At 70.5% G+C, this 57,671-nt stretch carries 47 protein-coding genes (2 of these 47 cut by a window edge); 20 read left to right on the top strand and 27 right to left on the bottom strand.

What is annotated here, in order from left to right; genetic code table 11:
* Both ABIA35_RS21645 and ABIA35_RS21640 read left to right on the top strand, forming a co-directional pair.
* A protein-coding gene (locus ABIA35_RS21645) for an ArnT family glycosyltransferase (RefSeq protein ID WP_370359077.1) crosses the window boundary here: on the top strand, positions 1 to 729 show its final stretch. It extends 774 nt beyond the left edge of the window; 729 of the gene's 1,503 nt are visible here — the last part of the coding sequence; the start codon falls outside the window, past its left edge; it ends in the stop codon at positions 727 to 729.
* A 178-nt stretch (positions 730 to 907) separates the two neighbouring features.
* Positions 908 to 4,909 carry a glycoside hydrolase family 3 C-terminal domain-containing protein gene (locus ABIA35_RS21640; protein WP_370359076.1) on the top strand — a complete coding sequence of 1,334 codons (4,002 nt, stop codon included), beginning with the start codon at positions 908 to 910 and terminating at the stop codon, positions 4,907 to 4,909.
* An 86-nt stretch (positions 4,910 to 4,995) separates the two neighbouring features.
* On the opposite strand, the gene ABIA35_RS21635 is transcribed toward ABIA35_RS21640, so the two are convergent.
* Positions 4,996 to 5,910, bottom strand: coding sequence for an alpha/beta fold hydrolase (locus tag ABIA35_RS21635; RefSeq protein ID WP_370344056.1), 915 nt, complete (start codon positions 5,908 to 5,910; stop codon positions 4,996 to 4,998).
* 346 nt (positions 5,911 to 6,256) lie between these two features.
* On the opposite strand from ABIA35_RS21635, the gene ABIA35_RS21630 reads away from it, so the two are divergent.
* A complete protein-coding gene (locus ABIA35_RS21630; protein WP_370359075.1) occupies positions 6,257 to 8,257 on the top strand; it encodes a putative Ig domain-containing protein in 2,001 nt (666 codons plus the stop codon).
* A gap of 113 nt (positions 8,258 to 8,370) precedes the next feature.
* A complete protein-coding gene (locus tag ABIA35_RS21625; RefSeq protein WP_370359074.1) occupies positions 8,371 to 8,970 on the top strand; it encodes a hypothetical protein in 600 nt (199 codons plus the stop codon).
* A 71-nt stretch (positions 8,971 to 9,041) separates the two neighbouring features.
* Here the strand turns inward: ABIA35_RS21625 and ABIA35_RS21620 are convergent, their stop codons facing one another.
* The 3 genes from ABIA35_RS21620 to ABIA35_RS21610 all read right to left on the bottom strand — a co-directional run bounded on the left by ABIA35_RS21620 (position 9,042) and on the right by ABIA35_RS21610 (position 14,010).
* Positions 9,042 to 10,406: a carotenoid oxygenase family protein gene (locus tag ABIA35_RS21620; protein WP_370344053.1), complete on the bottom strand. Its 1,365-nt coding sequence runs from the start codon at positions 10,404 to 10,406 to the stop codon at positions 9,042 to 9,044.
* On the bottom strand, positions 10,403 to 11,890 hold the full coding sequence (locus ABIA35_RS21615) for an MFS transporter (protein WP_370359073.1): 1,488 nt from the start codon (positions 11,888 to 11,890) through the stop codon (positions 10,403 to 10,405). Before ABIA35_RS21615 ends, ABIA35_RS21620 begins: the two co-directional genes overlap by 4 nt.
* Before the next feature lie 101 nt (positions 11,891 to 11,991).
* Entirely contained in the window at positions 11,992 to 14,010 is a 2,019-nt protein-coding gene (locus ABIA35_RS21610; RefSeq protein WP_370359072.1) for an ATP-binding protein, read from the bottom strand.
* A 165-nt stretch (positions 14,011 to 14,175) separates the two neighbouring features.
* Between ABIA35_RS21610 and ABIA35_RS21605 the strand changes: the two genes are divergently transcribed.
* The gene (locus tag ABIA35_RS21605) at positions 14,176 to 15,309 is read left to right on the top strand and encodes an epoxide hydrolase family protein (protein ID WP_370359071.1); all 1,134 of its coding nucleotides are present in this window, start codon (positions 14,176 to 14,178) and stop codon (positions 15,307 to 15,309) included.
* Here ABIA35_RS21605 and ABIA35_RS21600 read toward each other — a convergent pair.
* The 6 genes from ABIA35_RS21600 to ABIA35_RS21575 form a co-directional block, all read right to left on the bottom strand.
* The gene (locus ABIA35_RS21600; protein WP_370344049.1) at positions 15,293 to 15,733 is read right to left on the bottom strand and encodes a sugar:proton symporter; all 441 of its coding nucleotides are present in this window, start codon (positions 15,731 to 15,733) and stop codon (positions 15,293 to 15,295) included. The genes ABIA35_RS21605 and ABIA35_RS21600 overlap by 17 nt on opposite strands.
* Positions 15,734 to 15,856: 123 nt before the next feature.
* A complete protein-coding gene (locus tag ABIA35_RS21595) occupies positions 15,857 to 16,561 on the bottom strand; it encodes a LuxR family transcriptional regulator (protein WP_370359069.1) in 705 nt (234 codons plus the stop codon).
* A gap of 122 nt (positions 16,562 to 16,683) precedes the next feature.
* Positions 16,684 to 17,316 carry a LysE family translocator gene (locus ABIA35_RS21590; protein ID WP_370359148.1) on the bottom strand — a complete coding sequence of 211 codons (633 nt, stop codon included), beginning with the start codon at positions 17,314 to 17,316 and terminating at the stop codon, positions 16,684 to 16,686.
* A 135-nt stretch (positions 17,317 to 17,451) separates the two neighbouring features.
* Positions 17,452 to 18,705 carry a HEAT repeat domain-containing protein gene (locus ABIA35_RS21585; RefSeq protein ID WP_370359068.1) on the bottom strand — a complete coding sequence of 418 codons (1,254 nt, stop codon included), beginning with the start codon at positions 18,703 to 18,705 and terminating at the stop codon, positions 17,452 to 17,454.
* A 155-nt stretch (positions 18,706 to 18,860) separates the two neighbouring features.
* On the bottom strand, positions 18,861 to 19,241 hold the full coding sequence (locus ABIA35_RS21580; RefSeq protein ID WP_370359067.1) for a phage holin family protein: 381 nt from the start codon (positions 19,239 to 19,241) through the stop codon (positions 18,861 to 18,863).
* Positions 19,241 to 19,642, bottom strand: a complete 402-nt coding sequence (locus ABIA35_RS21575) for an SHOCT domain-containing protein (protein ID WP_370344047.1) — start codon at positions 19,640 to 19,642, stop codon at positions 19,241 to 19,243. The genes ABIA35_RS21580 and ABIA35_RS21575 overlap by 1 nt, the downstream gene beginning before the upstream one ends.
* Positions 19,643 to 19,784: 142 nt before the next feature.
* Here ABIA35_RS21575 and ABIA35_RS21570 point away from each other — a divergent pair, with 142 nt between their 5' ends.
* From ABIA35_RS21570 to ABIA35_RS21555, 4 genes are all read left to right on the top strand, one after another.
* Positions 19,785 to 20,348, top strand: a complete 564-nt coding sequence (locus ABIA35_RS21570) for a UbiX family flavin prenyltransferase (RefSeq protein ID WP_370359066.1) — start codon at positions 19,785 to 19,787, stop codon at positions 20,346 to 20,348.
* A 150-nt stretch (positions 20,349 to 20,498) separates the two neighbouring features.
* Positions 20,499 to 21,677, top strand: coding sequence for an ROK family protein (locus ABIA35_RS21565; protein WP_370359065.1), 1,179 nt, complete (start codon positions 20,499 to 20,501; stop codon positions 21,675 to 21,677).
* Between the two features lie 37 nt (positions 21,678 to 21,714).
* Entirely contained in the window at positions 21,715 to 23,946 is a 2,232-nt protein-coding gene (locus ABIA35_RS21560; RefSeq protein WP_370359064.1) for a discoidin domain-containing protein, read from the top strand.
* Between the two features lie 79 nt (positions 23,947 to 24,025).
* Positions 24,026 to 24,391, top strand: a complete 366-nt coding sequence (locus ABIA35_RS21555; protein WP_370359063.1) for a hypothetical protein — start codon at positions 24,026 to 24,028, stop codon at positions 24,389 to 24,391.
* 39 nt (positions 24,392 to 24,430) lie between these two features.
* On the opposite strand, the gene ABIA35_RS21550 is transcribed toward ABIA35_RS21555, so the two are convergent.
* The 3 genes from ABIA35_RS21550 to ABIA35_RS21540 all read right to left on the bottom strand — a co-directional run bounded on the left by ABIA35_RS21550 (position 24,431) and on the right by ABIA35_RS21540 (position 27,923).
* A complete protein-coding gene (locus ABIA35_RS21550; RefSeq protein WP_370359062.1) occupies positions 24,431 to 25,333 on the bottom strand; it encodes a universal stress protein in 903 nt (300 codons plus the stop codon).
* A 239-nt stretch (positions 25,334 to 25,572) separates the two neighbouring features.
* Positions 25,573 to 26,874 (bottom strand): glycosyltransferase, encoded by a 1,302-nt coding sequence (locus ABIA35_RS21545; protein ID WP_370359061.1) that lies wholly within the window; start codon positions 26,872 to 26,874, stop codon positions 25,573 to 25,575.
* A 182-nt stretch (positions 26,875 to 27,056) separates the two neighbouring features.
* Positions 27,057 to 27,923, bottom strand: a complete 867-nt coding sequence (locus ABIA35_RS21540; RefSeq protein ID WP_370359059.1) for a helix-turn-helix transcriptional regulator — start codon at positions 27,921 to 27,923, stop codon at positions 27,057 to 27,059.
* Positions 27,924 to 28,087: 164 nt separating this feature from the next.
* On the opposite strand from ABIA35_RS21540, the gene ABIA35_RS21535 reads away from it, so the two are divergent.
* Positions 28,088 to 28,867, top strand: a complete 780-nt coding sequence (locus tag ABIA35_RS21535; protein WP_370359058.1) for an NAD(P)H-dependent oxidoreductase — start codon at positions 28,088 to 28,090, stop codon at positions 28,865 to 28,867.
* Between the two features lie 219 nt (positions 28,868 to 29,086).
* On the opposite strand, the gene ABIA35_RS21530 is transcribed toward ABIA35_RS21535, so the two are convergent.
* The 7 genes from ABIA35_RS21530 to ABIA35_RS21500 form a co-directional block, all read right to left on the bottom strand.
* The gene (locus ABIA35_RS21530; protein ID WP_370359057.1) at positions 29,087 to 31,039 is read right to left on the bottom strand and encodes a transketolase; all 1,953 of its coding nucleotides are present in this window, start codon (positions 31,037 to 31,039) and stop codon (positions 29,087 to 29,089) included.
* 213 nt (positions 31,040 to 31,252) lie between these two features.
* Positions 31,253 to 32,335, bottom strand: coding sequence for a hypothetical protein (locus ABIA35_RS21525; RefSeq protein ID WP_370359056.1), 1,083 nt, complete (start codon positions 32,333 to 32,335; stop codon positions 31,253 to 31,255).
* A gap of 397 nt (positions 32,336 to 32,732) precedes the next feature.
* The gene (locus tag ABIA35_RS21520; protein WP_370344036.1) at positions 32,733 to 33,083 is read right to left on the bottom strand and encodes a hypothetical protein; all 351 of its coding nucleotides are present in this window, start codon (positions 33,081 to 33,083) and stop codon (positions 32,733 to 32,735) included.
* Positions 33,080 to 34,396: an MFS transporter gene (locus ABIA35_RS21515; RefSeq protein ID WP_370359054.1), complete on the bottom strand. Its 1,317-nt coding sequence runs from the start codon at positions 34,394 to 34,396 to the stop codon at positions 33,080 to 33,082. The genes ABIA35_RS21520 and ABIA35_RS21515 overlap by 4 nt, the downstream gene beginning before the upstream one ends.
* A gap of 21 nt (positions 34,397 to 34,417) precedes the next feature.
* Entirely contained in the window at positions 34,418 to 35,653 is a 1,236-nt protein-coding gene (gene efeB / locus ABIA35_RS21510; protein WP_370359052.1) for an iron uptake transporter deferrochelatase/peroxidase subunit, read from the bottom strand.
* Positions 35,650 to 36,816 carry an EfeM/EfeO family lipoprotein gene (locus ABIA35_RS21505; protein ID WP_370359051.1) on the bottom strand — a complete coding sequence of 389 codons (1,167 nt, stop codon included), beginning with the start codon at positions 36,814 to 36,816 and terminating at the stop codon, positions 35,650 to 35,652. Before ABIA35_RS21505 ends, efeB begins: the two co-directional genes overlap by 4 nt.
* A 165-nt stretch (positions 36,817 to 36,981) precedes the next feature.
* A complete protein-coding gene (locus ABIA35_RS21500; RefSeq protein ID WP_370344150.1) occupies positions 36,982 to 37,881 on the bottom strand; it encodes an alkaline phosphatase family protein in 900 nt (299 codons plus the stop codon).
* 288 nt (positions 37,882 to 38,169) lie between these two features.
* Between ABIA35_RS21500 and ppk2 the strand changes: the two genes are divergently transcribed.
* From ppk2 to ABIA35_RS21465, 7 genes are all read left to right on the top strand, one after another.
* The gene (ppk2, locus tag ABIA35_RS21495; RefSeq protein WP_370344149.1) at positions 38,170 to 39,084 is read left to right on the top strand and encodes a polyphosphate kinase 2; all 915 of its coding nucleotides are present in this window, start codon (positions 38,170 to 38,172) and stop codon (positions 39,082 to 39,084) included.
* A gap of 75 nt (positions 39,085 to 39,159) precedes the next feature.
* Entirely contained in the window at positions 39,160 to 39,852 is a 693-nt protein-coding gene (locus tag ABIA35_RS21490; protein ID WP_370344032.1) for a helix-turn-helix transcriptional regulator, read from the top strand.
* A 1,240-nt stretch (positions 39,853 to 41,092) separates the two neighbouring features.
* Positions 41,093 to 41,470: a sigma-70 family RNA polymerase sigma factor gene (locus ABIA35_RS21485; RefSeq protein WP_370359050.1), complete on the top strand. Its 378-nt coding sequence runs from the start codon at positions 41,093 to 41,095 to the stop codon at positions 41,468 to 41,470.
* A gap of 33 nt (positions 41,471 to 41,503) precedes the next feature.
* Positions 41,504 to 41,980: a hypothetical protein gene (locus tag ABIA35_RS21480; RefSeq protein ID WP_370359049.1), complete on the top strand. Its 477-nt coding sequence runs from the start codon at positions 41,504 to 41,506 to the stop codon at positions 41,978 to 41,980.
* Between the two features lie 56 nt (positions 41,981 to 42,036).
* A complete protein-coding gene (secY, locus tag ABIA35_RS21475) occupies positions 42,037 to 43,386 on the top strand; it encodes a preprotein translocase subunit SecY (protein WP_370359048.1) in 1,350 nt (449 codons plus the stop codon).
* A 209-nt stretch (positions 43,387 to 43,595) separates the two neighbouring features.
* Positions 43,596 to 44,234 (top strand): hypothetical protein, encoded by a 639-nt coding sequence (locus tag ABIA35_RS21470; protein ID WP_370359047.1) that lies wholly within the window; start codon positions 43,596 to 43,598, stop codon positions 44,232 to 44,234.
* 186 nt (positions 44,235 to 44,420) lie between these two features.
* Complete coding sequence (locus ABIA35_RS21465; protein WP_370359046.1) at positions 44,421 to 46,829, top strand: lamin tail domain-containing protein; 2,409 nt, start codon at positions 44,421 to 44,423, stop codon at positions 46,827 to 46,829.
* A gap of 77 nt (positions 46,830 to 46,906) precedes the next feature.
* Here ABIA35_RS21465 and ABIA35_RS21460 read toward each other — a convergent pair whose 3' ends face one another.
* From ABIA35_RS21460 to ABIA35_RS21440, 5 genes are all read right to left on the bottom strand, one after another.
* Positions 46,907 to 47,398: a S26 family signal peptidase gene (locus ABIA35_RS21460; RefSeq protein WP_370359045.1), complete on the bottom strand. Its 492-nt coding sequence runs from the start codon at positions 47,396 to 47,398 to the stop codon at positions 46,907 to 46,909.
* Complete coding sequence (locus tag ABIA35_RS21455) at positions 47,398 to 49,236, bottom strand: ABC transporter ATP-binding protein (RefSeq protein ID WP_370359044.1); 1,839 nt, start codon at positions 49,234 to 49,236, stop codon at positions 47,398 to 47,400. The genes ABIA35_RS21460 and ABIA35_RS21455 overlap by 1 nt, the downstream gene beginning before the upstream one ends.
* Positions 49,233 to 49,784, bottom strand: a complete 552-nt coding sequence (locus ABIA35_RS21450) for a hypothetical protein (RefSeq protein WP_370341541.1) — start codon at positions 49,782 to 49,784, stop codon at positions 49,233 to 49,235. Before ABIA35_RS21450 ends, ABIA35_RS21455 begins: the two co-directional genes overlap by 4 nt.
* A gap of 33 nt (positions 49,785 to 49,817) precedes the next feature.
* Positions 49,818 to 50,351: a MauE/DoxX family redox-associated membrane protein gene (locus ABIA35_RS21445; RefSeq protein ID WP_370341540.1), complete on the bottom strand. Its 534-nt coding sequence runs from the start codon at positions 50,349 to 50,351 to the stop codon at positions 49,818 to 49,820.
* A 72-nt stretch (positions 50,352 to 50,423) separates the two neighbouring features.
* Positions 50,424 to 50,630 carry a hypothetical protein gene (locus ABIA35_RS21440; protein WP_370359043.1) on the bottom strand — a complete coding sequence of 69 codons (207 nt, stop codon included), beginning with the start codon at positions 50,628 to 50,630 and terminating at the stop codon, positions 50,424 to 50,426.
* Between the two features lie 123 nt (positions 50,631 to 50,753).
* Between ABIA35_RS21440 and ABIA35_RS21435 the strand changes: the two genes are divergently transcribed.
* Complete coding sequence (locus tag ABIA35_RS21435; RefSeq protein WP_370359042.1) at positions 50,754 to 53,717, top strand: BTAD domain-containing putative transcriptional regulator; 2,964 nt, start codon at positions 50,754 to 50,756, stop codon at positions 53,715 to 53,717.
* Between the two features lie 18 nt (positions 53,718 to 53,735).
* On the opposite strand, the gene ABIA35_RS21430 is transcribed toward ABIA35_RS21435, so the two are convergent.
* Together ABIA35_RS21430 and ABIA35_RS21425 are read right to left on the bottom strand one after the other, a co-directional pair.
* On the bottom strand, positions 53,736 to 54,188 hold the full coding sequence (locus ABIA35_RS21430) for a nuclear transport factor 2 family protein (RefSeq protein ID WP_370341536.1): 453 nt from the start codon (positions 54,186 to 54,188) through the stop codon (positions 53,736 to 53,738).
* Between the two features lie 185 nt (positions 54,189 to 54,373).
* Positions 54,374 to 55,606 (bottom strand): DUF4185 domain-containing protein, encoded by a 1,233-nt coding sequence (locus ABIA35_RS21425; RefSeq protein WP_370359041.1) that lies wholly within the window; start codon positions 55,604 to 55,606, stop codon positions 54,374 to 54,376.
* Between the two features lie 168 nt (positions 55,607 to 55,774).
* Between ABIA35_RS21425 and ABIA35_RS21420 the strand changes: the two genes are divergently transcribed.
* Positions 55,775 to 56,335 (top strand): hypothetical protein, encoded by a 561-nt coding sequence (locus tag ABIA35_RS21420; RefSeq protein ID WP_370359040.1) that lies wholly within the window; start codon positions 55,775 to 55,777, stop codon positions 56,333 to 56,335.
* A gap of 10 nt (positions 56,336 to 56,345) precedes the next feature.
* Positions 56,346 to 57,671, top strand: the 5' portion of a protein-coding gene (locus tag ABIA35_RS21415; RefSeq protein WP_370359039.1) for a hypothetical protein. It continues 1,077 nt past the right edge of the window; only the first 1,326 of its 2,403 coding nucleotides appear in the window; it begins with the start codon at positions 56,346 to 56,348; its stop codon lies off the right edge, out of view.

Below are 57,671 nucleotides of genomic sequence, written 5' to 3'. Positions count from 1 at the left end.
GCCGTCACGGCGCTGGCCACCGGGACGAAGATCCTGAACGGCGTGCCGATGCTGGTGGTCGGCGGGTTCGCGGTGGTCCTCGCGGTGGGGGCCTGGCGGCGCGGCGACCGGGGCGCCGCGCTGCGCACCGGGCGGATGGCGCTCGCGGTCGCGGTCGCCTTCTGTCTGGTCTACGGCGGCTGGACGGTGTTCCAGAGCGGACGCGGCCAGGCCGGCTGGGTGAACCCGAACCTGGCCGACAGTCTGCCGCTGGCCGGATCCGCGGCCGGCGACCTGCTCAGCAACCTGTTCGGCACCTTCCAGCACCTGACGACCAACTACTGGCTGGCCGACAACGTCAACGGCGAATCGGTGGTGATCTGGGCGACGCTGCTGTGCGTGGTGCTCGGCGCCGCGCCCTTCGCGCTGATGGCCACCAGCCGCGTGCGCTCCTGGAGCTGGCAGCTGGGCGTCGGCACCGCGGTCGGCATCTCGGCGGTCGCGGTGGTCGTGGAGACCCAGGTGTTCGCCTCGAGCGGACGCTACTTCGCGGTCGTCGCGGGCCGGTACGCGCTGAGCTTCCTGCCGTGGGCGATCGCGTGCCTCGCTGTCGTGGCGAGCCGCCGCCGGCTGGCGCGCAGCGGGATCGCGTTCACCGGGCTCGGTTTGACGGTGATGCTGCTCGCCACGACCGGGCTGTTCACCCTCGGGCCCGCGCTGAGCAGCCGGACGTCCTTCCTCGTCGGCTGATTCCCAGGTTGGTCCGGTTGCGCAACTTCGCGCAGGCCGGAACCGGTAACGGATGCGGTTACGGGATCGGTTCCGGAACCGGTTCTTCATTGACAGTGGTTAACCCGCGCGCAATATTCAAGCCGGACGAGGGCGCCCTCCCTGCCATCTGTTAGCTCAGAGGACTGAAGGGACTGCAATGAGGCTCCTCAAGCTTGCGCGCGGGTCGACGCCCTCGCGCGGCCGGCCACGACCGGTAGTACGTACCCTGCTGGCGGCGGGGGCGTTGTTCGCCGCGTCGCTGACCGGTCTGCCCGGCCAGGCGCACGCCGCCGCCGGCAGCCCGTTCGGCGGCACGCCGGTCGCGCTGCCCGGTTTGGTGCAGGCCGCGAACTACGACACCGGCGGCCAGGGCGTCGCTTATAACGTCACCGCGACCAATGGCACCGCCAATAGTTATCGCGCCGACAGCGTCGATCTGGAGACCACGGCCGACACTTCGGGCACCAGCTCGGCCGGCGGTGCTTATGACATGGGGTGGACGACACCCGGGCAGTGGTTCAACTACACGGTCAGTGTTGCCACGGCAGGTACATACAGCGTCGCATTCCGTTTGTCCTCCCCGTATGGGATCACCGATGCGTTGCATATCGCGGATGCTTCGGGGGCGAATCTGACCGGTTCGGTCGCTGTGCCGAACACCGGCGGCTATGAGACGTGGGCGACGGTCACCGCGAGTCTGATCCTGCCGGCGGGCACCCAGACGTTGACGGTGAAGCAGGACACGAACGGTTGGAACTTCCACAACATGGCCTTCACGCTCACCAGCAGCAGTGGTGGCGGTGGCGGCGGTGACAAGCCGTTCGGCGGGACCCCGGCGCCGGTGCCCGGCACGGTGCAGATCGCCAACTACGACACCGGCGGTCAGGGCGTCGCCTACAACGTCACCGCAGCAAATGGCTCGGCCAACAGCTACCGCACTGACGGCGTGGACCTGGAGGCCACCGCGGACACGCAGGACACCAGTCCTCCGGGCGGCGCCGACGACATGGGCTGGACCGGTGCCGGACAGTGGTTCCACTACACGGTCCAGGTGGCCACCAGCGGCGTCTACACCGTCAGCTTCCGCGTGGCCGCACCGGCGGCGATCGCCGACGCGCTGCACATAGCGGACTCCACCGGCGCCAACCTGAGCGGTGCGGTCGCCGTTCCGGCCACCGGCGGGTATCAGACCTGGGCCACCGTCACCGCCACCGTCACGCTGGCGGCCGGCGCGCAGACGCTCACGGTCGCCCAGGACGCCGCCGGCTTCAACATCCACTTCCTGTCCTTCGCCCAGGGCACCAACGGCGGCGGTGGCGGCGGCCCGACGCAGTACTGCGGCTACCAGGACCTCGCCCTCGACCAGCCGACCACGGCCTCCTCGACCTACTCCGCCACGGGCAACCTGGCCTCCGCGGCCACCGACGGCGACCCGGGCACCCGCTGGGAGAGCGCGTACAGCGACCCGCAGTGGCTGGAGGTCGACCTGGGTTCCCAGACCTCGATCTGCGCCGCCGCGCTGTCCTGGGAGGCCGCGTACGCCTCGGCGTTCCAGATCCAGACGTCCACCGACAACACGACCTGGAACACGGTCTACTCCACGACCACCGCCACCGGCGGGAGCCAGTCGTTCACGTTCTCGGCGACCGCCCGCTACATCCGGATGTACGCCACCAAGCGTGCGACGCAGTGGGGCGACTCCGTCTTCGAGTTCGACGTCTACGGTCTGACGAACGTGCCCCCGCTCTCCGGCGGCACCGGCAACGGCGGCAACGGCGTCTGCCCCTGGGTCGGCTCCACCGCGCCGGTCGCGCAGCGGGTCCAGCAGGTCCTCACCACCATGAACCAGACCGAGGAGTTCACCCTGCTCTCCGGTGACGGCGGCTCGTCGTACATCGGCCAGGTCGCCGCCATCCCCAACCTGTGCATCCCGCCGATGAACATGCAGGACGGCCCGACCGGTGTCGGCGACGGGACCGGCGGGGTCACCGCCTACCCCGACGGCGAGTCCGCGGCGTCCACCTGGGACCCGGCGCTGATCCAGCAGGAGGGCACCGCGATGGGTGCCGAGTTCGCCGGGAAGGGCGTGAACGTCTCGCTCGGCCCGACAACGAACCTGGTGCGCGACCCGCGCTGGGGCCGGACCTACGAGACGTACGGCGAGGACCCGTTCCTGGCCGGCCAGATCACCTCGGCCCAGGTGCGCGGTCTGCAGAGCCAGGGCGTCCAGGCCATGGTCAAGCACGTCGCGGCCTACGACCAGGAGACGTACCCGAACGGCGGCAACAACGAGACGGTCAGCAACCAGGCGCTCCAGGAGCTGTACCTGGCTCCGTTCGAGTCCACCATCGCGCAGTCGGCGCCGGCCTCGTTCATGTGCTCCTACGCGGTCGTCAACGGCAGCGCGTCGTGCCAGAACTCGTACATGCAGACCAAGAGCCTCGACGGTGCCGCGGACTACGGCGGCTACATCACCTCCGACTGGGGCGCCGACTACAACAACGTGGCCTCGGTCGTGGGCGGCATGGACATCGGGATGCCGTTCCCCGGCTCGATCCCGGCCGACCTGGCCAACGCCGTCAAGGCCGGCACCCTGAGCCAGTACGCGGTGAACGCGGCCGTCAGCCGGATCCTGACCCAGATGTTCGCGTTCGGCATGTTCGACAACCCGGCCAGCGGCTCCCTGTCCAACACGGTCACCTCGGCCGCGCACCAGCAGACGGCGCTGCAACTCGGCCAGGAAGGCACGGTCCTGCTGAAGAACAACGGCCTGCTGCCCCTGAACCCGACCAGCGCCAAGACCGTCGCGGTGATCGGGACCGACGGCGGCGCCGGCGTCGAGATCGCCGGCGGCGGCAGCGGCACGGTGACGAGCGCGAACACGATCTGGCCGGTCACCGGCATCCAGAACGCGGTCGGGCCGAACGTCAAGGTCACCTACACGCAGGGCGACGACAACGGCACCACCGACATCCCGCAGGCGGTGAGCGCGGCCCAGGCGGCGAACGACGCGATCATCTACGTCAGCGCGCCGGAGGGCGAGGAGAGCGACCTGAAGACGCTCGACCTGTCGGCGGCCGACGAGACGATGATCTCCGATGTGGCGGCGGTGAACCCGAACACCATCGTGGTGATCAACAGTGGTTCGCCGGTGGTCATGCCGTGGCTCAACTCGGTCGCGGGCGTGTTCGAGAACTGGTACGGCGGTGGGGAGACCGGTGCTGCGGTGGCCTCGCTGATCTTCGGTGCGGCGAACCCGTCGGGCAAGTTGCCGGTGACGTTCCCGTCGTCGTTGAGTCAGGTTCCGGCGCAGACCACGGCGCAGTGGCCGGGTACGCCGACCGGTCCGGTGTACAGCGAGGGTGTGAACATCGGGTACCGCTGGTATCAGTCGCAGAACATCGCGCCGGCGTTCCCGTTCGGGTTCGGGTTGTCCTACACGAAGTTCTCCTTCTCCAACCTGGCTGTGGGCGGGTTCAATGCCAATGGTCAGGCCACGGTGACCGCGACGGTGACCAACACCGGATCGGTCGCTGGTGCGGAAGTGGCGCAGATGTATGTGGGGGATCCGGCCGCCAGTCAGGATCCGCCGAATCAGTTGGCTGGGTTCCAGCGGGTGATGCTGAATCCGGGGCAGAGTGCGACAGTCACGTTCCCGTTGAGTATTCACAATCTGGCGTCGTGGTCGGCGACTGACAACCAGTGGGAGGCCCAGGCCGGCAGCTATGTGATCCGGGTCGGGGATGCCTCCAACAACCTGCCGTTGACCGGTTCGACGTCGCTGGCGCACACGTTGACCGGGCAGGTGGCCGCTGGTGCGTCCTATGCCGGGGTGTCGTCGGCGAACACGGCGGTCAGCGCGAACGTCACGCCGAACTCGGGTGTGGCAGGTTCGGAGACGGTCGGCGTGGTCAACCCGTTCGGGTACAGCAGTCCGAAGGGCACCGGGGTGTCGTTCCCGATGCAGGCTGTCGATTCCAACAGCGCGGCCACGCTCACCTACAGCGCCACCGGGTTGCCGCCGGGCATCAGTATCAGCGGCAACGGCACGATTTCCGGCAGCGGAACGACGCTGGGGACCTACACCGTGACCGTCACCGCCACCGACGGAGCGGGGGTGTCAGGCACAGCCACCTTCGTGTGGTCGATCGTGCAGTGACAGTGACAGTGACAGTGACAGCGATCTGACGTGAGGGCCTTCCGGCAGCCGGAAGGCCCTCACATGCGTCGGAGTCGATCCGGCGCTCAGACGAAGAACTGGTTGAACTGGTCGATGACCGCCTGCGGCTGCTCCTCGACGAAGTAGTGGCCGGTGTCCGGCACCACCACGACCCGCACATCAGTCCCCTGCGTCGGCAGCGTCGCCTGCATCTGCGCGGCGAACAGGGTGTTCACCATGCCCAGCAGCGGCACCGTGACCTTGCCGTACGTCGCCAGGTCGGCGATGTCCTGGTCGAATGTCTGGTACCAGCCGTTGCCGCCGCGGATGCCGTCCGGGCTGTTGTAGGCGTTCGCGTAGATGGCGCGGTCCAGTGGGGTGACAGCTTTCTGATTCAGCAGGAGGTTGTCGAACATCCAGTCCACGATGTACTGCGCGCGTCCGACCACCAGTTCCTCGGGCAGGCCGGCCACCTGGTTGAAGGCGAACCACCAGGGATAGAACGGCGAGCCGGGCTGCGGGAGCATCGGGATCTGGTAGTAGCCCGGGTTCGGGTGCACGACGTCGAGCATCGCCACGCGGCGCGCGGTCTGCGGGTGGTTCACCGCGAAGGAGAAGGCGACCATCGAGCCGATGTCGTGGCCGGCGACGTCCGCCTGTTCGTAGCCCAGCGCCTGGATGAAGCCGTGGACGTCGCCGGCCATGGTCTTCTTGTCGTAGCCGCCGGCCGGCTTGTCCGAGCCGCCCATGCCGCGCAGGTCCAGGGCTATCACCCGGCGTCCGGCCGCGGCCAGCGCGGGCATCACCTTGCGGTACTCCCACCAGGTCTGCGGCCAGCCCGGGAGCAGGATCAGCGGTGCGCCCCGGCCGCCGGCGACGTAGTGCAGGCGCAGGCCGTCGACGGTGACGTGGTCGCTGGTGAAGCCGGCCCCCAGGGACTCGGCCAGCTGTGCGTCGCTGAGGGCGTCGGCAGTGCTCGCGGCCGGGGCTGTGTCGCTCAACGTTCTGTCTCCTCGGTGGGGTTGGGAGCGATCTTTATCAGGGGTCTGTTTCACCCGTGTCCCGACTACCCCACCCGGCCCAGGGGTAACCGCCGCGCGGCGGCCGGACAAGGGTAGGGCGGCCCCGGACAAGGGTTCGGCAGGCCCAGCGGCACGTCAGAGCACGGTCAAGTCAAGGAGTGAGTCAGGGCCCCGGCACGGTTGTCTAGACCTCTGGGGGCGATTACGGTGCCGCACAGCGGGGCGGCCGGTCTCATCTCCCGAGCGGCCGCCGATTCCCTGTCCAGGACGGAAGGCTCGCGGCACGCCGCGCGCCCATGTCCCCTTGCCATGGAAAGGAGTCCGAGTGGACAAGATTCGCTCGGCGTCACGCACACGATCCGGGTGGGCCGGTCGGCTCGCGGGCCTCGGTGCCGCGGCCGCGCTGGTCTGGGGCGGTTTGAGCGTCCCGGCCTCCGCGGCCTCGGTCGCCGTGCCCGCCGCCGGTTCCACCACCACATCTACTACATCCACATCCACCACCACCGCCGGTACCCACCAGGCACCGGACTACGTCCGTTCCTGCGCGGTCCCGACCCACCAGGGCCAGATGGCGTGTCTGGCGCTGCGGCGCACCGACGTGCCCGCCCACCGGGCCACCGCCGTGCCCGCGGCGGTCTCCGGCTACGGTCCCTCCGACCTGGTCAGCGCCTACAACCTGCCTTCCGGCGGGGCCGGGCAGACCGTCGGCATCGTGGACGCCCAGGACGACCCGAACGCCGAGAGCGACCTGGCGGCCTACCGGTCCAACTTCGGGCTGCCGGCCTGCACCACCGCCAACGGCTGCTTCCGGAAGATCGACGAGAACGGCGGCAGCAACTACCCGACCCCCGACACCGGCTGGGCCGGGGAGATATCCCTGGACCTGGACATGGTCTCGGCGGTCTGCCCGCAGTGCCACATCCTGCTGGTCGAGGCCACCTCGGCGAACATGGGCGACCTGGGCACCGCGGTCAACCAGGCCGTAGCGCAGGGGGCGAAGTTCGTGTCCAACAGCTACGGCGGCTCAGAGGACAGCTCGGACACGTCGTCGGACTCGAGCTACTTCCACCACCCGGGTGTCGCGATCACCGCGAGCACCGGTGACTCCGCCTACGGCGCGGAGTACCCGGCCACGTCGCAGTACGTGACGGCGGTCGGCGGCACCTCGCTGACCCGGGGCGGCGGCACACGAGGTTGGAGCGAGTCGGTGTGGTACACCAGCTCCACGGAGGGCACCGGCTCAGGGTGCTCTGCGTACGACCCGAAGCCGTCCTGGCAGCACGACACCGGCTGCTCGCGGCGCATGGAAGCCGACGTATCCGCGGTGGCCGACCCGGCCACGGGTGTCGCGGTCTACCAGACCTACGGCGGCTCGGGCTGGTCGGTCTACGGCGGCACCTCGGCGGCCTCGCCGATCGTCGCCTCCGTGTGGGCGCTGGCCGGCGCGCCGAACTCCGGCGACATCGCGGCCCAGTACCCGTACAGCCACACGGGCAGCTTCAACGACGTCACCTCGGGCCGCAACGGCAGCTGCTCGCCGGCCTACTTCTGCACCGCGCAGGCCGGCTACGACGGCCCGACCGGCTGGGGCACGCCGAACGGCACCTCGGGCTTCAGCTCGGGCTCGAGCGCCGAGACCGTCTCGGTGACCAACCCCGGGAGCCAGAGCACGGCGGTCGGCGGCGCGGCGTCGCTGCAGATCGCGGCCACCGACTCGGCCGGCAAGGCCCTGACCTACAGCGCCACCGGGCTGCCGGCGGGCCTGTCGATCAGCAGCGGCGGCCTGGTCACCGGGAAGCCGACGACCGCCGGCACCAACTCGGTGACCGTGACCGCCTCCTCCGGGACGGCCACCGGCTCGGCGACCTTCACCTGGACGATCACCGGTTCGGGCACTGAGACGGTGTCGGTGCGCAACCCCGGCAGCCAGACCGGCGCGGTCGGCACCGCGGCGTCGCTGCAGATCTCCGCCGCCGACTCGGCGGGCAACTCGCTGACCTACAGCGCCACCGGCCTGCCGGCGGGCCTGTCGATCAGCGGCAGCGGCCTGATCTCCGGAACCCCGACCACGGCCGGGACCTCCTCGGTGACCGTGACCGCGAGCTCCGGGACGGCCTCCGGCTCGACCACCTTCACCTGGACCGTCACCGGCGGATCCGGCGGCGGCTGCACCAACCTGACCCCGTGGAGTGCGACCACCTCGTACTCGCCGGGCGACGTGGTCTCCTACAACGGCCACAAGTACACCTCCACCTGGTACTCGACCGGGGCCACCCCGGGCGCTCCGGCCTCGTGGGCGGTGTGGACGGACAACGGGGCCTGCTGAGGTAGGAGGGCCCCCAGCGAGGCGTTCAACCCTGGGGTGGAGGCGCGGTTTCCACCCGCGTCCCACCTCTGGGTTGAAGAAACACCAGGTCGTCGGCTTGCATAGTCATAGTCATGACGACAACCGACTGGATCATCGACATCGCCCTCGTCCTGATCGTCTTCCGCCAGCTGCGCGAGGAGCGGATCACCAAGGCCACCTTCATCGTCCCGCTCGCGATGATCAGCTTCGCGGCCAAGACCTACCTGCATGGCATCCCCACCGCCGGCAACGACCTGGTGCTGATCGGAATGTTCGCCGGTGTGGGCGTCGTCTTCGGCCTGTTCGGCGGCCTGCTGACCCGGGTGCGCAACCTGCACGGCCAGCCGCACGTCAAGGCCACCGCCGGCGCGGCCGCACTGTGGGTCATCAGCATGGGCTTCCGCCTGGGCTTCGCAGTCTGGTCCTCCCACCCCTCCGGCGCCGCGCACCTGGCCAAGTTCTCCGTCGCCCACGACATCACCAGCGGCCAGGCCTGGGTCACCGCCCTGATCCTGATGGCCTTCGGCGAGGTCGTCGTCCGGCTCGGGACCATCGGGATCCGCGCCTGGGCCCTGTCGAACCGCACCACGCGTGAGCCGGTGACGGAGCCGATGACCGAGCCGGCGGGCGACCTGGACTGGCTGATCCAGGAGGCGAGGATCCCGTCGATCCCGTCGAAGGCGAGCCGGTGAGCGCGGTCATCGACGCCTTGCGGCCCGACTCGGATCACCGAGTCGGGCCGCAAGGCGTCGATGGGGGTGAATCAGACTTCGAACGCTCCCAGGTCGGCGTCGGGGATCCACGAGCCGTGCACGCCCGCGGTCACCCGGCGCGGCAGGTGGACGGTGGCGATCCGGTCCAGGCCGGAGGCGTCGAGGACGAGCAGCTGGGAGGCGTCCTGCTTGAGGTCGGAGACCACGGTGAGCAGGTAGCCGTCGTCCTCGCGGGTGGCTCCGGCGGCGGCGACGAACACGGCCTCGCTGGGCAGGCGTGCGTCGCCGACGTGGTGGATGCGGCGGGCGCCGGTGGTGCGGTCGTACTTCACGACCCCGTAGGCGCCGAAGCCCTTCTCGTCCGGGAAGGAGATCGCGTAGTGATAGCGGTTCTCCGAGCCCAGATACTGCTCGTTGAGGGTCGGGAACTCCACGGTCAGGTCGTCGATGATCTGCTCGTCGACGGTGCCGGCCGCCATGTCGACGACCCACCGCCGGGTGTAGGAGCGGCTGGCCGGCTCGGTGCCGCGCTCCGGCGCGCCGATCCACCAGTTCCAGGACAGGCGGAAGCCCTCGCGGTCCACGGTCGGCCCCTCCAGGACGATGCGGCCCCGCGCGTCCTCGTAGGCGTTGGCGACGTGCAGCAGGTTGCCGGGCTCGATGGTGTACCAGCGGATCTGCCGGGCGCCGTCCTCGCCGCGCGGCATGACGCCGATGCGCGCCGGCTGCTGGTCGCTCCAGCCGTAGGGGATGCCGGAGTGGTCGGCCGGGTCGAAGGTGACGTTGCCCTCGACGAAGACCACGTGCCGGCCGGTGATGGCGAAGTCGTGCTTGAGCGAGGCCGTGGCGCCGGGGACCTCGGCGCTGTAGAGGATCTCGCCCTTGGCGTCGGCGACGTGGTAGACGAGGAAGGGCGGGAACGGCGAGGAGCCGAAGAAGTGGAGCTCACCGGTGGCAGGGTCCTGCTTCGGGTGCGCGGTCATCGCGGTGCGCAGCTTGCCGTGGAAGTCGTAGGCGCCGACCGTCTCCAGCTCCGGGGTGAGCTCGAAGGGCAGGTTCGACTCGCACAGCGCCAGCAGGCGTCCGCCGTGCTCGATGATGTGCGTGCCGGCGGTGCTGGCGGTCAGGTCCGGGCCGTGCTCGGTCATATAGGGCGCGCCGTCCAGGGCGGGCGTCTTCACCCAGCGGTTGCGGTACCACTCGGCGCGTCCTTCGCGCAGGCGGATGCCGTGCACCATGCCGCTGCCCTTGAACCAGTGGGTGGGGGTCACGCCGGGCTTGGGGTTGTGGCCGTTGCGGAGCATGCGGCCGGCGAGCTCGGGAGGCAGGGTGCCCTCGACGGTGAGCTCGGTGGCGGTGATCTCGTCGGGGACGGGGGTGAAGTGGCCGGTCAGGTAGGGCTTGGGGGAGTTCATGATGAGACCTCTTTCTGGATGGTGATGCGGCGGTTCAGCAGTGATTGACGGAGTGGTCTGATGAGCGCCATCGCCAGCAGCCCGGTCGCCGCCATGACGGCCGCCGAGACGGCGAACGCGGCCCGGTAGCCCGCGGTGAGCGCCTGGAGATGCGACTGGTGTGTCGCCGCGTGGGCGGTGACCGAGCCGGCGAGGGTGGCCAGCGCGGCGAGTCCGACAGTGCCGCCGACCTGGCGCGTGGTGTTCACCAGGCCGCCGGCCAGCCCGGCATCGCCCGGCGGGACGCCTTCCACGGCGAGGTCGGTCAGCTGAACGAACGCCACGCTCAGGCCGAGGCCGACCAGGACGCTCGGCCCCAGCACGTCGGCCAGGTAGCTGCCGTCGGCGCTGATCCGGGACAGCCACAGCAGACCCGCGGCCTCGGTGAGCATGGCCCCGGTCACGGTCGCGGTGGTGCCCAGGCGCCGGCGGACGCGCGGGGCGAGCGCGGATCCGAGCATGTTGGCGGCGGCGAGCGGCAGCTGGCCCAAGCCGGTGACCAGCGGACTGGCTCCGAGGACTTGCTGTTGGTAGAGCGGCAGGAAGAAGAACAGCGCGATCCAGATGGATCCGAGCAGCGCCATCAGGAGGTTGCCGACGGCCACCCGCCCGGTGCCGAACAACCGGGGCGGTATCAGGGCATTGGGTCGTCGCAGCTCGATCCGGACGAAGAGCGCCAGCAGCAGGGCCGCGGCGGCGAGGGCATACAGCACCGGGCCGTCCGTCCAGCCGGCGCTGCGTGCCGTGGTCAGGCCCCAGACGAGCGAGGTGAGGGCGAGGGTGACGGCGGCTGTGCCGAGCAGGTCGAACTTCGCGGGCTCACGGTCCGCCGTCTGCGTCGGAACAGCCGGAACAGCCGGAACGAGGACCACCACTGCCGCGGCGACCAGCACGGACCCGATCGCGACACAGTAGAAGATCCACGACCACCCCCAGGCTTGGGTGAGCACCCCGCCCAGCAGAACGCCCCCGGCACCTCCCGCCCCGGACACCGCACCCCACACAGCCAGCGCCCTGCCACGCTCCGCTCCGGATGGCGACAACTCCATCGCCAGCGCCAAAGCGGCCGGGGCGATGGCGGCGGCCCCGAGACCCTGCACCGCGCGGGCCGCGATCAGCGTTCCGGCAGAGCTCGCCAATCCGGCACCCAGCGAGGCAGCGGCGAAGAGCGCGAGGCCGAGAATCAGCACCCTGCGCCGCCCCAGCATGTCCGCCGCCCGCCCACCGGCCAGCAGGAGCGCCCCGAAGGCCAGCCCGTAGGCGTTGACCACCCAGGTCGTGTCACCGTCCGACAGGCCGGCCCCGGCCCGGATCTGCGGCAGCGCCACGTTCACGATCGAGGTCGCGAGCATCACGGTGAACTGGGCCGCGGCGAGCACGCCGAGCAGCACCGCGCGCCGCGGAGCAGGTGGTGTTCGCCCTGGTAGCGGGCGCTGTGGGTTCATGACGCACAGCTTCGTGCGCAGGGCTGTCCACTATCCAGGTCGTTCGGGGGCGGGGACTGTCCACTGCTGTCCGGTGGTGTCCACCGGGATGGGGCAGCCGCTCACCGACCCCCGTGAATCTCCACCTGCCACAACGCCTCGCACAGCAAATCAAGCCCCTGCCGAAGATGCCGCCGGTAGGTCCCGTACGGAAGCCCCAAGCGCCGCGCGGCCGCCTCCTGCGTGGGAGCGCCGGAGAAGTACCCGGCGGTCAGCGCCTCGCGGGCGCGCACGCCGCGCGGGTCGGCGGCCAGGTCGTCGACGCTCCGGCGGAGCAGGGCCCGGAGTTGCTCGACCGGATCCTCGGCGAGGTCCGCCGCCAGGCGGGTGCGGGCCAGGGCGCAGGCGGCGAAGGCGGCCGGGTCGCGCCAGTGCGGGAGGGCCTCGCGGACGGCCTGGTCGAAGGAGGTGCGGGAGAACGCGGTGGGGGAGAAGGCCGGCGGGCCCGAGGGCGCTGATTCGGGGCTGGTGGTAAGGAACCGCAGCAGCCAGCTCTCGACGGACACTTTGCGCCAGTCGACGGCGAACACCCCGTAGCTGTGCTCGCCGACGCGGGGCCGCTCCCCGGTGTCGTCGAGGGTCCCCGCGACGCGCTCGCCCCAGGTCTGCGCGTCCTGGAAGACGGCGAAGCCGTAGGCGCGGCCGCGGGCCCGGGCGGATTCGGCGTGGGCGCGCGAGCTGCTCAGGTCGATGACTCGGGAGGGGACCTGGTAGCGCTCCGGGTAGATCGAGAAGCGGCTGATGCCGATGTGCTCGCCGGGCTTCACCGGGTCGGTGGCCTCCGCGTACTTCCAGGCCGCCGCGACGACGGGATCGGCGGCCAGGTCCTCGGGATCGGCCGGTGCGCTCAGGGCGAGGCGGGCCGTGAACGCCACCATGCGGCCCGTGCTCACCAGGCGGTAGACGCTGAACGCCTGCGGCTGGCGCCGCGCCCAGTAGCGGACGATCTCCGCCGAGGCCGTCCCCTCGGTCTCCTCCGCCATCCGCAGCACCGTGTCGAGGTCTTCCGGCTGAAGCGGACGGTCGTGCACCTCGTCCTCCCGGGACCAGGTACGCAGCCGTGCCAGCGTCTTCCCCTCCCGGAACAGGTAGAAGAGCTCGTCGGTGACCGTCCACCCGCGCTCCTCGGGGGCCTCGCGCAGCAGGCGCAGGTACTCGTCCGCGAGGCGCCGGCGCATCGCCACGAAGGCGTTGGGGGCGCGCCACCGCAGGTCGGCGGCCAGGGTCTCGCGCGCGGCGTCGTGGGGATGGAGCCCGCGATGCGTGGACTCCATGAAGGGCAGATCCCGCAGCCACGCGAACAGCTGGTGGGCGTCCTCGTCGGGCAGCACCGCCGCGAGCAGTTCCTCAGAGGTCGAATACGCCTGCGCCGCCACCTCCAGGGCCCGGCGGTGGGCGGCGCTGGGCACCTCGCCGATCAGCCCGGCCAGCAGCGTCCGCAGCATGTCGGCCGACGGCGCCCACATCTCCTCGCGGCCCCACCCCGCCGGGCCCGCGGCCGCGGCCAGGGACAGCGCCAGCGGATTGCCGCCGGTGAAGCGGAGCACCCGATCGCGCAGCTCCGGCTGGATGTCCGAGGCCGCCAGCAGGCTCTGCGCCTGGTCCTGGGAGAACGGCTCCAACTCGGTCACGTACAACAGGCCCGCGCAGGCGGGGTCGGCGATCCAGTGCGTCGGCGGCCGCAGCCGGCCGGCCACGACCACCATGGCGTTGTCCGCGCCGCGGGGCAGGAACTGGTACCACAGCCAGCTGTCCAGCCACTGGCAGTGCTCGAAGGAGTCGACGAACAGCACCGTGCCGGGCACGTCCAGGAACCGGCCGGCGGCGCGCTCGAAGTCCACCGGATCCCGGCTCACGAAGCGTCCGTCGAGCTCCACCAGAGCCCGGCCCGCGGTCCGGGCCTCGTCGGCCAGGCGCCGCAGCAGCGTCGACTTCCCGATGCCGCCGGGCCCGCAGAGCATGAACGCGAACGGCTCGGGCGGCTCGTCGCCCAGCGCGCGGGTGAAGAGCTGAACTTGCTCGTCGCGGCCGATGAAGCTGCGCACGCGCGCCGACCTCAGCCGCTCTCCGACGGACACCATGGTCAGAGAATCCCCCAGAGCTCCCGGCGACCGCAAACCCCGGAAGGGCTCGTGCCGACGCCACCGGCGTCGGCGGACGGCGTCGGCGTTGAGGATTCGGCGATGTCGGAGGCTCGCGGCAGAATGATCGGGTACGCGATGAATGAGCTTTATGGAAGGACCGTGATGCCGGACACCACCGCGCTGATCTCCGTCACCGACGCCGACCTGGCGGACCTGCGGGCCCGGCTCGCCGGCGTGCGCTGGCCGACCGCCTTGCCCATCGCGGGCTGGGACGCCGGGACCGCGATGGGGGAGGTGCGCCGGCTCGTGGAGTACTGGGCCTCTGACTACGACTGGCGCTTCCACGAGGCGGCCATCAACGCTCTGCCCTCGCACTTCGCCGAGCTCGACGGCGTGCCGGTCCACTACCTGCGCTACGAGGGAGAGCATCCCGACGCGCTGCCCATCGTGCTGACGAACGGCTGGCCCAGCAGCGTGCTCGAACTGACCGGCCTGGCGGAGCGGTTGGCGTCTCCCTCGCGCTTCGGGGGCCTGGCGCGCGAGGCGTTCACGGTGATCGTGCCCTCGCTGCCCGGGTTCGGCTTCTCCCCGCAGCGGCCGTCGCTCGGCGGCACGCAGCAGACCCACGAACTGTGGCACCGGCTGATGCGCGAGGAACTGGGCTTCGCGCGGTACGGTGCCCACGGCGGCGACCTGGGAGCGGGCATCACCTCCAGGCTCGCCGAGGCGTATCCGGCGGAGGTCGCCGGCATCCACCTGATGGCGGTCGCCAGCCCGGTGTCCCCCGACGAGGCGAGCCTCACGCCGCCGGAGCGCGCGTACCTCGACGAGGTCGCGGCCTGGACCGCGCGCGAGGGCGGCTACATACACGAGCAGAGCACCAGGCCGTTGACGCTCGGCTACGGACTCGCCGACTCGCCCACCGGGCTGCTGGCCTGGATCCTTGAGAAGTACCGGGCTTGGAGCGACTGCGGCGGCGACGTCTCAAGCCGCTTCAGCGACGACTTCCTGCTGACCCAGGCGTCGCTGTACTGGTTCACCGGGACGATCTCGACGTCGTTCCGGCCGTACTACGAGAACGGCGAAGGGCTGACGCGGCGGGTCGAGCGGGTGGACGTGCCCACGGCGGTGGCCCTGTTCCCCGCCGATCTGGGCCACCCGCCGCGGAGTTGGGCGGAACGCGTCTACAACGTCGTGCGCTACACGGCCATGCCGCGCGGCGGGCACTTCGCCGCCCACGAAGAGCCGGAGTTGCTGGCGCGGGACATCACGGAGTTCTTCAGTCCTCGACGATGACGGTGCCCCGCGAGCCGCCGCCCAGCCCGGCGGCGATGCACAGCACCGAGCCGGCGAGCGCGAGCCACAGGCCGACCTGCAGGCTGTGGTCCGTGGAGCGCTGCACCTGGATGATGAACAGCACCGAGCCGACCAGGCCGATCGCGCCGGCCAGCCGGGTCAGCCAGCCGGTGACGTCGGCCAGCCCCAGCACGGCCACCAGCCCGACGAGGATCGAGGCGCCGCCGACGGACTGCACGATGTCGGTGGTGCCGCCGAAGCCGCTGTCGAACAGGGCGCGCCAGGAGACGTGGCTGCCCTGGGTGCTTCGCGTCCAGTTCATGAACGCACCGACGATGAGGCCCGCCGCGCCGAGCGCGGTGAGCAGGATCCGGGATGTCACACCAGTCGATCCGGTGCGTGACATCGGCGTGTGGACGACCATGGGGTCCGCCTCCTCACGGTGCCGGTTGACGAGTGTCGAAGGAGTCTCCTTCGGTTCGGCACCACCGGCTCCGGGTGTCCCGGTCGCAGGCTTCGAAACAAGAGGCCTGGCGGCCGCGTCCCCTCACGCGGCGGCGCGGACCAGCCGGCGCCGCGTGGCCGCGCCGCTGGTGTCGACGACGACCGCCAGCAGGCGGTGGTTGATCGCCGTCTCGACGGCGTTGGCCCGGGAGGTGACGCCGAGCTTGCGGTAGACGCGCCGCAGATGCGTCTTGACGGTCTCGATGGACAGCGACAGGTGCACCGCCACCTGCTCGGAGGTCAGTCCGTGGGCCAGGCCGGCCAGCACCTGGCGCTCCCGGGGGGACACCGTCGGCGTCTGGGGCCCGGGCCGCAGAGCCATGACCCCGCAGCCGTGCGCCAGCGCCACCGCGTGCGCGGCGTTGCGCGCCCCCAAGGCCCGGTAGATCCGCGACATGTGGCTGGCCACGGTGTCGGGAGCCATGCCCAGCCGCCGGGAGATCTCGTCCCGGCCGCGGCCCGCCGCGACCAGGCTGAGCACCTCGACCTCGCGCGGCGTGAGCGCGCGGCGCTGGGCGTCGTCGGCACTGACCCGCAGGCGGACGAGCCCCGTGCGTACCACCGGCGCTCCGGCTCGTGCCGCGACGGCGGCGTGGGCGACGTGAGCGGTGTGGGCGGCATGGGTGGCTTGGGCGGTGCGGACTGGTCGGACGGGATTCATGACGGTCATGGCGGCGGGCTCCAGAGTCTCGGGCGGCACGGTGCCGGCACCGCCCGTTCGGGCCACGGCGGTGTCGCGCGCCCCCATGTCCCGATCCGTGCGGACCATGCACCCGGATCGGCAGAGAATTGCGCAACCCGGCAACTGGAACCCTGGAACCCTGGAACCCTGGAACCCTGGAACCCTGGAACCCTGGAACCCGCCGGCTCTCACCGCTCGGCGGCCAGCCGCACCCCCAGCCCGATGAACACACCGCCGGTGGCCACGTCCAGCCGCCGCTGCGCCCGCTGCCGCCGGGCGAACCACCGCCCGATCCGGCCGGCCAGGACACCCACAGTTCCGTCGACCACGAACTCCAGGGCGACGAACACCGTGCCGAGGATCGCGAACTGGAGCCAGACGCGTCCCAGGCGCGGGTCGACGAACTGCGGCAGGAACGCGATGGTGAAGGTGACCATCTTCGGGTTCACCAGGTTCGTCAGCAGGCCGCGCAGATAGGCCACCCGCCCGGGGATCCCGTCGGCCCGGCCGTCGAGCGCCAGATGCCCCTCGCCCCGGTGGCGGATCGCCTGCACGCCGAGGAAGACGAGGTACGCTCCGCCGCCGATGCGCAGGGCGGTGAAGGCCGCCGGGGCCGCGGCGAAGAAGGCGGACAGGCCCGCGGCCGCCAGGGCGATGTGCACGATCTCGCTGGTGGCCACGCCGGCGGTGGCGAGCAGGCCGGCGCGGGGTCCGCCGCGGACTCCGCAGCCCAGGACGAAGAGCATGTCAGGACCCGGGCTGACCATCGCGACGGCCGTGGTGATGAGGAACAGGAGGAAAAGGTGCTGCTCGATCGGCATGGATGTCGGCATGGATCAAGCGTCGCCGGGGCTCGGACCGTCGGGCAACATGTTTCCGGTCTGCGGGAATCGCCGGGTGGTTCAGTGTCCGTGTCCGTGTCAGTGTCAGTGCCAGTGCCAGTGTCCGTGTCTGTATCAGTGTCCGTGGTCGAGGTGGAGCGCCCCGGTCGGCATCCCCCGCTCGCGGCCGCACGACGTCAGCGCCAGCACCCCGCGGCCCCGAACGGTGTTGTCCGGCCCGAGCTTCGCCGGATTCACCGACAGCAGCCCGGCCACCGCCTCGGCGTACGCCCCGCCGTAGCCCTCCTCCTCGGGCAGCGGGTCGCCGATCTGCGTCTCCGGCTCGAAAGCGTCGTAGAAGCGCACGATCTCACCGGCGCGCGCGATGCACCACGAGGTCCATCCGTCGCCGCAGCTGGTCCCGTACCAGTGAGCCTCGCCGAACTCGGTGCTCAGCCGCCGGCACTTCTCCTGCACCAGCGCGAACATCGTCTCGGGCTTGGAATCCTCGGCGTGATCCACCTCCGGCGGGGTGCCGAAGGCCAGCGTCCAGCCGTCCACAGCGGGGGTGAGGTACGTGCGGCGGCAGGAGTTGTGCGAGTACCAGTCGTGGTGGTCCCGGTTCCAGGCTTCCGCGCCCATGCTCATGGGGACGGTGATGGGATCGGACAGGTCCAACGCTCGCAGCACCCTGTCCTGGTCGTCGGTCGGCAGGGCCAGCCAGCCGCCGCACATGTGCATCGGCGAGGGTTCCTCACCCAGGGCCGCGACCTCCAGGAAGCGGCGGATCGCCACCTGGTCGCGGGCGTCCAGCCCTTGGTAGCCGACCAGTCCCAGCAGCAGCTCGCGCAGTTCCGGCCGCGCCACCTTGTCGGCGGTGCGCCGGGCCCGCAGCAAGAAGGGGACGATGTCCTCGCCCGCCGAGCCGAGGGTGTTGTAGGCGGCGATGCGGACGTTCCCGTCGGGGTCCGACATCATGGCCAGGATCGCTTCGGCGTGCTGCTGGACCACCTCGCCGTGGTCGCTGAGCGCGCTGACCGCCGCCTCGCGCACGGCGGCGAGTTCGTCCGCGAACAAGGGCAGGAACATCGCAGCCCGGTCGGCGATGTCCAACTCCGCGAGCGCGTAGCGGAAGCGGGCGTTGAGCTTCTCGGGATGGCCGGCGCGCAGCGCGGCGATCAGCGGCTCGACGGCTTCTGGGCCGAAGTGCTTGAACATCCACGCCGGCGGGGCCTTGGCGATCTCCGACTCGCCGGCGACAAGGATCGGGATCAGCTGGTCCATCGCGACCGGGCCGTACTCCGCGATCCGGGGCGCGAACTCGGTGAAGTCACGAGTCTTCTCGAGCTCCGCTATCAGCTCGGCGAGACGCTCTGAGGCCGGTGTCATGGCCTGAAGGGTAGTTGATCGCCGGATCCGGGTTCTGTCTCGGCAGCTCCCGCCACTCGGCGACGGTCCCGAGCGCGGCCGCCGTCAGCCGCCGCCCGCAACTCCACACGCGGGTCATCCGGCGGCTGCTTGTCCGGCTGGTTGGCCGGCGTTTCTCAGCGCCTCTGCCTCTTGCGCTCGCGCTTGGGGCGGCCCAGCGGCGTGAGGGTGAGCAGCCAGGTGAAGATCGCGATCAGCAGTGCGCCCCACAGGGCCGATCCGAAGCCGTCCAGCACCAGGTCCGGGGATCCGGCCGCGACCATCCGGAGGAGTACCGCGTTGATGACGATGCCGAACAGGCCGAGGGTCAGCAGCATCAGGGGTGCGGTGATCAGGCGCAGGATGGTTCCGAGGACGAGGTTCAGCAGGCCGAAGACGGCCGCGATCCACAGTCCTCCGGAGATGCCGCCGCGCAGCCACATTCCGGGCGAGATCCAGGCGGCGAGGGCGAATGCCAGCGCGAGGATGATCCAGGAGGCCAGCAGCCGTTTGAGCATCAGGCGGCCAGCAGCTTCTGCTTGGCCTGCTGGAACTCCGCGTCGCTGATCGCGCCGGAGGACTTCAGGTCCGCCAGTCTGGCCAGCTGGTCGACGGTCCCGTTGCCCTGGCCCGCGGAGGAGCCGGCGGTCTTGCGGATGTAGTCGTCGAAGGCCTGCTGGTTCTGCTCGGCGTGGGTCTGGGCGCGCTCGGACATGCGATCGCCGCGGGCGATGAGGTAGATGAAGATGCCGATGAACGGCAGCAGCAGCACCAGCAGGGTCCAGCCGACCTTGGCCCAGCCGCTGAGCTCGTGGTCGGTGAAGACGTCCGCGATGATGCGGAACAGCAGGATGAGCCACATGACCCAGATGAAGAACCAGAAGATCATCCAGAAGGCGTTCAGCAGGGGATGGGACATCGCTGTTGCTCCTCTCGTCCTGTCGTGACGTTAAGAGCGCCGGATGGGACGGACACGGCGGGAGCGGCATTCGGGGGAGTTATCCGCGCGATATAGCCGCGGCCTACCTTCGGCTCCGAACAGGAGTACAGGAGGAGGACGCATGGACAGGCAACGGCTGGTGGTCGGGATCAGCGGTGCGACCGGCATCGCCTACGGGATGCGCGTGCTGGAGCTGGCCCGCAAGGCAGGCGTCGAGACCCACCTGGTGGTGACGACGGCCGGCCAGCAGACCCGCGCCCACGAGACGGACCTGACCGCCCGGGACCTCGCCGCGATGGCCGACGTGTCCTACCGGCCCGCCGACATCGGCGCGGCGATCGCCTCGGGCTCCTTCCGCACCGCCGGGATGATCGTCGCGCCCTGCTCCATCAGGACCCTGTCGGCGATCGCCTACTCCAACGGCGACAACCTGCTCACCCGCGCCGCCGACGTGACGCTCAAGGAACGGCGGCGGCTGGTCCTGATGGTCCGCGAAACCCCGCTCACCCTGGGCCACCTGCGCGCGATGACCGCCGTCACCGAGTCCGGCGGCATCGTCATGCCTCCCGTCCCGGCCTTCTACCTGCGGCCGCAGAGTGTCGCCGACATCGTCGACCACACCGCCGGACGAGCGCTGGACCTGCTCGGCATCGACGTGCCCGACCTGCCCCGCTGGGGTGAGTGAGGGAACGAAGGCTCTTGACAGCGCATCCCCCGGTGCGGAATATGTAAGCGATCTTAAGTTAAGACGACTAAGAAATTAGTCGAACGCTGACCGGCCCGCTGAGAAACCCGCTGAGAAGCCCGCTGAGAAACCCGGGAGGAACGCCCCGCCATGGACCCCGCCACCACCTCCTCCCGCAACGCCCGGCGCGGCCTGTTCCACGTCGAGCCGGAGCGCCGCACCGTCCCGGGCCGGACCAAGGCCAGCACCCTGGACAGCCGGGTCCACAACCGCTCGCTCATCCTGGCCACCCTGTATCAGGACGGCGCGATGACCCGCGCCGAGCTGGGCCGGGTGACCGGGCTGACCGCCCCGACGGTCTCGGCGCTGGTCGCCGAGCTCGACCAGGAAGGACTGCTCGCGGACATCGGCCCGCGCGAAGGCGTCCGGCGCGGCAAGCCCGCCGGTCTGGTGCGGATCGTCGACGACGCGGTCTGCGTCATCGCCCTGGACCTGTCGCACAGCGACCGCTTCGCCGGCGTCATCACCGATCTGCGGGGCCGCGTCACGGCCCGGTCGCAGGTCCCCATCGGCGACGCCCTCGGCACCGCCGCCGAGAAGCTGGTGTTCCTGCTCGCCGCCGACCTGGTGGACCAGGCTCCGCGGCCGGTGCTGGGCATCGGGGTGGGGACGCCGGGCATCGTCGACGCCGAGGGAGTCATCCGGCAGGCCGGGCACCTGGAATGGACCGACCTGCCCTTGGCACGGCGGCTGACCGAGCGCTTCGGCGTCCCGGCGCGCGTCGGCAACGACATCAACGCCGCCACGCTCGGCGCGCGGCACTTCCGCGGCGTCGCGGCGCACAACGTCATGGTCGTCTCCATCGAGCACGGCGTCGGCGCCGGACTGATCGTCGGCGGGGAACTCGTGGAGGGCGAGCAGTTCGCGGCCGGGGAGATCGGGCACGTCACCGTCGACGACGACGGTGACCCCTGCATCTGCGGCCGCCGCGGCTGCCTGGACCTGCTCATCGACGCCGCGCACGTGCGCGCGGCGCTGGCCGCCGCCGGGGAGGCGGGGCACCGCGGGGTGCTGGAGCGGGCCGGACGCGCCCTGGGCGTGGTCCTGGCCCCGATCGTCAGTGCCCTGAACCTCAACGAGATCGTCCTGGCCGGACCGGCCGACCTCGTCGACGGACCGTTCCGGGAGTCGGTGGCCCGGACCGTCCAGGGCCGCACACTGGCGCCGATCAGCGCGGCGGTGGCGGTCCGAGCGCTCGGCGGGGATCACGAGCTGATCCCGCTGGGCGCCGTCGGCCTCGTTCTCTCTGCCGAACTCGGGGTTTTGTAGACGCCTTCACCGTGCCCGACCGGAGGAGCACCATCCCATGAGATCACTGTCATCCGCGGCACAACGCGCCAAGGCTTCCGTCGGCATAGTGGTGATCGCCGCCACCGCTTTGACGACAGCCGGCGCCCTGACAACAGCAAGTGCCCTGTCCACAGCAAGTGCCCTGACACCGGCCTCGGCGACTCCGCCGAACGCCACCTACACGGTCACGGTCGGTTCGACGGGCTCCTACCCGTACGGCACCGACAGCCCGGCCACCCCGTACATCGACAAGGACGGCACGTTCTACTTCCAGGAGTCCTTCTCGCAGTACGACGCCGCGACCTCCCCCAACCACTACTGGCAGTTCTACAGCGGCACCGACTTCGACCACTCCTCGGAGAACACCGCCATCAGCAACGCGGTCAACCCCGCCAACCCGCAGGACAGCAACGCCAACACGACGTGGCGCTGCGACAACGGCCCGACCGGCGTGACCGCGACCGCGGGCGGCGGCTATTCGCTGCCCGACTACTGCGACCTGATCGGAACCTGGGTCGATCCGGACACCGGAAACTGGTACGGCCTGGTCCACAACGAGTTCACCGGCAGCCCGTTCGGCGACGGCCTGCACTACGACTCGATCGACTACGCGGTCTCCACCGACCAGGGCAAGGTCTGGGCGATCACCGGGCACGCGATCACCTCGCCGTACAGCACCCAGCGCGGCGACACCACAGCGTTCCCGAACCAGACCTACTACTACGGCGACGGCGACCCGCGGCTGTTCGTCGACCAGGCCTCCGGCTACTTCTACCTCGGCTACAGCACCCGGGTGGTGCCCAAGGGCGGCGTCGGGGGCAGCACCGACTGGCTGGAGCACGTGGCCCGCGCGCCGATGTCGGGCAAGATGGCGACCGGCACATGGCAGAAGTGGTACGACGGCTCCTGGTCGCAGCCCGGCGTCGGCGGTCTGGAGAGCAACGTGGTTCCGGTGTCCTCGGCGAACCCCACCGGGTACACGCCGGTCGCGAACGACTACAGCCCGGCCGACGCCGGCACCGTCGACCAGCAGATCGCCGCCGGGACCCTGCCGCCGAGCTCGGCGCTCGCCGACATGAACATCTCCTATGACGCCTATCTGGGTCTTTACATAGCCACGCCGCAGTCGGACCAGTCCAGCAACAAGCCGCAGCAGTTCTACGTCACCGACGACCTGTCGACGCAGAAGTGGTACCCGGCCGGCGACTCCGGCAGCGCCACACAGGCGTCCTGGTACCGCTGGCTCGTGGACGGCGCGAACGCCACGAACTCCACGATCGTCGGCAAGACCTTCCGGTACTACTGCGTCGTGGAATGCGGGAGCTTCGGCGGGTACACGAACATCACGCTCGACTCGACCTCCCCGGCCGCGCCGCCGGTCGACACGACGAAGACCTACGCCATCGGCACCGGCTCGGGGCAGGTCCTGACCCAGGCTTCCGGCAGCACCGCGACCACCTCCGCACCCGCCGACGGATCGGCCCTGCAATCCTGGGCGTTCGCGAGTGACGGCGACGGCTCGTTCACCGTCACCAACGCCGCCACCGGCCAGGCGCTGGGCGTCGACTCCACCGCCCCGGCCAACCGCGCCTGGGGCACCGCGCCGAAGGCCACCGCCTTGTCGGGCGCCCCGACCGTGGGGCAGCAGTGGTTCGTCATCAAGAACACCTCCGCGCCCGGCACGTTCCGCCTCGTCAACCGCTACAGCGGCCTGGTGCTCGCGATGTCCTCGGCCGCCGGCCGCCTGGTCGAGACCACCCCGGTGCGCTCCTGGACCGACACCAGCGGCAGCGCCGTCGGCGCCGGGCGCGCGGCCGCCGACCAGACCCTGACGTTCACCGCGTCCGGTACCACCGCCACCGACCTGGCGCTGAACCGGCCGACGACCGCCTCCTCGGTCGAGCCCGGCACCGGCTTCACCGCGAACCTGGCGACCGACGGCAACCCGGCCACCCGCTGGTCCAGCGCCTACGCCGATCCGCAGTGGCTGCAGGTCGATCTGGGCACGACGCATCGGATCAACGAGGTGAAGCTGTCCTGGGAGGCCGCCTACGCCAAGGCGTTCCAGATCCAGACCTCGAACGACGGCACGACGTGGACGACGATCTACTCCACGACCGCTGGCAAGGGCGGGGCCCAGGACCTGACCGGGCTGTCGGGGTCCGGGCGCTACCTCCGGATGTACGGCACCGCGCGGGCCACGGGGTACGGCTACTCGCTGTGGTCGTTCGGGGTGTACGGGAGCTGATGCGAGGGCCGGCCGGGGCTTGGAGCCCCGGTCGGCCTCTCGGCTCGTCCCCTCGCTGCTCCGGACGCATACTGGAGCCGTGACCAAGAAGCCCCAGAAGCCCCAGAAGCCCCAGAAGCCACGGCCCACGCCGCGCCTTTCGCCCAAGCGCCGCTGGCTGACAGTGGCCGCCGTTCTCGGGACGATCGCCGCCGAGACGGCGTTCATGCGCCGGCGCGGTTACAGCGTCGGGCTCCACACGGTCGTCCGGTGCCGCAAAGATCACCTGTTCACGACGATCTGGATCCCGGGGGCGTCCCTGAAGTCCATCCGGCTGGGGATCGTGCGGTTCCAGTACTGCCCGGTCGGCCGGCACTTCACGTCGGTGCGACCGGTGAAGGACGCCGAGCTCACCGAGGAGATCCGGGTCGCGGCCGCGCTGTACCACGACGTCTCGATCCCCTGAGCCGCTTGCGCCGGTAACAGCGCCTACCTTGCCAGGGCCTTACTCCGGCGCCGGCCCGTTCGGCACGACCGCCATCGGGCACTCCCCGTGGTGCAGCAACGCGTGCACCACCGGCCCGATCCACAACCGGTGGTGTCGTCCCCCGTCCTGGCGCCGTGCGCCGACCACCACCAGCGCCGCCGACTTGGTCGCCGTGACCAGCGTCCCCTCGATCGCGCCGCTCTCGACCCGCCAGGCCTGCTCGGCGCCGTGGTGGCGGGCGGCGGCCGCCCGCACCAGGTCGGCCAGGCCCTGCCGGCGCTGCTCCTCGGTCAGCGTGCTGTCGTGGCCGAAGCCGATGCTGTGGCGCAGATGGTCCATGCTCGACGGCTGCTCCCAGGCGTGGACCACTTCCAGCGCCGCGTTCCGGCGCGCGGCTTCGGCGAAGGCGAAGTCCAGCACGTCGTCGCAGGGTTCTACGACGTCGACGGCCGCGACCACCGGTCCGCCGTCGGGGTGGTGGTCCCCGTCGCCGGCCGGGACGATGAGCACCGGGCAGGCGGCGTCGGCCAGCACCCGCAGCGTCACCGAGCCCGGGATGGTGTCCACGGCGCCGCCGTGGCTTCCGACCACCAGCAGGTCGGCGTGCCGGCTGGCCTCGTCCAGGACGTCCCAGGGCCGTCCGGCGACCACGCGCCCCTCGACCGGCAGCCGCGGATGCCACGAGCGGACCTGGGTGATCGCGTGCCCCACCAACAGGTTCGCGGAGTCGCTCAGGTCCGTCGGCGCCCATTCGGCGGTGTCCGGCAGCGGCAGGGTCGCGCCCTGGGGGATCGGCCCGGGATAGGCGTTGACGACGACCAGCGCCTGCCCGTTCCGCACGGCCGTCTCGGCCGCCTCGGCGAGGGCCCGGTCCCCGGACCGCGACCGGTCGTAGCCGACGACGATGCCCTCGCTCCTCATCGCGAACCTCCACGGCCTCGGGCCGGCGGCCGGCACCGACTCACCGATTTACCGACTCACAGACTCACAAATTCACAGACTCACAAATTCACAGACTCACCGACTCGGCGCTCCCGACCGGCCGTCGCGACCGGGATCGGCGCCGCCTTCGCGACGCGGGTCAGACGGCCCGCGCCGGGTCATGAGACTTCTCCCATCCTCGGCCCGCCAGGGCCGCCGACGGCGTCGGATGCGCCCGATCAGGTGAATACCGCGTCCGCGTGCCGGCCGAGTCTCGCCGGCCGGGCTGTGCTGCCCAAGCCGCCCAAGCCGCGCCGCCGGGCCCGCTCGGCCGTCATGTCCCGGACCACCCCGGCGAACTGTCGGGCGACGGAGGGCCAGCCCAGCGTCGCGCCGACACTGTGCGCGGCGGCCTGCGCGGCGTGCAGCCGCTCGGGGTCGGCGAGCAGGCCTCGCAACCCCTCGGCGAACGCCGCGCTGTCGCCGGGCTCCACGATGTTCCCGGCGCCGGTGCGCAGCAGGTCCTGCGCGTAGCGGTAGGAGGTGGAGACCACGGGGCAGCCGGCGGCCACGGCGAAGGTGAGCGCGCCGGAGCTGATCTGCTCGGTGGAGTGGTACGGCGTCAGGAACACCTCGGTCGCGGCCAGCAGCGCCGCGATCTCGTCGTCGGTGAGGAAGAAGTCCAGGAACCGGACCCGGTCCTGGACGCCGAGGTCGGCGACCAGCCCGGTGAGCCGGTCGCGGTAGTCCTCGCCGTGCTGCTTCGCGACCTCCGGGTGGGTGGCCCCGGCGATGACGTAGACCAGGTCGGGGTGCTCCTCGGCCAGGTCGGCGACGGCTTCGATCGCCACCTCCAGCCCCTTGCCCGGCGAGATCAGCCCGAAGGTGGAGACGATCCGGCTCTGCCCGCTCTGGTCCAGCAGCTCGGCGACCTCCGGACGCACCTCGCCGGCGACACTCGTGCCCCGGCGCGGGCCGGGCACGTGCTCACGGTCCCAGTCCTCGCGCAGCGCCGTGGGCGCGCCGTGGGGGACTATGAAGATCCGGTCGGCCGTGGCCATGCCGGTGGACGTGATCATCGCGCGGGCCGCCGGGGTGAACACGGCGATCGCGTCGGCGCCGCGGCACAGCCGGCCCAGCGCCGAGGCCTGGCCGGGCGAGGGGTGCGACAGCACGGTGTGCAGGGTCACCAGGTAGGGGACCCCGAGCTCGGAGAGCCGCTGGGCGAACAGGTTGATCCAGTCCCCGTCCGGCCCGCCGAAGATGCCGTATTCGTGCTCGATGACGACCGCGTCCACGCCGGCGTGCGCGATGCTCTCGGCGACGGCCGGATAGTCCGCCATGGTGTGCTGGCCGATGACGAAGTCGGCCTGGCCGTCGTAGTCCAGGCCCTCGTTGTCGATGGCGCAGATCAGCGTCCGCATGTCCGGTGCCGCCTGGTCCATGGCCGTACGCAGATCGTGGGTGAAGGTGGCGATGCCACAGTGGCGCGGGAGGTACGTCGATACGAAGGCGATCCTGCTCGGCCGGTCTGTGGCCATGGGCGGTTACTCCTGTCGTCGGCACGAAAGTCGTAGCCATCACGATATGCGATCGTTTTGCCCCTTAAGGGAATGACAACAGATGCAGACCGGCCGGCAGTCGGGCATTTCAGTGACTGGAGTGACGCAATAAGACTATTGATGCGCATGGGATGTACGGGGACGCATATAAGAGAGCGAAATCACACCTGCGTGTCCACGATGGAGGCGAGCTCCTGATCGGCGGACGCAGCCCCCTGATCGCCGTCCGCACCCAGCCCGGCCAGCAAACGCAGGCCGTCCTCGGTGGGGCTGCCCGGAGCCGCCGACAGTACCAGCAACTCCATGCTGCTCTCATCCGGCAGCGCGAAGTTCTCCACGTGCAGCTCCAACAACCCGACCAGCGGGTGCCGGTAGGCCTTGCGCCCGTGTGTGCGGGCACGGACATCGGCGCGGGCCCACAATCGGCGGAAACGCTCGCTGCCCATCGCCAACTCGCCGATCAGCGAGGCCAGGCGCGGGTCGTCGGGGTACTTGCCGACGGCCAGGCGCAGGTGCCCGACCACGTCCAGGGTGCACTGCTCCCAGTCCGCGTACAGGCCGTGCTCGGCTTCCTCGAGGAAGATGTGCCGGGCGATGTTCAGCCCCGGGATCGGCCGCCCGTGGAGCAGGACGGCCAGCCGGTTCCCGGCGAGCACGTCCAGGCGGTGGTCCATGATCTGCGCGGGCGCGTCGGCGACCAGGTCCAGCACCAGCAGCAGTTCGGGCCGGATCCGGCTGCCCGGCGTCTTCACCCGGCGCCGCCGCTGCCGCGCGAGCCGGTACAGGTGCCCGCGTTCGGTCTCGTCCAGACCGAGGACGCGGGCCAGCGCGTCCAGGACGTGCTCGGAGGGCTGGGTCGCGCGGCCCTGCTCCAGGCGCACGTAGTAGTCGACGCTGACCCCCGACAGGTGCGCGACCTCCTCGCGGCGCAGCCCCGCCACCCGCCGACGGCTGTCCGCGGGAATGCCGACGACCGCCGGGTCGACCCGGGAACGCCGGGTCCGCAGGAATCCAGCAAGATCGTCCATGCCCTCAGTATGACCTCCGCGCCGCGCCCTGAGACCGCGCGAGGGTGGTCCTGCCGGTACCAGGAACTCCAGGCCATGGGAACTCCAAGCCGTGGGAAGCCGCGCCCCTGAATACCGGGCGCCGCCGTGCTCAGAATCGAAGGCACCCGAACTCAGGAGTGCTCATGAAGACACTGATCGTCTACGCCCACCCGGAACCGAAGTCCCTCAACGGATCGCTGAAGGACCTCGCGGTCTCCACGTTGGAGGACGCCGGCCACGAGGTACAGGTGAGCGACCTGTACGCCATGGACTGGAAGGCGACCGTGGACGCCACGGACTACGGCCCCGACGCCTCGCATCCCCTCAAGGTCGCCCTGGACTCGGGCCGCGCCTTCGACGCCGGCACCCTGACCCCGGACGTCCGCGCCGAGCAGAAGAAGCTGCTGTGGGCCGACGCGATCGTCTTCCAGTTCCCCCTGTGGTGGTACGCGATGCCCGCGATCCTCAAGGGCTGGGTGGACCGCGTCTTCACCTACCACTTCGCCTACGGCGTCGGCGAGCACAACGACACCCAGTACGGCGAACGCTTCGGCGAGGGCACACTCGCCGGACGCAGGGCCCTGCTGTCGGTGACCGCCGGCGGCCCGGAGTCGCACTACGCCGCGCGCGGAATCAACGGCCCCATCGAAGACCTCTTGTTCCCGATCCAACACGGCATCCTGTACTACCCCGGCATCGAGGTCCTGCCCCCGTTCGTGCTGTACGGCACCGACCGAATGACCGACGAGAACTACCCCGACGCCGCCAAGGCCTGGCAACAGCGCCTGCTCACGCTGGAGACGACCGAGCCGATCACCTTCCGCCGCCAGAACTTCGGCGACTACGAGATCCCCTCGTTGCAGCTGAAGGAAGGGCTGGAACCGGCCGGCCGGACCGGATTCGGACTCCACGTGCGGGGCTGACGCGGGGCGGCGGTGGTGTGGGTAGCCAGCACCACCTGCCCAGACCATCAGCCGCCAACGTAGCCCCGACCACCGCCTTACGACCGCGCCCCCCCAACGGATCCCGCAAACCATGCGCGAAGCCGTAAAAAGCTTCTAAAGCCAACCCACCAACCAACCGCACCCGCACCCGCACCCACCGAAGTCAGTGGCGCCAGCCTTGTCGGGTGAACGCCGAGGCTATCCGCGCTCAGCCTCAGCCCGAGCCTCAGCCTCAGCCCGAGCCTCAGCCCCGCTCCCCGCCAGCAGCCGCCCGGCCGCCGCCACGATGTGCTCCGCGGACAGGCCGGCCGCCTCAAGCTCCTCGGCCGGCTCCCGCGAATCGGGCATGATGCGCACGGCCAGGTGGCCGAACCGCCGCACCGGAACGCCTTCAGCGGCGAGCGCGCTCAGCACGGCCTCGCCCAAACCGCCCTCGGGGTGGTGGTCCTCGACGGCCACCAGCACCTCGCTGTCGGTGGCGGCCCGGATGAGGGCCGCGACGTCGATCGGCTTGACGGAGTACAGGTCCAGCACGCGGGCCGAGATGCCGTCGTGCGCCAGCATCTGCGCCGCCTTCAGGCATTCGTGGACGGTGACCCCGGCGCCCAGCAGCGTCACGGGATCGTGCTCGGTCTCCCGCAGCGTCTTCGATCCGCCGATCGGGAAGTCCTCGTCGGCGTCGTAGAGGATCGGGTACGCGCCGCGGGTCGCTCGCAGATAGCTGATACCCGGCAGGCCGGCCATCGTGATGGTGAGTGCCGCGGCGCTCGTGGCGTCGGCCGGGTACAGCACCGTGGATCCGTGGACGGCCCTCATCATCGCCAGGTCCTCCAGGCCCATCTGGGACGGGCCGTCGGGGCCGATCTCGACACCGCAGTGGGTGCCGGCCAGCGCCAGGTCGACGTTCGAGACCGCGGCCATGCGGATGAAGTCGTAGGCCCTGGTCAGGAAGGCCGCGAAGGTCGCGGCGAAGGGGCGGTAGCCGTCCGCCGCCAGTCCGACCGCCGTCGCGAGCATCTGCTGTTCGGCGATGTAGCACTCCACGTACCTCTCAGGGTGCTGTTTCGCGAACTCCTCGGTGTACGTCGAGTTCCCGACTTCGGCGTCCAGCACCACGACCTTCGGGTTCACGCCGAGCGCGGCCAACCCCTTGCCGAAGCCCAATCGGGGCGCCGCGGGCTTGTCGATGGGGAACGTCGGACGCACGGGCTCCCGGCCCTCCAGGCTGTCACCGCCCCGCTTGACCTCCCTGACGTCATCGCGAGGCTCCGGCGCGGGACCCTGGACCGTCAGGCCCCTGATCCCTCCGAGCTCCTCGATCGCGCGCTCGGCCATCTCGGCGGGCAGCGCCTTGCCGTGCCAGCCCTCCTTGTCCTCGACCTCGTGGAACCCGCGGCCCTTGTGCGTCCGGGCCACGATCACGGTCGGCTTCAGACTGCTCGACGCCGAGCGCAGCGCCTCGTCGATCTCGGGCAGGGCGTGGCCGTCGATGACGATCGCGTGGCAGCCGACGGCCTCGGCCCGCTGCGCGTACCCGGCCGTGTCCCACTCCAGAGTCGTCGGGCCGCGCTGGCCCATCCGGTTGACGTCGATGATGACGGTCACGTGGGCCAGGCCCAGCCGCGCCGCCATGGACAGGGCCTCCCAGACCGAGCCCTCGGTGAACTCCCCGTCGCCGCACAGGATCCACATGTGGCGCCCGCTGTGCTCGGACCAGCGCCAGCCCAGGGCCATGCCCACGCCGATGCCGACGCCCTGGCCCAGCGAGCCGGTCGCGGCCGGGACCCAGGGCAGGACCGGCGTCGGGTGGCCCTGCAGGCGGCTGCCCGCCCGGCGGTAGTCCTCCAGCAGTTCGCGCTCCGTGACCACGCCGGCGGCCTTGAACATCGCGTAGAGCAGCGGCGAGGCGTGGCCCTTGGAGAAGATCAGGCAGTCGTTGCCGGGATCGTCCGGATCGGACCAGTCGTAGCGCAGGTAGCGGGTCATCAGCACCGCCATCAGATCGGCCGCCGACATGCTGGAGGTCGGATGGCCCGAGCCGGCCGCGGTACTGGCGCGGATCCCGTCGACCCGCAGCTGCTGACCGAGCTCGGCGATCTCCGGAAGGCTGGACCGGGAGTCCAGGACTTCGGTGGTGAGGGCGGTGCCCATGATCACTCCTTCGCGTCTTCTGCTTCCTCCTCGCCGACCTCACCACGATCGCGATCGCGACGACGATGAGCACCCCGTTGCCCACGATCAGCGCTGTGCCGAACAGGACCGCGGCGGCGATCACCGCGCTCACCATGATCCACGGGGTCCGGGTCGAACGCTCGGCGGCATACGTCGCGTGGCTGGCATCCATGACACGCTCCGTACCTCGTTTTAGCGTCGGATCCCGCCCACGCCCTGGTGAAGCGCCTCGGACATCTCCACCGGCAGGATCGCCACCTCCGCGTCGGTGAGCGTGGCGGCGCGGATCAGGACGTCGGCGACGGGTCCATGCCGTTTCTCGGTGTCCGGCACGTCCAGGCCGGAGGCGGTCTCGGCGATGTCGGTGGGGCCGGGGCCGAACCAGGCCGAGTCCTCGGCGCCGCCGCTGCCGACCAGCAGTTCCCGCAGCTCACCCCGGGCCAGCGCGCGGATCACCTCGGACACGCCCTGGCCGGCGGGGGCGTCGCCGCCGTTCTCCGGGTCCGATCCGTTGATCACGGCCGCCACGGTCTCCCGCAACCGGGCATCCACCATCGCGGCGAGGTCGACCGGCGTCGTCTTTCCCCGGTCTGCTTGCGTGCGCCGTTCTTCCGGAACGGCCTCCACCTGGACGCGTTGGAGCGCCCACGCGGGAAGCCTGCCCTGGAAGGACTGCACCGCCCGCGCGTCACCGGTCACGATGACCAGGCGTGCGCCGGAACTCGACAGCGCATCGGTGACGGCCTCGGATGCGCCGTTGCCGTTGCCGTTGCCGTTGCCGTTGCCGTCGCCGGGAGCCGGCGCCGTGATCGTCGTGACCTCACTCCACGGCGAGTGCCGCACCGAGACTTCCGTACCCGTGCGGCCCAGGGCGGCCAGGACATAGGCCGGCCGATACTGCTGCCAGCGCAGGAACGGAACCACCTCGGGCAGCGCCGACCTGCTGACCCGATCGGTCGTCAGATCCGCCTCCGGCATGGTGAACGTCCGCACCGAGCCGTCCCGCCCGACGAAGACCGCCACCGCTCCCGGTCCTTGCGGCACATCGCCGAGCGCCTCCTCCACGGCACCCAGCACCACGGTGCCGGTCGCGGCGCGCAGCAGGTGGTGCCGGACCATGCGGCGGCGCAGGGCCACGTCGTCTCCGGTGGGATCGGCCATGCTGAAGTAGACCGAGGCTATGGGCTCCGGCAGGTCGTAGAGGTCGCGGAGCAAGGCGGGGCCGGCCTTGATCAGGGAGTCGAGGGCCGCTGCCCGGTTCCGTTCTTCGCTCATCGAATCCCCTCTGCTCATCGATTCCTCCAGCGCGGCATGTCCAGGAGCTCGGCTTTCGCGCCGTCCTGGCAGGTGACGGTGCTACCCGATCAAGCCTGTACCAGTGCGTGACCGGTTCTGCGGAAACTAAACGGCCCCGTTTCGAATCCCGCCGACGCGCGGGCCGTTTGAACCCCGTGATCCGGGCAATCAGGACCACGGCCGCCCCGGACCCCCTTTCCGCGCGGCCGACCGCATTCGCGATGTGCAACGGCGAATGCGTGGCGAGGAGGAGTCCTGATGCGTCAGGGTCGTCTCGCCCGCGAGGACGCGTCATCCCCAGGCGCCTCCGGAGTCGGGCGGGATTCGCACCCCGCATCGGGCTCCTCTTCGCTTGGCTCGGAGGCCAGGCACGCGGCTACGTGTAGCGCTCGTCGTGCTCAGCGAAGTCCTGGTACGCCGCGACCACTTCCTCGAACAGCGCATTCGAGATCACGACCGGCTCGAAGTGCTTGAAGAACGAACTCAGCTCGACCGTGTCCGGCCCCCGCCGGATCGCACCGGCGCTGTTGGTGCTCAGCGAGTAGTTCGGCCCATGCTCGGCCAGCAGGCTGTGCCAGACGGGAAGAATGCTCCGCACAGCGTCCCGGTCCTCGTGGGGCAAGCCGTCGAAGTACCACTCGAAGGCGTTCGCCACGTCCCCGCGGCCGGGCGGGTACTCGAGCGCGACCGGGCTGTCTTCGTGGTCGAGGCCCCAGCGCCAGATCACCGGGCCCCGACCAACGCACCCGCAGGCTCGGGGATGTCGCGCATCCCCCGCAGCGGCGAGAAGAAGAGCCAGAGCCCTGACAGGCAGCCCCCGGCCGTCGCGATCCACAGCGATGTGCGCACGCCCACCGTCGCCGCCAGTGCTCCGCCGACGATGCCGCCCAGGGGCAGGGTGCCCCAGGTCACCCAGCGGGAGGCGGCGTTGACGCGGCCGAGGAGGTCCGGGGGGCAGGTGGCCTGACGGTAGCTGGTCAGGGCGATGCCGCAGACGGTTGCCGAGAAGGTCCAGGATGTCCAGCCGGCTGCGAACAGCAGGCTCAGCCGGCCGGGGCCGGCGGCCGGGATCAGCAGGCCGGGGAGGGCGAACACGGTCATCGAGAGCCAGCTGATGCGCGCCGATCCCACCTTGTTCGCCAGCCGGGCGGCGGTCAGGCCGCCCACCACGCCGCCGCACGCGCCGGCCGCCAGCATCAGGCCGACGTAGCTCGGGCGCAGGTGGAGGGTGCGGACCAGGAACACCGGGCCGAGGGATTCGACCATGATGACGAAGAAGTTCGCCGATCCGCTCCAGGCCACCGCGCGGCGCAGGATGGGATCGCGGGCCACGAAAGCCAGCCCCTCCCTGATCTGCGTGCGCATGCGAACGCGGCCGACCGCGACGTCCCGAGGCCCCGGCTCGGCCTTCCGGATCGCCAGCAGCGTCCCCGCCGACACGGCGTACGACACCGCGTCGCCCGCCATGGCCTTGGCCGCGCCGATCACTCCCACCAGCGCCGCGCCGAGCCCCGGCCCGGCGATCTGCGCCACCGACTGCGACGTGCTGAGCTTCCCGTTGCCCTCCATGAGCTGGTCGCGATGGACCAGCGTCGGCAGGTAGCTCTGATACGCCACCGAGAAGAAGACCGTGCACACACTCGACAGCAGCGCCACGCCGTACAACTGCCCCAACGTCAGCACCCCGGCGACCTGCGCCACCGGAACCGACCCGAGCAGCACCACCCGCGCCAGATCGCACCACAGCATCAACCGGCGCCGCGGAAGCCGGTCCACCAACACCCCGGCCGGCAACGCGATCAGCAGGAACGCGCTCGTCGTCGCCGCCGACAACAGCGCCACTTGAAGCGCGCTGGCCTTCAAGACGACCAAAGCGACGAGCGGCAGCGCCAGCACCGAGATCTGCGACCCCACCTCGCTCACCGTCTGGCCGCCCCACAACAGCAGGAAGTCCCGATTACGGCGAAGCGGCTGGAACGGCTGGAGCGGCTTGAGCGGATTGAGCGCGTCGGGCCGGAGCCGTGCTGCCTCGGATGCCATCTCTTGATCGTGACAGCTGTCTCAGCTCTCTACCAACCCGGACCCGAAGTAGTCCCCGCCATCCCGCACCCCCGGCAGCGCAAAGAAATAGCCGCCACCGGTCGGCTGGATGTAGTCGACCAGCGGTTCGCCGGCCAGCCGCTCCTGCACCGCCTGGAACTGACGCTGCACGTCCTGCTGGTAGCAGCAGAAGATCAGCCCGATGTCCAGGTTGCCGTTCAGATCCAGCCCGCGTTCGTAGTTGTAGCCCCGCCGCAGGATCTGCTGACCGCTGGTCGCCGGGGTGCGCGGGTTGGCCAGCCGGATGTGCGCGTTCGTGGGGATCGCCAAGCCGTTGGGGTCCGCGTGGAAATCCGGCGTGTCGTGCTCCGCCGCGCCGTCCAGCGGGGCCCCGGAGTCGCGGCGGCGGCCGATCATGTTCTCCTGCTCGTGCAGCGAGACCCGGTCCCAGAACTCCACCAGCATCCTGATGATACGGACCACCTGGTAGGAGCCGCCTTCGGTCCAGGCCGGCTCGCCGCCGCCGGCCCGCGTCCAGATCAGCGCGTCGGTCACCGCGGCCTTGGAGACGTCCGGATTGGCGATGCCGTCCTTGAAGCCGAGCTGGTTGCGGGGCGCCCCGTCGGGGCGCGGCGCGGCGTGGAAGCCGTCGACCTTCCAGGACGGCTGCATGCCCGCGCGTGTGTGCTTGGCGATGTCGCGCAGCGCGTGCATCACCGTGTCGCGGGAGTCCGCGCAGATCTGGAGCATCAGGTCGCCGTGCAGTTCGGTGGAGCCCTCGACGTGGTCGTCGGGGAACACCGGCATCGCGGTCAGCCGCGCCGGCTGGCGGCCCGCGAGGCCGAAACGGCCGTCGAACAGCGACGCCCCGACGCCGACCGTCACCGTCAGGCCGTCGGAGGGGACGTCCGGTCCGAGCGTCTCGCTGTCGGTGGGAGGCGACGCCACGTCCGTGGCCGCCGCCAAGCCGCCGGACGTCAGGAACCTGACACGATCCGTGAGCGTCCGGAACAGCGCGGTCAGCGCGGCGCGGTCCTTGGCGGTGACGGTGAACGCCACGAACGTCGCGGCATCCTGAGGTGCGGTCAGGATGCCCGCCTGATGCGGCCCCTCGAAAGCGATGCGGCGTCCCGATGGCCCGGGACCGGAGTCCACCACGGTCGCCGCCGCGATCCCCGCCGCGCCGCCGACCGCGGCGGCCGAAGCAGCGCCGACCGCGGCGCCGCGCAGGAAGGACCGTCGTGCCAGGCCGCTCATGCGTTCGTCCTCGGGGCGAGCAGGTTGGGGATCGTGGACAGGTCTTCGAGCAGCTGGTCCAGGTCGGCGTCGATCCGCCGGCGCTGCGCGGTGGTGATGGCCGAGGCCGGGGTCCAGGCGCCCGAGGCGTCGCGGGTCGCTTGCAGATCGCTTTGCAGCGCGGCGATTTCCGCGCCGATCCGGGCACGCAGGCCCGGGGCCCGGTCGTCGATCAGCGGAGCCAGGACGCTGAGCACCTCCTGGGTGCCCTCGGTGTTCGCGTACGCCGTGGCCAGGCTGGTGCCGCTGCCCTCGTCGGCTGCCGCGGTGATCTGGAACTGCAGGGTGTTCTCCAGGATCTCGTGGGCGCGCAGCGGCAGGTCGCCGGGGTCGACCTCCTCGCTCGGGAAGTCCTCGATCAGGCCTTGGACCGACGTGACGAGGCCCTGTGTCAGGGGTCTGAAGTCAGAGGCGGACGCGGAATGCCAGAGCCCGTACTCGATCGCGTGCAGACCGGCCCAGTCCTTGTCCGCCGTGCCGTCCGGCAGGCCCGCCGACGTCCCGTCGATCGCGTCGTCGAAGTCGCCGAACGAGTTGTACGCCGCGCCCAGGCGCTCGTAGTCCAGGTGAGCGGTCAGCCAGTCCGTCTTCGCGGCTTGCAGATCCCCGCGCGCGACGTCCGCGTCCAGGGTCTGAGCGGCCGCGAGCAGCTTCGGCAACGCGGTGCCCAGCCAGGCGCGGTAGGCGTTGACCGGTGCGGTCAGGTCCAGGTCGGGCAGCGGCTTGTAGCCGGCGACCGCGCCGGGGGCCGTGCCCGAGACAGAGAACTGCGACGTGGTGTGGATCGTGCCGTCGGACAGGACGCACCGGATCGCGTAGCGGCCCGCGCCGAGGGTTGTGGCCAGGGGCAGCGTGTGTTTCGGCGTCAGCCACGGGATCTCCGCGTAGACCCGGTCGGCGGCGTCCACGAGGTAGACCGTCGCGAAGGCGTCCGTGTCGTCGGTGACCGCGAAGGCGACGCGGCCGGCGCCGGCGGCCGGGGGCGGGGTGCCGCATCCGGCGGTGCGGACGGCGATCGGGCCGCCCGCGGTCGCGGAGTGCGACAGTGCGACGCCCGACGCCGCGGCGGCGGCCACCGCGAGCGGCAGCACCGCGAGGCGTACCTGCCAGGAGGCACGGCGCATGGCTTTCGGGGTTCCCTTCCTGGTCCGGCTCTGGCTTTAGCTCCGGCTCCGGCTCTGGCTTTGGCTCGGCCTCGGCCTCGGGCTCGGGCTCGGGCTCACAGCATGCCGCGGACGGCCCGGGGGTGTCCGGGCCGTCCGCTGCGCACTACGCGGTGACGCGTGCGCCTAGCTCCAGATGTCGCTGATGACAGCGGCACCCGAGCTGTTGCCGACCGGGGTCAGGCCGTACATCTGCTCCAGCGTGGCCAGCAGGTTGTAGTGGTTGACCTGCTCGCTGTACTGGCCGGTCTTCACACCGGCGCCGACGAAGATCGTCGGGATCTGGTTGCTCTCGGTGTAGTCGTCCTCGTCCCAGGTCACGATCAGCAGGCTGTTGTTGGCCTTGGCCCACGTGGCGTAGGCCGACAGGTTGTTCTTCAGCCAGGTGTCGCCGGCGCTGACGGTGCCGTCGTGCATGTCGTCGTTGAGGTTCGGGATGACGAACGACAGCGTCGGCAGGCTGGCGTAGTTGGAGCTGCTCGGGAACTGGGTGAACGGCAGCGAGTCCGAGCCGGGCACGTTGCTGTAGTTGACCCACGGCGAGTGCTTGCGCGCGTACTTGCCGGACGAGCACGTCGTCGAGCCGGTGCTCGGCAGGCCCTCGGAGTAGCCCTTGAAGGTCTTGCCGGCCGCCAGCAGCTCCGAACCGAGGTTGGCCTTGGTGCCCTCGCTGACCGGGCAGGCGTCCGAGGACAGGCCGAAGGTGCTGCCGCCGAACAGCGCCATGTAGTTCGGCTCGCTGGGGTGGGTGACCGCGAACGAGCCGGTCAGCAGCGCACCGGAGGAAGCCAGGGAGTTGATGTACGGGGCGCTGGAGCTCCCGATGATGTCGCTGTAGGAGTGGTTCTCCTCCATCACCACGACGACGTGGGCGGGGGTCGGCACCACGCCGGCAGTGGCCGGGGCGGCGGCCGGGGCGGCCGAGGCGGTGGCGTACGGGATGACGGCGGCGGCCACGGCGACCGCGCCGACCGCTGCGGACAGTGACAGGGCCTTGCGGGAGATGCGCATGGGTTCTCTCCTGATGGCGGGGGAGTGGGGTAGTGGGGAGGGGGCGTGGGGAAGGCAGCACGGGGGATGCTAGACACAGACCGTGACGAATGGAACACCGACCGGGGCAAAGGATTCGTTAACATCAAGGGGCTGAATGCTGCGGCGCGGGAAACAGAACCGCCGCGCGCCGCGGGTCGCCATGGCTTGCCATCCCTCGGGAGTTTGCGCAATGTTTGACGCGTGGTCGATCATCAGGCGGACTCGGTCGGGGATATTGCGGGTGTGAGCGCAGAACCGACCCCTGATCCGCAGCGCTGGACCCTGGCCGACGTCACCGACACCCGCGGCCTGCACATCGAGGAGGCGGACGACGACGATCCGATCCTCGTCGGCGCCGACGGCGTCCCGGTGGACACCTGGCGCCAGGACTACCCGTACCGCGAGCGCCTGGATCGCACGCGCTACGAGCACGACAAAAGGCTGCTGCAGATCGAACTGCTGAAGCTCCAGAACTGGATCAAGGAGACCGGCGGCCGGCTGGTGATCCTGTTCGAGGGCCGGGACGCCGCGGGCAAGGGCGGCACGATCAAGCGGTTCACCGAGCACCTCAACCCGCGCGGCGCCAGGGTCGTCGCCCTGGAGAAGCCCACCGAGCGCGAGCGCACGCAGTGGTACTTCCAGCGCTACGTGACCCACCTGCCGGCCGCCGGCGAGATCGTGATGTTCGACCGCTCCTGGTACAACCGCGCCGGCGTGGAGCGGGTCATGGGCTTCTGCGACCCGGCCGAGTACCTGGAGTTCATGCGCCAGGCGCCGGAGTTCGAGCGGATGCTGGTCCGCGACGGCATCACCCTGGTGAAGTTCTGGTTCTCCGTCTCGCAGGCCGAGCAGCGCACCAGGTTCCTGATCCGCCAGGTGGACCCGGTGCGCCAGTGGAAGCTGAGCCCGATGGACCTGGCCTCGCTGGAGCGCTGGCAGCAGTACACGGACGCGAAGGAGGCGATGTTCTTCTACACCGACACCGCCGACGCGCCGTGGACGGTGATCAAGAGCAACGACAAGAAGCGGGCCCGGATCGCCGCGATGCAGCACGTGCTGTCGATCTTCCCCTATGCGAACAAGGATCCTGAGATCGCCCAGGCGCCGGATCCGGAGATACTCGGTTCGGCGGCACTGCTGGTCGAGCGCTCCGATGCCGACCCGCACCGGGTGCTGCCGCGCTTATCCGGTTCGTGAGCGCTCCCGTCGGGAGCAGGGCTTGTGGTGCGCGTGTGAGCTCGGTGTGAGGTCCCTGATTCACAATCGGGTTCCATGATCGTGACCATAGACGGCGAGGGCGCCGGAGCCGACAGGATCCTGATTCTTGTCGCGGCGACGGACGACAGCGGTCCGGTGGGGGAGCGCGAGGCCGCGCGCCTGGGCAAGGCCGCGCTGGATCTGGCTGTCGCCGCGCTGGCCGACCACGTCGCCCACATCGCCCACGCGGAGGCCGGGGCCGAGGCCGGGGCTGGTTCCGAACCGGCACCGGCGGACCGGCCGATCCTCGTGGCCCGCCGCCAAGCCCCGGGCGCCCGGACCGCCGACGGCCGGCAGGCCCCTGAGACCCGCCGCCAGGCCCTGCTCGCCCGCATCGAGTCCTACGTCGAGCGCAACCTCGGCGACCCGGATCTGTCCCCACCGGAGATCGCGGCGCACCACCACATCTCCGTCAGCTACCTGCACCGCCTCTTCCAGCTCCGCGACCGCACCGTCGCGGCCTGGATCCGCCACCAGCGTCTGGAGCGGGCCCGGGCCGACCTCGCCGACCCGCGCCTGCGCGGCCAGCCGGTCCAGGCGATCGCGGCCCGGTGGGGCTTCCGCCACGCGGCGGACTTCAGCCGCGCCTTCCGCGCCGCGCACGGCATGCCACCCGGCGACTACCGTCACCGGGTGCAGGCGAAAAATTCGGCGCCCCTGACCTGTGGGTGGGTGGGTGTGGCTGGTTGCGGTTTGTTTGTGGGCTGATAGTTACAGGCGTTTCTTGACGGCTTCGCGCGGGGTCTGCGGGATCCGTTGGTGGCGCGGGTCGGGGGTGGTGCTGGTTTCGTGGGGCGGTGGTGGTGTGGGTAGGTGGGCGGCTCTACTGCGACAGTCAAGGGCAAGAGCCACAGTCAAGAGCTGAAGAGCGCCTCCGGCGGCGCCTGCGCGGCGAGCGGCCTCGCTCCGGGGAGTGGGGGCCGCGCTGTCGGGCGGCGGACGCTGCTTGTGGTCGCCTTCGTCCCGGATTCCCCGCCGCTTCGTCGCCCGGAGGGAACCATCCCGGCCTGGGCGGTGTCAAGCCGGATCACTGTTGCCGGCCACCGGTTTCGTTCGGCTGGACACCGCCCAGGCCGGGATGGTTGTGCAAGCACCGCCGAAGCGACGGGGAATCCGGGACAACCCCGGTCTGTGGTGTGGACTCGGTCCACCCGGTGAGACACAGCGGCGGCCGGGCGGTGCGTGCGCGAGGCGCGGGAACTCTTCCCACAGGTGGGTTTGTCCCGGATTCCCCGTCGCTTCGGCGGGCGAAGCCAAGCAGGCCGGGCCGGTGGTGTCAAGTCGCTGATACCCGGCCACCAGCTGGGCGATCCGGCTTGATACCACCGGACCGGTCTGCTTCCGTTAGGCGACGATGCGACGGGGAATCCGGGACGAGGCGACCACAAGCATCGTCCGGCGGCAGCCAGCGCGGCCCCCATCCCCGGAGCCGAGGCCGCTCGCCGCGTAGGCGCCGCCGGAGGCGCCTTTAGCCCTTGACCTTGATTTTCGCAGTTCGCCTTCGCCTTCGCAGTTGTCCTTGACTGTCGCAGTAGAGCCAACCACCTACCCACACCACCACCGCCCCGCGAAACCAGCGCCACCCCCGACCCGCGCCACCAGTGGATCCCGTAAACCATGCGCGAAGCCGTCAAGAAACGCCTGTAAGCCACCCACCCCAGCCACACCCACACGAGGAACTCACCCACACGAGGAACTCACCCACACAGAGGTCAGGAGCGCCAAAAATTCCTCTCGGGAAGCTGTCACAAAGCCCGCGTCCCCGCGCGTTGAACCTTATGTGGACGTCAACCAGCACGGGCGATGAAGGCAGAGGAGATGAAGGATGATCGGCAAGCCTTCCAGGACTTCACTGCCGCACACGGGGCCCGGCTCTTCCGTACTGCGTACTTCCTTGCCGGCGGGGACTGGCATCTGGCCGAGGATCTCATGCAGGACACACACCCTCGTGAAGGTGTTCGTGGCCTGGCGCCGGGTCAGCAGGGTCGAGAACCCCGCCGCCTACGCGCAGACCGTCCTCACCCGGACCTTCATCAGCCAGCGGCGGCGCAAGCGCTCGGGGGAGCAGCCGATCGCCGAGCCGCCGGAGCGGGTCATCGAGGACGTCGACTCCGCCGTGCGGCTGACGCTGCTCGCCGAGCTGGCGAACCTGTCGGCCAGGGACCGGGCGGTGGTCGTGCTGCGGTACTGGGAGGACCTCAGCGTCGAGGACGTCGCGGCGGTCCTGCACATCAGCTCCGCCTCGGTCCGGACCCAGTCCTCGCGGGCGCTGGCCCGGCTGCGGGTCGCGCTCGGCGAGGTGTTCCCCGAACGGCTTCTCGGCTGACCGCCACCCACCCCAAGAAAGGACGGCCCACCTGTGTCCACCGACATCTTCGAGACCGCCGCGGACGGCACGGGAACGGTGCGCGCGGCCTTCGACGCCACCGCGGCCGAGTGCCGGCCCGACATCGACGCCCTGACCCGCCGCGCGCTCGACCGCGGACAGCGGGTGCGGCGGCATCGGCTGGTCGGCAAGGTCGTGGGGTCCGCGGCCGCGGCGGCGGCGATCGGGTTGGGTACGGCTTACGCGCTCAATGACTCCGGGTCGTCGGTGCGGCCGACCAACATTCCCGGTAGTGGTACTTATGGCGGGAATCCGGGCTCTGATGTGCAGCGAGTTCCTGGTCCGGTTTCGTCGACGTCGGCTTCGTCGGCTTCGTCGGCTTCATCGACCACGTCGACCACGCCCGAGTCGGCGCCGACGTCCACGGTCACGGCTTCGGTGGCTGATGCCGTCGCGACCTGGCGTGCCGCTCATCGCGGCGCCTTCACCGGTCTCCGGGCAGCCGTCTAGCCCCGACACCCCCCGCTCAACAATCTAAGATCTCCAGCTCCCACGGAGGGCCGTCGATGCTCACCGCGTTCTTCCGCACGTTCCGTACGCCCGATTTGCGAAGAAAGTTACTTTTCACGCTCGGCATCGTGGCCGTCTACCGGTTCGGCGCGCACATCCCGCTGCCCGGCGTCGACGCCAAGTCGCTGTCCGCGTGCACCTCCGCCTCGACGAAGAGCGGGACCGGCAGCCAGGCCTTCGGGCTGCTCAACCTGTTCTCCGGCGGAGCGCTCCAGCAGCTGTCCATCTTCGCGCTCGGGATCACGCCCTACATCACCGCCTCGATCATCCTGCAGCTGCTCACGGTCGTGGTCCCGCGGCTGGAGGCGTTGAAGAGCGACGGCCAGGCCGGGCAGACGAAGATCACGCAGTACACGCGCTACCTGACCATCGGCCTGTCGGTCCTGGAATCGACGATGACCCTGACGGCGGCCCGCAACAACCCCGGCTATCTGCTCGGCGGCAAGTGCGAGGGCGTCGCAGTCCTCTACCCCGCGGTGACGTGGGAGGGCATGGTGGTGATGGTCGTCGTGATGACGGCCGCGTGCTCGCTGCTGATGTGGCTCGGCGAGCTGGTCACCGATCGGGGGGTCGGCAACGGCATGTCGGTCCTGATGTTCACCTCGATCGCCGCCAAGTTCCCCGGCTCGGTGTGGGCGATCAAGCTCTCGTCGCGCACGCTCGGCGGCTGGCCGGCGTTCTTCGGGGTGCTGGCGCTGGGCGTGCTGACCGTCGCCGCCGTGGTCTTCGTCGAGCAGGGCCAGCGGCGCATTCCCGTGCAGTACACCAAGCGCACGCTCGGTCGGCGTTCGTACGGCGGCACCTCGACGTACATCCCGCTCAAGCTGAACCAGTCGGGCGTGGTGCCGGTCATCTTCGCCTCGTCCCTGCTGCAGATGCCGGTGATGCTGGCCGGTCTGACCGCCAGCCCGGCCTCCACCAAGGGCTGGCAGGGATGGGTCGACCGACACTTCAGCGTGACCGTGCACGGGTACCCGCTGACGTACACACTCAGCTATCTGGCGCTGATCCTGGGCTTCGCCTTCTTCTACATGTCGATCACCTTCGACACCGTGGAGATCGCGGACAACATGAAGAAGTACAGCGGCTTCATCCCCGGCATTCGCGCCGGCCGGCCGACGGTCGAGTACCTGGACTACACGGCGACGCGCATCACGTGGCCCGGTGCGCTCTACCTCGCGGTGATCGCGGCCATCCCGATGGTCGCCCTCGATCGGCTGCACGCGACGGTCGCGTTTCCCTTCGGGGGCACGACGATCCTGATCATGGTCGGCGTCGGTCTGGAGACGGTGAAGCAGATCGAGTCGCAGCTTCAGCAGCACAACTACCAGGGCTTCTTGCGGTGAGTGCAGCGGGGGCCGGGACGCGCTGCCGTCCCTCGGGGCAGTAGTCTCACCCCGAAGTGATCCAGTGCGGTCCACCGATCGGTGGGCCGCACGTCGTATTCCTCGGATGACGATTCGTTGTCGCTGTTCGCGGTATACGGCGTGGAATCGCAGAAGTATGCGAACGACTGACTCGGCGTTCCCGCCGGGCCCGGCCGAAGGGGCAGCCGATGCCAACCATAAGCAAGTTCCTCATATCCTGCGCCGCCGTCGCAGTGTTCTGTGTCGGCTGCAAGAGCACGGCGGCGAACGGCGGTCAGAGCGCCCCGAGCGGGTCGGCCGCCGGTACCAGCGCCGCGGCTGGGGCCGGGGGCGGCGCGAACGCCCCGCTGGTCCGCTCCCGCCTGGCGCCGAGCCAGGTCGGCACCGTCCCGGCCGGGCTGCACTGCCACATGGGCGGCAACGGGCCCACCACCTACGTGCCCGACCGGTCCTGCACGCCGGGGGCTGTGCAGGACGCGGTGACGCAGTCCAACATCGACTCCACGATCTGCACGACCGGGTACACGACGAAGATCCGGCCGGCGGCCTCGGCGACGGACAAGATCAAGCACGCGCTGTACACGGCCTACGGCGTCCCCGACAGCACCAAGAGCGAGCTGGACCATCTGGTCAGCCTCGAACTCGGCGGCAGCAACGACACCACGAACCTGTGGCCCGAGCCCGGTTCGCTGCCGAACCCGAAGGACACTGTGGAGAACGCGCTGCACAAGGCGGTCTGCGCGCACAAGGTGACGCTTGCGGCGGCGCAGCAGGCGATCGCGACGAACTGGACGACCGCGCTGGCGGTTACGGGGGCCGGGAAGTAGCGCAGCGGATCCGGCGCCGTGCTCCGGAGGGAAAACCCTTGGCTTTCATCGTCGAGGACTGATCGGCTTGGTTCGGGGAAGGGACGAGTGTTGCGCTCAGCACCGAATGCCCGCCTGCTGGACGCCTGAGGTTTGCTCTGGCCCCGCACAATGCGAGTCGATTCAGACCCTTTCTCAAGGAGGACCGTGTCCAGGACCCGTTCCCTGACCGCCATGGCGGTCTCGGCCAGCACTGTCGCCGCCGTGCTGCTGCTGCCGTCGGCGCATGCGACGGTGTCGACCGACGTCGTCGTGAACGAGGTGTACGGCGGCGGTGGAAACTCCGGCGCCACGTTGAAGAACGACTTCATCGAGCTGCGCAATGACGGCTCGGCGGCGGTTTCGCTGGCTTCGTGGTCGGTGCAGTACATCTCGGCTGCGCCGGGGGCGACTACCACGTGGCAGGTCACCAACCTGACCGGGAGCATCGCGCCGGGGGCCACCTACCTGATCGGTGAGGCGGCCGGGACCGGGGGGACCGCTGACCTGCCGACGCCGGATGCCACCGGGGCGATCAACCTGTCCGGTACCGCGGGCACCGTCGCGCTGGTCACCTCGCAGACCGCGCTCACGTGCAAGACGGCCGCCGACTGCGCGGCCGATGCGAGCATCAAGGACCTGGTCGGCTATGGCACCGCCGTGATCCACGAGGGCAGTGCGGACGCCCCGGCGGCCAGCAACACCACTTCGGTGGCGCGCGATGCCTCCGGCACGGACACCGACCAGAACGGTGCCGACTTCACCGCCGGTGCGCCGACGCCGACGCCGGGGGGCTCCGGGACCGGCGGCGGTTCGACGCCGGGTCCGCTGCGGATCCACGACATCACCGGGACCACCTGGATCTCGCCGTTGAACGGCCAGTCGGTGTCCAACGTGCCCGGCATCGTGACGGCTGTGCGGACCAGTGGCACCAAGGGCTTCTGGGTCCAGGACCCGAATCCGGACGCCAACCCGGCGACCAGCGAGGGCATCTTCGTCTACACCAGCTCGGCGCCGACCGTCGCGGCCGGGGACTCGGTCCTGGTCTCCGGCAAGGTGCAGAACTACTACCCGCTGGCCAGCGGGGACACCACGGCGACCACCTCGAACCTGTCGGTCACCGAGATCGGTACGGCCACGGTCACCAAGCTCAGCAGCGGGAACCCGCTGCCGGCGCCGATCGTGCTGAACGCCTCGGACGTCCCGGCCACCTACGCGCCGGATCTGGGCGGGGCGAACATCGAGTCGACGCCGATCACCCCGACGCGCTCGGTGCTCGACTACTACCGCTCCATCGAGGGCATGCGCGCCGAGGTCGACGACGTGCGCGTGATCGGCCCCTCGGACAAGTACGGCGAGCAGTACGTCACCGTGAAGCCGACCGAGGCAGCCACCTACCGCGGCGGTTCGGAGCTGCTCGGCGAGAACCAGACGCCCTCGGGCCGCCTGGAGATCGTCCCCGCGGACGGCAGCAACCCGCAGGTGACGGTCGGGGACACCTTCGGCGGTGCGACCGTCGGCCCGATCGACTACTCGCAGTACGGCGGCTTCCTGCTCGCGGCCGCCACGCTGGGCGCCGTGCAGCACGGCAACCTGGCTCCGGTCGTGGCCACCCCGGCCTCGGCCAAGCAGCTGTCGATCGCCACGTACAACGTGGAGAACCTGGCGCCGTCCGACCCGGACACCAAGTACCAGGCGCTGGCGGCCGGCGTGGTGAAGAACCTGGCGCAGCCGGACATCATCTCCCTGGAGGAGATCCAGGACAACAGCGGCGCCACCGATGACGGCACCGTGGCGGCCGACCAGACCATCGGCAAGCTGACCGCCGCGATCGTCGCCGCCGGCGGCCCGCAGTACAGCTACCGGGAGATCGACCCGGCCAACGACCAGGACGGCGGCCAGCCCGGCGGCAACATCCGCACCGTGTTCCTGTACAACCCGGCGCGGGTGAGCTTCGTCGACTCCGGTGCCGCGACCGTGAATCGCACCACCACGAGCACGCAGGTGGTGACCAAGCACGGCGAGCCCGCGCTGACGCTGTCCCCGGGCCGCATCGACCCGGCGAACCCGGTGTGGAACTCCAGCCGCAAGCCGCTGGTCGGCCAGTTCCGCTTCCGGAACCAGGACGTCTTCGTCATCGCCAACCACCTCGACGCCAAGCTCGGCGACCAGAACCAGGACGGCCGCTTCCAGTTCCCGGCGCAGTCCTCGGCCCTGCAGCGCGCCGGCCAGGCCCAGGTGGAGCACGACTTCATCCAGAAGCTGCTCGACGTGGACAAGCACGCCGACATCGTCTCCCTCGGCGACCTGAACGACTACCAGTTCAGCCCGGCGCTCAACTCGCTGCGCACCGGCACCTCCGACGGCACCGGCCCGTCGATCCTGACCGACCTGATCAGCACCCTGCCGGTCAATCAGCAGTACACGTACGACTACGAGGGCGTTTCCGAGGTCCTGGACCACATCCTGGTCAGCAAGGGGATCAAGGACTACTCCTACCAGGTGGTCCACGTGAACTCGGAGTTCGCGAACCAGACGAGCGACCACGACCCGCAGGTCGTGGAGTTCAAGCCGTAGGGAAGAACGGGGGAGACCCTCTGGGGCTCGGCGGCGGCCGGTTCCAGGGGGTCTTCCCCTTTTACCGAGACTGGTTGCTACGACGAGGTGCGCGGCCGCTTTCGCAGCGACACTCCCAATACCTCGGTGGTGGGGAGGTAGCCGAAGTGGCGCGAGTCCAGGCTCACCGGGTTGTCGCCGCGCACGAGGAGAAAGCCTTGCGGGACAACGGTTTCCGCGTCGGTGGCGCCGACGGCCGGACGGATCTCCTCGGGAACGCGGTCGCCCTGCACGGCCACGACGCGCTTCACCATCCAGTCGACGTCCGGGCGCGGCGGTGCCGGTGTTTGGGCTGCTGTTGTCTGGGCCGCCGCCGCGCGGGCGAGTTGCGGGTGCCGGAACACGACCACCTCGCCGACCTGGGGCTGCCGCCCGCGGCCGCGGCGCACGACCAGTTTCTCGCCGTCGACGTAGGTCGGGCTCATGCTGCCGCCGCTCACCGTGATCAGGAGCAGGGCTTGGCGCGCGGCGAGCGCTCCGATCGCCCCCACCACCACACCGGTGGCGAATATCGATCTGCGGCTGAGCATCATGACGCCCCCACTTGCTGGTCCTGATATCCCTCGGCCTGGAGCCGGAACAGCTGAGCGTACTGCCCGTCCGCGGCCATCAGCTCGTCGTGGCTGCCCCGCTCGCTGATGCCGCCGTCGGCGAGGACCACCACCAGGTCGGCGTCGCGCAGGGTGTTGAGACGGTGCGAGATGAGCAGGCTGGTGCGTCCGGCGCGCCGTGCGGCCAGTGCCCGGTGGATCTGGTGCTCGGCCGCCGCGTCCAGGCCTGAGCTGGGTTCGTCGAGGATGAGCAGGTCGGCGTCCTGGCGCATCAGCGAGCGCGCCAGGGCGACCCGCTGCCACTGCCCGCCGGACAGCGCCAGGCCGCGTTCGCGGTCGCTGTCCAGGAAGATCCGGCTCAGCAGGGTCTTGTAGCCGTGGCGCAGTCCGGACAGTGTCTCGTCGATCCCGGCCTCCTGCGCGGCCCGCCGGACGGCCGGCAGGTCGTCCAGCCGCGTCATGTCGCCGATGCCGATGTTCTCGGCGGCGCTGACGTCGTAGCGGCAGTAGTCCTGGAACGTGGCGCCGATCCGGCGGCGCAGGTCGTCGATCGACAGCTCCCTGACATCGACGCCGTCCCAGAGGATCCGGCCCTGTTCGGGTTCGTAGAAGCGGCACAGCAGTTTGACCAGGGTGCTCTTGCCGGCTCCGTTCAGGCCGACCAGGCCGACGGCCGAGCCGTGCGGGATGAACAGGTCGACGCCGCGCAGGATCCAGGGGCCGGCCGGGTCGTAGCGGAACCACACGTCGCGCAGCTCGATGCCCTCGCGCAGCGGGGCGACGGGGGAGTGGCCGCCGGTGATGTCGGAGGGTGCCTCGACGACGTCCAGATAGTGCCGGAACAGTCGGAGCGTCTGCCCGGCGCGGGCCAGTTGGGCCACGGTGCCGGACACCGCCGTCTGCACGCCGGCCACCGCCGCGGTGAACAGTGCGGCGTCGCCGACGCTGAGCCGGCCGTCCACGACACCGCGCACCACCGCCACCGCGCCGATGACGGAGATCGCGGCGGTCAGCAGCGCGAGGGCGCCTTGCAGGACCGAGCCGCGCCGTTCGACCGCCAGGTCCGCGCCGGAGGTGGTTCGCAGGGCACTGAGCATCCGGCCGTGGAACAGGGAACCCAGGCCGTAGAGCCGGACCTCTTTCGCCGTTCCGGCGTCGGTGAGGAGTTGTTGGTAGAAGTACCGCTTTCGCACCGTCGCGATGTTCTGCTCCGTGACCAGCACGTGGCGCCGCCCCAAAGCCCGCTGCCCGAGGTAGGCCGGGACGGCCGCCAGAGCGAGCAGCGGCACGATCGGCGGCCAGACGACCAGGACCGCGCCGAGGAAGCCGGTGACGGCCACGGTGCTGCGCAGCGTCCCGGTCAGCAGGTCAGTCATGCCCTGGGGCGCGGCCAGCGCGCCCTGCTCGGCCAGCCGCAGCCGGTCCTGGAACACCGGGTCCTCGAAGTAGCGCAGCCCGGGGAAGCCGTTGACGTGCCGGTACAGCGTGTCCTGCACCCGGAGGGAGACGGCGCGCTGGACGTACTTCACCGTCTGGCCGGACACGAGGTCGCCGGCGACACCGGCGAACGTGAGCAAGGCCGCGGCCAGCGCCAGCCAGGTCGCGCGGCCGGCGTCGGCCTGCCGGCCCCGTGCGATCTCGTCGAACAGGAGCTTGCCGGTCCACGCGGCCGCGGCGGGCAGCAGGCCGAGCACGACCGTCAGGGCCAGCAGCCCGGCGGTGCCGAGCGGAGCCGAGCGCCAGCCCAGGCCCAGGGCGGTCAGAGCCGTCCGCCGGTCCGGCGCGCGGCGGGGTTCCCCGGTCGGCGCTGGAGTCACCGCGACGCCGAGACGGGAACCTTGGCGAACACCCCGTCCAGGCCCCGGCCGGCCGCGGCGACCGCGCCGTCGGCGACCCGCATCACCGTCGGGAAGCTGGTGACGCCTCCGAAGGCCGCGCCGACCGGTCCGTCCGGGGCCATCATGGCGACCCGGCCCAGGCCGGACAGCTCGGCGACGAGCGTGGCGGTGGCCTCGGCGGCGGGGTCGCCGTTGACGAAGAAGAAGGTGCGGTCGTAGCCGGCCGGGGACCCGTCGTGCAGGGTCCCGATGAACTTCGCGCAGGGCTCGCAGCCGGTCATGACGCAGGCGACGAGGGTGTCGTCGCCGTCGGCCCCGGCGAGGTCGGCGGTGGCGACCACGGTGCCGTCGAGGGCCGGCACCTCGAACGCCCCGATGGGAAGCCCGACGGCCGGGAGTTGGTCGGCCGGCGCTCCGGCGCCGTGGTCCATCCCACGCAGCTTCCTGATGACGGCGAACAGCAGGGCGAGGTTGATCAGAGTGAGGACCGTGAGGAACGCGACAGCGGCGGCAAGAACACCGAGCATGAGGGCTTCCTTAGGGACGCGGACGGTTCCGGCTCAGCGGCCGGCCGTCGAGGGGGAGAACACGAAACGCAGGTCGTCCCAGCGGACGACCAGGACCGCCGACACAGCCCCGCCGGCCGCGGCCACCGCGATGCCCGCCGGGGCGGCCGAGGACGGGCCGGCGAGGCAGGCGAGCAGGCCGGCCGCCGCGACGGCCAGCAGGACACAGTTCCGCGCCACCTGCGAGGCTCCCATCGGACCGCTGTCGGTCCCGAAGCACTGGCAGCGCACGGTCTGGCCCTGACGGAGCGACCAGCCGACGGAGGCGGTGAACGCCGCCAGCGTCAGGAGCGCCAGGACGAAGCCGGCCGGGACCGTCGCCGGCACGGCCAGAAGCAGGACGCTGACTCCCTCGACGGCGACCACGGCGAAGGGGGCCGCGGCGCGCGCCGGACCGGGCAGCCAGCCGATCTCGTGCAGGGAGGCGGCGAACTGGGTGAACGACCGGCGGTTGCGCAGCTTGCCGGCCAGGGCCAGAGCGAAGACGACCCCGAGCAGGGTCCGCGCGAAGACGACCAGGAACGTCATGGGTTTCGGCACCCCTTTCGGGAATCGGGGCGGCGGGCCGCTTGCGCGACACCGCCGCCGGTCGGGCATCGGCTAGCAGCGGTTCTGGGTCCGGGTCTGGGTGCAGCTGCAGGCCCCGTTGCAGGAGTAGGTGGTCACGCACTGGTACCACCAGCCGTTGGAGCCGCAGCTCCCGAGGACGCAGGTCTGGCCGTGCTCCGGCACGCACGCGCCGGCCGTCTCCTCGCGCAGCAGCGTGGACAGCGCCTTGTCACTCAGGCGGTTGATGAACTTCTTCATGGCGATCCCCTGTCTCCGAACAACCGTGAATTTCCCGAGCGTTCGCCCGTATTTGGATGTTGACTCAGAGGGCTAGCAATCCGGTCACGTTCCGGTGACGCGCAAGGGAGCGCAGACTTGTCCATGAGTTTCGGGGTACTGGGCCCGCTTTCGGCCCACGACGGCTCGGTCGAGAAACGGATCGCCGCGCCCAAACAACAAGTGATCCTGGCGACGATGCTCCTGGAGGCGAATCGCGTCGTCTCGGTCGACCGCATCGCCGAGCACCTGTGGGCCGACGCCGCGCCGCGGGGCGCGCACAAGACGCTGCACACGTATGTCATGAGGCTGCGACACTCGCTCGGCGAGGCGGCCGTCCGGCTGCGGACCGAGGCCCGCGGGTACCGGTTCGTGGTGCGCGAGGGGGAGTTGGACCTGCACCGGTTCACCGCTTTGACCGAAGCGGCCAAGGCCAGGGATGCGCAGGGGGACTGGCAGGGGACCGCGGACCTCTTGTGCGCCGCGCTGGACGTGTGGCGGGGGCAGCCCCTACAGGGCATCCAGTCCGCCGCGTTGAGCGGCGAGATCGACCGGCTCGCCGAGCTCCGGTTGGACGCGCTGCTGGCGCGGATCCACGCGGACCTGTATCTGGGGCGGCACGAGACGCTCGTGCCCGAACTGCGCGATCTCGTTGTCCGGCAACCGCTTCTGGAGCGTGCGCACGCCTTCCTGATGCTGGCTCTCTATCGCGCGAACCGGCGTGCCGACGCGCTGGCCGCGTTCCGGGCCGCGCGGCACGTGCTGGCCGAGGAACTGGGGATCGAGCCCGGCCGGGATCTGCAGGTTCTTCACGGCCGGATCCTCAATGCCGATCCGGCGTTGAACGTCTCTCCCGATGAGGGCTTGGTTCCGGCCGCGGCGGTGGCGGCGGCATCCGAGGCCCGGACGGCCGAGACAGCCGCCCGCACCGCGGCCGCCGTCCCCGCCGCGCCTCCCCTTCCGGCACCGCCCGCGCAGCTGCCGCGCGGCGTCCGCGACTTCACCGGCCGCGACGACGAACTGGAGCGCATCAAAGCCCTGCTGGAGGGCGACTCGCGGGACGCGGCCGTGGGACCGGGCGTCTGCGTCATCGCCGGAGCCGGCGGCACCGGCAAATCAGCGCTCGCCGTCCAGGCCGCTCACGCCCTGCGCGAGCGCTTCCCCGACGGCCAGCTCTACATGAACATGCGCGGCGCCGACCGGCATCCGGTCGAGCCCGGCACGGCGCTCGCCGAGTTCATCCGCAGCCTGGCCGGTCCCGACGCGGCGCTGCCGGACGAGGTGCCGGGACGCTCGGCCGCCTACCGCACCCTGCTCGCCGGCCGGCGGGTGCTGGTGCTGCTGGACGACGCCGGCGACGTCCGGCAGATCCGCCCTCTGCTTCCGGCCGAGCCGGGTTGTTGCGTGGTCGTCACCAGCCGCAGCCGTCTTCCCGGGCTGGAGGACTGCGCGCGTCTGGAGCTGGGCTCGCTGTCCCCGCAGGACGGCGCGAGCCTGTTCGGCAAGGTCGTCGGTGACGACCGTCCGGAGTCCGAACCGGCCGCGGCGTCCCGGATCGTCGAGCTCTGCGGCCGGCTGCCGCTGGCGATCCGCATCGCCGGCTCGCGGCTGGCGGTGCGGCGGAACTGGCGGCTGGAGTCGTTGCTGGCGCGGCTGAAGGACACCTCGCGGCGCCTGGACGAGTTGCAGACCGACGACCTCCAGGTGCGCGCGACCCTGGATCTGAGCTACCAGAACCTGACGCGCGAGCAGGCGCGGGCCTTCCGGCTGCTGGCCGTGCCGAACATCGAGGCGCTGTCGGTCTGGCAGGCGGCGGTGCACCTGGACGTGCCGTCGCAGACCGCTGAGTCCGTGCTGGAAAGCCTGGTGGACGTCTTCCTGCTGGAACCGGCGGGGCCCGACCGCTATCGGTACCACGACCTGACCCGGGTCTTCGCGCTGGAGGCGGCGTCCGCGAGCGAGTCCGCCGAGACGCTGGCGGCGTGTGCCCGCCGGACCCTGGCCGCCTACGCGGACCTGCTGGCCCAGGCCGCCGTCGCGGCCCGGCCCGGCTACCTCGACCAGGCCCCGGCCCAGCTCCGGTTCACCGGCGCCGAGGAGGCGCTGGCGTGGCTGGACGAGGAGTTCCGCGCGATCGGCGGCCTGATCGTCCAGGCCGGATCGGGTCCGGCCGACGCGGTCGGCCTGGCCGCGCAGCTGCTGCACCGCGTCCAGTGGTACCTGCGCTCGCGCGGGCACTGGCAGCTGTGGCGCGACGCGGCGGCCGCGGTGATCGAGGGCTCGGTCCTCGCCGGCGACACCTCGGCCGAACTGGTCGGCCGGCAAAGCGGGGGCCTGCTGGCGCAGCTGACCGGCAGGTTCGACGAGTCCGACGCGTATCTGTCGGCGGCCGTCGACCTCGCCGCCGGCCTCGGCGACTCTCTGGAGCTGGCCCGTGCCCTGAACCGCCGCGGCCTGCTGGCCTTCCAGCGCGGCCACTACGGCCCGGCGGTGGCCCACCACAAGGCCGCCGCATCCCTGTTCGGCAGGCTCGGCAACCGCCTGGGCGAATGCGTCGCGCTGGTGAACATCGGCAAGTGCCTGCGCCTGGCCGACGAGCCCGCCTTCGCCCTGGCCCCGCTCGAACGGGCCCTGGCGCTGAGCGGGGAGCTCGGCGAGTCGGAGAACGCCACCGTGGCCCGCCACCACCTCGCCGCGGCCCACTCCGCACTCGGCAACCACGAGCGGGCCATCTCCGAGCAGTACGACTGCCTGGCCTTCACCCGCGCCCACGGCTTCCGCGAGGGCGAGGCGTACGCGCTGGCGGAGCTGGGACGGGCCTTCCTGCGCGCGGGCCGGCCCCACGAGGCGCTGGAGAGGTTCGAGGAGGCGATGGAGCTCTTCGATGTGCTCGGGGACCCCAACGCTGTCGCGGTGTTCCTCGCCGACGTGGGATTCGTCCACCAGCGCCTCGGGGATCTGGCCGCCGCCACCGACGCCTGGCGCCGGGCGCTGCCGGTGCTTCGTCCGGACACGCGGGAGGCGGCCGCGGTGCGGCGGGTGCTGGAGGAGACCGCCGAAGGCCTCTGACACCCGCCGCACCGGCACTCACTCGCCCGCATCCTCCCCGCCGGGCCGCAGGATGCCCGGATCTCCCTCGGCCCACGTGCTGATCAGCGCCCGCGCCGCGATGAGCCACCGGCCGTCCACGCGGCGCAGCTCGTCGTCGTACCGCCCTGCGGCCAGGAAACGCTTGCCGGCGCGCAGGTGCTGCGCCAGGTAGTAGCAGGTGTGCTTGGCGGTGTCGCCGTCGATGGCGACCACGTGGTTGGTCAGCAGGTGTTGGGTGGCGTCGAGGTGCTCGACGGTCGGCCGGACGCGGTCGGCGATGCGGCCGGGTCCGGTGTGGCGCTCGTCCCCGGCGCGGTACTCCCAGACCGCGTCGGGGGTGAACAAGGCCTCGAACATCGGCCAGTCGCGGGTGTCGATCGCCGTCGCGTAGGCGATCACGGTGTCGGTGATCGCGAGGCGGTCGGACAGGGAATCAGTGTGCGTAGTCATGGCGGCTCCCTCGGCTGTGTGCGACCACGATAGGCGAGGCCGGGCCCAGGAGCTGCTGGCCGCCACCTTGGACCTGCGCGACGAGATGGACTCCGAGCGCTTGAGCCGCCGTCCCGGCCACACCCGGAACGACGGCTCAGACCTGATTCCTCTCCTCTTTGTTCGCGATCAGCACCTGCTCGTGGTCACGGGTTGATGCCGTCGTACTGCAGCACCCGGTAGGGCTGCGGCGCGTTGTTGCCGGGCCACTGCGAGACGATGAGCGTCAGCGAGTTGGCGCTCGCGCTGCCGGGATGGATGTAGCCGCCGTACAGGTTCGACAGCTGCGGCTTGCCCCAGTGGCTGGGATAGCGGTAGTCGCCGACGATCTGCACCTGCGGGGCCGACCAGCCGCCTTCGGGCCGCGGCGAGGTGCGGGTGCGGATCGAGTAGTCGTCGACGTCGAAGTAGCTCATGCAGTACGTGCCGTTGATGTTCTTGACGGAGAACTCGCCGAGGTTGTTGCCCGCCGCGAACAACGGCGTGGGCAGGGCCTGGTTCGTCCAGGTCCAGGAGCCGTCGACCTGGGCCCAGTTCTGCTGGTTGCCCCAGGCCCCGTTGTGGAAGTCCTCCTGGGTGAACCGGAACAGCTGGATCAGGCCCTGGTCCGCGCTGTTGTTGTGGCCGCCGTTCCAGCGCTTGGAGTACACGTACAGGTAGCCGTCGGCGTCGATGCCGCCGAACGACCACATCCCGTACAGCGACTCGTTCCCGCCGGTCCGGTCGCCGGGCCAGTGGTAGCCGAAGTCGGTCCAGGTGACGCCGTAGTCGTCGGAGTAGGCGACGCCGGAGCACACCGAGCCGTCCCAGCCGGCCGGCGGGCCCCAGGTGAAGACGGACGTGTACTGGATGTAGGTGCGGCCGCCGAACTCTATGCAGTCGTTGGGGATGCGGGACTGCTCGACATCGCCGAGGCCGTTGTTCTGGCCGTGCGCGTAGTCGAAGAGCTGCCCGGCCTGTCCGTACGTCGGCATCGCCCACGTGAACGAGATCGGGGAGGCCCCGCTGGCGTCGAAGTTCGCCTGGTTCAGCATCACCGGCGAACCGATGTAGGTGTTGGGATCGCCCTGAGTGGGCCCGCGGCAGGAGTCACCGAAGACGTATCCCCAGGTGTTGTCGTGCGGCCGGTAGTACGGGATGCCCAGATCACCGCACCCCAGGCCCTGCTGGCTGGCCGAGTCGGCGCCGTTCTGGCACAACGGCGCCCCGGTCTGGCCGACGCCGTTGGCGGCCGAGGCCGGTGCGGCACCGGCCAGCCCGGCGCCGAGACCGAGCCCGGCGCCCACGCTCAGTCCGGTGCCGGCCTTGAGCAGCGAGCGCCGACTGGGACCGCGACCGTTGGGGGTGGGACCGCGACCGCCCGGGAGTGGTTCGGACATTCTCAAGCCTCGTATTCGTCGGGGACGTGACGCGACGGCTGTCACAGGCCGTAGTGTCGGCGCGCGGCTTCACAATCCGCGCACAGCGATCGCACAGTCCCCGGCGGGAAGTCCGGAACAAAGGCTTGAATCTTGTTCCCGGCTCGGCGGTACCAGGATACTGATTCCGTGTCGATTATCCCGCCGCGCAACAAAGCCGCTGCGAGCATTCCCGGCGGCTTCAAGATCAGTGATGTCGTGTGGTCCCAGGGGGTTGATGAGAACTCGTACGGCGGCGGCCGGAATCTGTATCTCGACGCGCTTCTTGAGCAGTACAAGGTGTATATCGAGATGGCCGACCGGGTCAGCGCGCGGCGGGCGACCATGAACGCGTTCTTCCTCAGCCTGAACACCGCGATCGCCACCGGGGTGGCGTTCGTGTGGGGGCTGAAGAGGGAGTCGGCGTGGCTGCTGGTGTTCCCGCTCCTGGTGCTGCTCACCTTGTCCGGCACGTGGTTCCTTTTGATCACTTCTTATCGGCAGCTGAACTCGGCCAAGTTCATGGTCATAGCGGAGTTGGAGACCAGGCTGCCGGCTTCGCCGTACGTGCGCGCCGAGTGGGCCGTTCTGGGGGAAGGGAAGGACAAGTCTTTGTACTGGCCGCTGAGTAAGTTGGAGCAGGCTGTTCCGGTCGTGTTCGCCACGCTCTACGTAGTCGCGTTTGTCGTCGTCGCGGCTACCCGGCACTAGGCCCGCTCGAATGTTCCAGCGCAAAATCCGGTACGAGGTTCCGGTCGGCTTGGCGAACTGGCACGACATCGGTCCCGAGGTGGACGTCCTGCGCAACCGCTCCCGGCGGTGGGGCGTGGTGATGTGGGTGCGGCGGATCCTGGTGGCCGTCGGGGTCGATCGTGCGTTCCTCGGGCTGATAGCGAGTCAGCCGGGTCCGCTCACGGCGAGCCAGAAGACGAACTACACGCTGGCGGTGGTGTTCGCCGCCGCGGGGTTCGCGCTCACGCCGCTGTGCCGCAGACTCGGGCATCCGATGTACTCGCCGCGCTACGGCCGCGCCGAGGTCCGGGAGCTGCACTCCTTGTACGGCTCGGTGCTCCGCCTGATCGCGGTGCTTCTCTTCTTCCCGGTTCTCGTCTACGTGGTCCCGCTGTTCGTCGTCGTCGGGTTCGTCGCGGTGATCTCGGTGATCGCCGGCCAGCTCGGGGCGGCGGACGCACTGGCCGCGTTGGTCGCCGTGGCGGTCGGTTACCTGATCCTGCGCGGTTTCACATCGGCCGTTCGCCGCCTCGACCAACAGGGCCTGCGGCACCGTGCTCCGAGCGCGGTGCGCCTCCTGGCTCAGGACCAGCGCCCCTTCTTCCTGTATCTGCGGACGTTCCAGGACGACGCCGTCGAGATCCGGGCCGGCGGGGGCAGCCGGCGCGGCCTGGTCACCAGTCTGTCGCTGCGCCGCTGGCTGCCCTTCGAGGAAGTCCTCGCCTGGCGGTTCCGGCACTACGGCCCGATCGTCGCCGGCAACGACCCCAACGCTTTCGGACTGGCCACCTTGGGCGCGCAGAAGCTGTTCCTCTCGGTCGATCCGACGCTCCCCCGGGACGTAGGCGTCGAGAAGTGGCTGGTGGAGATCGAGCGCGAAGCCCGGAGGAGCAGGGCGGTTCTGGTCTCGGCCGCGCCGGTCGCCCTGCAGCGGGGGGTGAGGCTCGAACTGGAGATGCTGGGGTGCCGGCTGTCCGACCACCCGATGCTCCTGATCGTGCCGCCGGAGGGGCGCCGCTCGTCGCGCTCGGCGTTCCTGATCGCGGTGAACCGGGCGGTCCGGGCCGTGCGACCCGGGGTGGGCGAGTACAAGGCGCAGGCGACGGTCGCCGAGCGGTGGACGGCCTTCAACGACTTCGTCCAGACGTGGGAGGTGTTCGCGGGGGTTCGGGAGCTCAACACGACCGGCGCGGCGCATCTGCTGGTCCACGTCCCGGGCGAGGGCTGGTCGGCGTGGGGCGCGGGGCAGCGCAACGAGTGGACGTATGCGGTCGCGCTCATGCGGGCGATGGACTACGCGATGGAGCGTTGGCCG

Origin of the sequence: Catenulispora sp. MAP12-49 (genome assembly GCF_041262705.1) — a bacterium.
Classification (GTDB): domain Bacteria; phylum Actinomycetota; class Actinomycetes; order Streptomycetales; family Catenulisporaceae; genus Catenulispora.
The sequence above is the reverse complement of the archived record's forward strand: the minus strand, read 5'-3'. Positions and strand labels throughout refer to the sequence as shown.

Bases quoted from the DNA above. Each gene is read 5' to 3' on its own strand.
- ABIA35_RS21540 (WP_370359059.1), bottom strand. From the start codon at position 27,923: ATGGACGATCTTGCTGGATTCCTGCGGACCCGGCGTTCCCGGGTCGAC.
- ABIA35_RS21470 (WP_370359047.1), top strand. From the start codon at position 43,596: ATGCCAACCATAAGCAAGTTCCTCATATCCTGCGCCGCCGTCGCAGTG.
- ABIA35_RS21490 (WP_370344032.1), top strand. From the start codon at position 39,160: ATGATCGTGACCATAGACGGCGAGGGCGCCGGAGCCGACAGGATCCTG.
- ABIA35_RS21550 (WP_370359062.1), bottom strand. From the start codon at position 25,333: ATGAGGAGCGAGGGCATCGTCGTCGGCTACGACCGGTCGCGGTCCGGG.
- ABIA35_RS21560 (WP_370359064.1), top strand. From the start codon at position 21,715: ATGAGATCACTGTCATCCGCGGCACAACGCGCCAAGGCTTCCGTCGGC.
- ABIA35_RS21565 (WP_370359065.1), top strand. From the start codon at position 20,499: ATGGACCCCGCCACCACCTCCTCCCGCAACGCCCGGCGCGGCCTGTTC.
- secY (WP_370359048.1), top strand. From the start codon at position 42,037: ATGCTCACCGCGTTCTTCCGCACGTTCCGTACGCCCGATTTGCGAAGA.
- ABIA35_RS21580 (WP_370359067.1), bottom strand. From the start codon at position 19,241: ATGCTCAAACGGCTGCTGGCCTCCTGGATCATCCTCGCGCTGGCATTC.
- ABIA35_RS21460 (WP_370359045.1), bottom strand. From the start codon at position 47,398: ATGCTCAGCCGCAGATCGATATTCGCCACCGGTGTGGTGGTGGGGGCG.
- ABIA35_RS21595 (WP_370359069.1), bottom strand. From the start codon at position 16,561: ATGGGGGCGCGCGACACCGCCGTGGCCCGAACGGGCGGTGCCGGCACC.
- ABIA35_RS21605 (WP_370359071.1), top strand. From the start codon at position 14,176: ATGCCGGACACCACCGCGCTGATCTCCGTCACCGACGCCGACCTGGCG.
- ABIA35_RS21600 (WP_370344049.1), bottom strand. From the start codon at position 15,733: ATGGTCGTCCACACGCCGATGTCACGCACCGGATCGACTGGTGTGACA.
- ABIA35_RS21505 (WP_370359051.1), bottom strand. From the start codon at position 36,816: ATGCGCCGTGCCTCCTGGCAGGTACGCCTCGCGGTGCTGCCGCTCGCG.
- ABIA35_RS21425 (WP_370359041.1), bottom strand. From the start codon at position 55,606: ATGTCCGAACCACTCCCGGGCGGTCGCGGTCCCACCCCCAACGGTCGC.
- ABIA35_RS21615 (WP_370359073.1), bottom strand. From the start codon at position 11,890: ATGAACCCACAGCGCCCGCTACCAGGGCGAACACCACCTGCTCCGCGG.
- efeB (WP_370359052.1), bottom strand. From the start codon at position 35,653: ATGAGCGGCCTGGCACGACGGTCCTTCCTGCGCGGCGCCGCGGTCGGC.
- ABIA35_RS21525 (WP_370359056.1), bottom strand. From the start codon at position 32,335: ATGAGCGAAGAACGGAACCGGGCAGCGGCCCTCGACTCCCTGATCAAG.
- ABIA35_RS21570 (WP_370359066.1), top strand. From the start codon at position 19,785: ATGGACAGGCAACGGCTGGTGGTCGGGATCAGCGGTGCGACCGGCATC.
- ABIA35_RS21620 (WP_370344053.1), bottom strand. From the start codon at position 10,406: ATGAACTCCCCCAAGCCCTACCTGACCGGCCACTTCACCCCCGTCCCC.
- ABIA35_RS21610 (WP_370359072.1), bottom strand. From the start codon at position 14,010: ATGGTGTCCGTCGGAGAGCGGCTGAGGTCGGCGCGCGTGCGCAGCTTC.
- ABIA35_RS21545 (WP_370359061.1), bottom strand. From the start codon at position 26,874: ATGGCCACAGACCGGCCGAGCAGGATCGCCTTCGTATCGACGTACCTC.
- ABIA35_RS21640 (WP_370359076.1), top strand. From the start codon at position 908: ATGAGGCTCCTCAAGCTTGCGCGCGGGTCGACGCCCTCGCGCGGCCGG.
- ABIA35_RS21575 (WP_370344047.1), bottom strand. From the start codon at position 19,642: ATGTCCCATCCCCTGCTGAACGCCTTCTGGATGATCTTCTGGTTCTTC.
- ABIA35_RS21515 (WP_370359054.1), bottom strand. From the start codon at position 34,396: ATGGCATCCGAGGCAGCACGGCTCCGGCCCGACGCGCTCAATCCGCTC.
- ABIA35_RS21590 (WP_370359148.1), bottom strand. From the start codon at position 17,316: ATGCCGATCGAGCAGCACCTTTTCCTCCTGTTCCTCATCACCACGGCC.
- ABIA35_RS21440 (WP_370359043.1), bottom strand. From the start codon at position 50,630: ATGAAGAAGTTCATCAACCGCCTGAGTGACAAGGCGCTGTCCACGCTG.
- ABIA35_RS21435 (WP_370359042.1), top strand. From the start codon at position 50,754: ATGAGTTTCGGGGTACTGGGCCCGCTTTCGGCCCACGACGGCTCGGTC.
- ABIA35_RS21530 (WP_370359057.1), bottom strand. From the start codon at position 31,039: ATGGGCACCGCCCTCACCACCGAAGTCCTGGACTCCCGGTCCAGCCTT.
- ABIA35_RS21585 (WP_370359068.1), bottom strand. From the start codon at position 18,705: ATGACACCGGCCTCAGAGCGTCTCGCCGAGCTGATAGCGGAGCTCGAG.
- ABIA35_RS21445 (WP_370341540.1), bottom strand. From the start codon at position 50,351: ATGACGTTCCTGGTCGTCTTCGCGCGGACCCTGCTCGGGGTCGTCTTC.
- ABIA35_RS21625 (WP_370359074.1), top strand. From the start codon at position 8,371: ATGACGACAACCGACTGGATCATCGACATCGCCCTCGTCCTGATCGTC.
- ABIA35_RS21535 (WP_370359058.1), top strand. From the start codon at position 28,088: ATGAAGACACTGATCGTCTACGCCCACCCGGAACCGAAGTCCCTCAAC.
- ABIA35_RS21430 (WP_370341536.1), bottom strand. From the start codon at position 54,188: ATGACTACGCACACTGATTCCCTGTCCGACCGCCTCGCGATCACCGAC.
- ABIA35_RS21450 (WP_370341541.1), bottom strand. From the start codon at position 49,784: ATGCTCGGTGTTCTTGCCGCCGCTGTCGCGTTCCTCACGGTCCTCACT.